Origin of the sequence: Cystobacter fuscus, assembly GCF_044360685.1 — a bacterium.
Taxonomy (GTDB): Bacteria; Myxococcota; Myxococcia; order Myxococcales; family Myxococcaceae; genus Cystobacter; species Cystobacter fuscus_C.
The window spans coordinates 5,350,686-5,407,663 of the sequence record NZ_CP043491.1 but is presented as its reverse complement, the minus strand read 5'-3'; the positions used below and the strand labels follow the sequence as shown (position 1 = coordinate 5,407,663).

Here is a 56,978-nt window from a genome sequence, read left to right as displayed (position 1 = left end):
CCCAATAGTCCATGAACGCCGTGAGCCCCTTCTGCCGCAGGAAGAGCGCCAGCTCGCTGTCCTTCACCCGCCGCTCCGTGCGGTGCTGCCGGCGGTGCAGCCCCGGCGAGCCGCTCTCCATGATGAGCCGGGTGAAGCGCTCGGGCCGGCGCATCACCGCCGCCAGGGCGAAGCGCGCCCCCTGCGAGTAGCCCAGCAGGTTGGTCCGCGCCACGTTCAGCTCGTCGAGCACCGCGTAGAGCGCGTCGAGCGTCTCCAGGAAGCCCTCGCGTCCGGGGCGCGTGGGCAGCGGCGTCTGCCCGTGCCCCGGCAGCTCCACCACGATGGCCTTGACGTGCGGGCTCCACGAGGAACGCAGGTGATCGAACGACGTGCGGTTCCCCGTGAACCCGTGCACGAGGAGAAGGGGGTGCGCCCCCTCTCCCCACGTCTCATACGCCAGCTTCAGAGCCATGGGCCCTCTCCCAGTGCGGCGGCCATCCTCGCGAACAGCTGCCGGTGCGACTCCACGTTCCTCGCGCGATCCCTCACCTGGACCTCGATGAGGTTCAACCCGCCCTTGAGCCCCTCGGCCACCGCCGAGCGCAGCGCCGCGGGCGACTCCACCCGCCGGTAGCGCGCCTGGTAGAGCGCGGCGGCGTGCGCGAAGTCCATGCCGTGGGGCGTGCCCCACAGGGCCTCGTAGTGCGCGCGCGCGCCCTCGGCCTGGGCGATGGGCAGGAAGGAGAAGATGCCTCCCCCATCGTTGTTCACCACCACCACCGTCAGGGGCACGCCGTTGCGGCGCGCCAGCAGCAGGCCGCCCATGTCGTGCAGCAGGGCCAGGTCCCCCGTGAGCAACACCGTGGGCCGCCCCGAGGCCGCCGCCATCCCGAGCGCGCTCGAGACGATGCCGTCGATGCCATTGGCGCCCCGGTTGGCCAGCACGCGCAGACTCCGTCCCGACGCGGGCGCGAACGCGTCCACGTCCCGGATGGGCATGCTGCTGGACACGAAGAGGTTCGCCCCGTCCGGCAGCACCGCCACCACGTCATGGGCGAGCCGCATCTCCGTGAGCGTCGCGTCCTCCGAGAAGGCCGACTCCAGCGCCGCCCGGCACCACTGCTCGGCCCACAAGAAGCCGCGTGCCCACGGGCCCAGGCCCCTCGACAGCCCCTTGCCGAGCGCCTCGCACGCCGCCACCGCCGAGCCCTCCACCACGCGCGAGGCGCGGTGCGAGGGATCGAACAGCGCGCCCTCGTCACTGAAGAGCACCACCTCCGCGCCCGAGCTGTCGAGCCAGGCCTGGGGCGCCTTGGGCGTGAGCCCGCCGCCAAAGCGCAGCACCAGCTCCGGCCGGTGCTCGCGGGCGAAGGACTCGTGCCGCAACATCGCGTCGTAGAGCGACAGCGTGAGGGGCCCCCCGCCATAGCGGGCCTGCGACGTGGCCTCGGCCAGCACCGGGTAGCCCGTGGCCTCGGCCAGCGAGGCGATGGCCTCCGCGAAGCCGTCGTTCTCGTCCCGGGGGCCGCAGACGATGACGCCCCGCTCGGTGGCGGCCACGCGCGCGCGCACCGCCGCCAGCGTCAGCGGATCCGGCTGGCGCACCGGCGGGCTGATGCGCGTGAGGGGAGCGCCCGGCCGCCCCTCCCGGGCGAGCGTGGACAGATGCGTCGCGCCGGAATCACCGGGCACGGGCGCCAGGGGCTCGCGAAACGGCACGTTGAGGTGCACCGCGCCCCGGGGCGCGCGCTGGGCCATGCCCACCGCCCGGGCCACCGTGGCGCGCAGGTGCACGAGCGCCACGTCCTCCGACTCCGGCAGGCCCACGTCCGCGAACAGCCGGGAGAACTCCCCGAACATGCGCGCCTGGGGCACCGTCTGGGGCGCTCCCCAACCCTGCAACTCCAGGGGCCGGTCCGCGGTGAGCACCACCAGCGGCACCTGCGACATGAAGGCCTCGATGATCGCCGGATAGAAGTGCGCGCCCGCCGTGCCGCTCGTGGCCACCAGCACCACCGGCACGCGCGACTGCTTGGCCATGCCCAACGCGAAGAAGCCCGCGCTGCGCTCGTCGATGACGGACCAGGTGCGCAGGCCCTCGGCCGTGGCGCACGCGTGCGCCAGCGGAGAGGAGCGCGAGCCCGGGCACACCACGGCGTGCCTCACCCCGCCCCGCACCAGCTCCTCCACGAGGGCCCGGGCCCAGAGTTGATTCACGTGGGCGTCAAACATGTCCGCCTCCGAGCGCCCGCAGCATCGCCAGTCCCTTCATCTCCGTCTCGTGCCACTCCGCCTCGGCGCGCGAACCCGCCACGATACCAGCCCCCACGAAAAGCCGAGCCTGGCGGGCCTTCACCCGGGCCGAGCGCAGCGCGACCACCTGGTGGGCCCGCCCGGGACCCACCCAACCAACCGGCCCCGCGTACCAGCCCCGGTCCAGCGACTCGTGCGCGGCGATGAACTCCAGGGCGGGCACCCGGGGCGTGCCGCCCACCGCGGGTGTGGGTTGCAGGGCAGACACCAGCTCGGCCACCCCCACCCCCTCGCGCAGCGTGGCGCGGATGCCCGTGCGCAGGTGCACCACGTTCTTCAAGGGCAGCAACGTGGGCTCCCGGTCCACATCGACCCGCTCGGCCAGGGGCTCGAGCGTCTCGAGGATGTAGCGCACCACCGCATGGTGTTCCCGCTGATCCTTGTCGCTCGACTCCAGCTCCCCGGAACGCGCGGGAGCGGCGGAGCCAGCGAGCGCCTCTGTCTCCAGTTGGTGGCCCTCCAGCCGGCAGAGCGTCTCCGGCGTGGCCCCCAGGAAGGCGGTGCCGTCCGGGGCCTGGAAGAGGAAGGTGGCACAGCGCGGGTTCTGCTCGCGCAGCCGCGCCAGCGTGTCCACCCGGTCGAAGTCGTGCTCGGCCTCCACCTCCACCGCCCGCGCCAGCACCACCTTGAGCAGGTTGCCCGCGCGGATGGCCTCCACCGCGCGCTCCACCCGCGCCTCGAAGTCCGGCCGCGGCGAGGACACGCGCAGCGTCTGGGGCGCGCCCCGCGGATGCCGGTAGCTGGAGGGAAAAACCGAGCCCATGCGCGACAACCGCGAGCGCACCCGATCCTCGGCGCCGGGCCCCTCGGGCGCGAAGATGGCCAACGCGAGCCCCGTCTCCGTGCGCCACACCAACGTCTCGGGCAGCGTCCACCGGCCGAAGCCGAACGGACTCCACCCCGCGTCCTGCCCGCCCGCCGAGAAGCGCATGCCTCCGAACCAGGGCCCGGGAAACTCCGCGGGCGGCGCCTCCAGCCAGCGCACCGAGTCCGGCGCCGACAGCTCCTTCAACACCGCCTGGGCCCGCGCCGCGCTCGTGGCCTCCCTCACGCCCGCCTCGCCCCAGCCCGCCGCCGCCTCGCGCCCGAGCGGCCGCTCCCAGTACACGGACGGCTCTCCGAACGCTTCCGCTCCGGCGAGCGGATCCACCGCGGGCAGGGGGATCCACCCCGCCACCCAACGGCTCGCGTCAGTGGATCCGAGTGTCGTCATCAGCCGTCCTCATGCGTCCCGCCACCGTCCCGCGCCACCGCGCGCACCACAACCTCTTGTTGTCCTGTCCGCGCGTTGGGCTATACAAGCAATACGGGGTTCAAAACAACGTGAACTCCACGGGCGACCCGGCGGTGCACGCGGGTGCCTCTCCCCAGGCGAGGGCTCGAATGAGCACCGAAGTACGTCAGATGTTCTCCTCCATCGCCACGCGTTATGACGTGACGAACGAGGTGTTGTCCCTCGGCATCCACCGCCTGTGGCGGCGCAAGGCGGTGCGCCTGAGTGGCGCGAAGCCCGGGGATGCCGTGCTCGACTGCGCCACCGGCACCGGAGACCTGGCGCTGGCCTTCAAGCGCCAGGTGGGCGAGGCGGGGCGCGTGATGGGCACCGACTTCTGCAAGGAGATGCTGGACAGCGCTCCGGCCAAGGCCGAGCGCGAGGGGCTGCGCGTGGAGTTCCAGGTCGCCGACGCCATGGCCCTGCCCTTCGCGGACAACAGCTTCGACGTGGCCTCCATCGCCTTTGGCATCCGCAACGTGGATGATCCGGTGAAGTGCCTGAGCGAGATGGCCCGGGTGGTACGCCCCGGAGGCCGGGTGGTGGTGCTGGAATTCGGCCAGCCCACGGGCTTCTTCGGCGCCCTGTTCCGCTTCTACAGCAAGGTCGTCATGCCGCGCGTGGGCGGGCTGCTCACCGGCAACCGGGCCGCCTACGAGTACCTGCCACGCACCTCCGCCGCTTTCCCGGCGGGCGACAGATTCCTGGCCCTCATGGAGCAGTCCGGCGGCTATAAGGAAAGAGTGGCCCATCCCCTGACGTTCGGGACATCCTACGTCTATGTCGGAACCGTCCGCTGAGCAGCGGAAACACCTCATCGAAAGAATCCTCGGGTCCGTGGACCCGAGGCTGTCCGACGCGATCCGCGAGGAGTTCGCCCGGCTCGTGCCCGGCACGCCGCCTCCCGCGTCGAAGACGATCGTGATCGGCGGACACCGGGCCGCGGGCAAGACGCGGCTGCTGCCCCTCGTGAGCTCGCTGACCGGCAGGCCCGGGATGGATCTGGACGTCGAGTTGGAGAATCGCTCGGGCCGCGCGCTGCGCGACTGGGTGGTCACGGACACCGACGGCTTCCGCCGGGCCGAGCGCGACCTGTTCCTGTCCCTGCCGGCCGGAGGGCTCGTGGCGGTGGGGGGCGGCTTCCTGTCCCACCATCCGGAGGCCCTGCGGGACTGCCACATCCTGCTGGTGCCCATCACCTTCGAGACCTACCGCGAGCGCCTGCTCAAGGACACGCGCCGGCCGCGGCTCAGCCCGGGCGTGAGCCTCGAGGAGGAGTTGAGCGCCATCTACCAGCAGCGCGAGCTGCTGCACGCCCGTGTGCCCACGGTGGGCATCGCCGCGTTCCTGCGAGCCTTCGCCGACCCGGAGAATCCTTGATGAAGTCCGCGCGCCTCGTCGTCACCCTGCCCCCGGTCCTGCGAGGCCCCGACGCCCTGCGCTTCGCCACCGACGCCCGGAGCCAGGGCGCGGACATGTTGGAGGTGCGCACGGATCTGCACCCGGCCGACACGGTGGATGCCGCGGCCCTCGCGCGCATCCTGGAGCTGCTCGTGTCCGAGCGCGGAGTGCCCCTGCCGCCCGCGTGGGTGGCCGCCGCGCGCTGGGTGGATCGCGACGTGGTCCACGCGAGCGCGCTGGACGCTCCGGCGGGCAAGCTGCTCGCCTCGCACCACGCCGATCGTCCCCTGAGCACCGACGAGGCGCTGCGCCTGTGGGAGGGGCCCCTGCCGGACGGGGCCCTGGTGAAGCATGTCGAGCCGCTCGGCGAGCCCTCCGCGGCGCGGATCGCCGTGCTGCTCGAGACCCAGGCGCGGCTGGGCGAGCGCTTCGGCGCGGAGCGGGTGACGGTGCTCACGATGGGACCGGTCGCGCTTCCCGTGCGCGCGGTGCTCTCCCGGCGCAACCTGCTCGAGTACGTGGCCATCGGGGGCGACTGGAAGGCGGCGCCGGGACAGCGGCTGCTCGCGGACGCGGTGCGCGAGGCCCGTGCCTCCGCTCGCGAGGGACGGCTGGGCATCCTCGGCACGTCCATCACCCATTCGCGCTCGCCCCGCATCCACCCCCAGCCCTTCGATCGCATCGACCTGGCCGAGGACGCCCCCGTCGAGGCGCTCGTGGACGCGCTGCTGCCCCACTACCGGGGCTTCGCCATCACCAGTCCCTTCAAGCCGCGCCTCGCCCGGCACACCGGCGCGTCCATCGACGCCGTCAACACGCTCGTGCGCCGCGGGGACCATTGGGAGTCCTTCAACACCGACACCGAGGGCGCCCGCACGGTGCTCGAGCGGCTCGGTGGGGGGGAGCTCTTCGTGCTCGGAGATGGAGGGGTGGGTGCCGCGTTGCGCGCCGCCGCCTCCGAGCGCGACCACCTGCGCTTCCTGCGCCGCGCCTCCATCTCCGAGCCCCTCAAGGGCACGGGCATCTGGACGTGGCCGGATCGCATCACCCCCCCGGAGACCCTGCGCTTCGAGGGAGCCCGCGTCGCCGTCATCGCCTACGGCGCCCCGGCCCGTCGCATCGCCACCGAGATCACCCGCCGCGGGGGAGTTCCCCTGCTCCTCGGCGCGGCGTGGTTCATTGCCCAGGCCCGCCGGCAGCGAGCCCTCTGGGAGACCGCCACATGAATACCTTTGGTACCTTGTTCCGCCTCACCACCTTCGGTGAGAGCCACGGCCCGGCCCTGGGCTCCATCATCGACGGCTGTCCCGCGGGCGTGCCCCTGGAGACGGCGCGCATCCAGGCCGCGCTCGATCGCCGCCGGCCCGGCCAGTCCACCATCACCACCGCCCGCTCCGAGCCGGATCAGGTGGAGATCCTCTCCGGCGTCTTCGAGGGCAAGACGCTCGGCACGCCCATCGCGGCCATCGTGCGCAACACCAACCAGCGCTCGGGGGACTACGACAAGCTCAAGGCGGAGGATCGCCCCGGCCACGCGGATGCCGTGTGGCGCGAGCGCTTCAAGCACCGGGATCACCGCGGCGGTGGACGCACCAGTGGCCGCGAGACGCTCTGCCGGGTCATCGGTGGCACCATCGCCGAGGCGTACCTCGAGCGGCAGTTCCCGAAGGTGTCCACGGTGGCGTGGGTGTCGCAGGTGGGAGACCTGGTGAGCGCGGTGCCGGAGCTGGGCCTCACGCGCGCCCAGGTGGACGCGCACCCCACGCGCTGTCCGGATCCGGTGGTGCGCGAGGAGATGTCGCGGCGCATCCTCGTCGCCAAGGAGGCGGGAGACAGCCTGGGCGGCAGCATCGACGTGCGCGTCGAGGGCCTGCCCGTGGGCCTGGGCGAGCCCATCTTCGGCAAGATCAAGGCGCTGCTCGCGCAGGCGCTGGGCAGCGTGGGCGCCGTCACCGGCGTCGTCTGGGGGCCGCCGGATCTGCTCGAGCGCATCGCGCAGCCCGGCCTCCAGTTCCACGCGCGCAAGGACACCTACGGCGGCATCCAGGGAGGCCTCACCAACGGCGAGCCCCTGTTCCTGCGCGTCTACTTCAAGCCCCCCGCCACGCTCGCGGACCATGCGAAGGGCGGACGCCATGATCCCTGCATCATGCCCCGCGCCGTCCCCGTCCTCGAGGCCATGGTGTCGCTCGTCCTGGCCGATCTCGCCCTGCAGTACAACGCCTGGCCCCACTCGACATGACCTCTCTTCCTCCTGGCGCCTATACCCATCTTCCCCCCGGCGCCTACCGCCCCGCGAATGATCGCTGGGGCGCCTTCTCGCGCGTGAGCGCCACCCTGCCCGAGGGCAGCCTCGTCGTCGTGGACAAGCGCGTGGCGAAGCTGCACCCCACCCTCCTGGGCGCGCTCCAGGCGCGCCGCCCCCACGCCATCCTCCAACTCATCGGAGGCGAGCGGGCCAAGTCCTTCGAGTCCCTGGAGCAGGTGCTCTCCGCGGGCCTCATGCTGCCGCGCTCGGGCACGCTCGTGGCCATCGGCGGGGGAACCATCGGCGACGTGTGCACCATGGCCGCGCACCTGCTCAAGCGGGGCGTGCGGCTGGTGCAGGTGCCCACCACGCTGCTCGCGGCGGTGGACAGCAGCCTCGGCGGCAAGGGCGCGGTGGACGTCACCGTGAATGGCCGCGTGGTGAAGAACCCCGTGGGCGTCTTCCACTACGCCGAGGAGACGTGGCTGTGTCCGGAGCTCTTCGAGAGCCTCTCGGACACGCAGCGGCGCGAGGGCGCGCTCGAGGCGTGGAAGATGGTGGCGAGCCTCGACGCCCAGCTCTTCCAGGGCTACACGCGCCGGCCTCCCTCGCTGGAGCGCCTGGTGAAGGACGCGCGGCGCCTCAAGGAAACCGTGTGCTCGCAGGATCCGTACGAGCAGCAGGGCCTGCGGCGGGTGCTCAACTTCGGCCACACCTTCGGCCACGTGCTCGAGAGCGTGTCGCACTTCAAGCTGTCGCACGGGGACGCGGTGGGCCTGGGCATGTTGTGCGCGCTCGACGTGGGGCGCGCCGTGGGCGTGACGCCCGACAAGGTGGCCACGCGCGTGGAGACGGCGCTGGAGAAGGGGCCGGGGGTGCTCGGCCGCAAGCGCGCGGCGGCGCTGTTCAAGCGCGCGGCGCTCGAGGACATCGACGCTCTGCTGGCCGCGGACAAGAAGTCCGGCGCGGCGGGAGAGCTGCGCATGGTGTTGCTCACCGACATTGGCGTCGCCGAGGTACGCGACGTCTCCGCGCCCGAGTGGCGCGCGCTCTGGCCCGCCTGGACCAAGGGAGTCCGCCCATGACGAGTTCATCTCAGACCCGGCTGCACGTCGATCCGAGCCGGCTCACCCCCGCCGTCCTCACGCCGCCCATCTCCAAGTCGGACGCCCAGCGGGCGCTGGTGCTCGCGCACCTCACGGGAGCCTGGCCCCTGCCGGAGATCCAGCGCGAGCCCGAGCACTTCCTCCCCGCGGACGTGCGCGTGCTGCGCCGGGGCGTCGAGGCCCTGCGCCTGCCGCCCGGCACCGTGCGGGACGTGGACTGCGCGGACGGCGGCGCGCCCTTCCGCATCCTCGTCACCCAGGCCGCAGTGACGCCCGGCGCCCACGTGCGCCTCACCGGCACGCCCCGCCTGGGCGAGCGGCCCCATGGCCCGCTCTTCGAGTCCCTGCGCGAGGCGCTCGGGGGCTCGGGGCTCGTGCTCACCGAGGGCAAGCCGTGGCCCGTGGAGATCCGCGCCCCCGAGCGCACCGGCGAGCCCGTCTTCCGCGTGCCCGGAGATCAGAGCAGCCAGTACGCCTCCAGTCTGCTGCTCGGCTGCGCGGCGCTGTTCCTGCGCGAGCGCCGGCCCTGGCGCGTGGAGATCACCGGCACGCTCACCAGCGCGGGCTACCTGGAGCTGACCGTGTCCTGGCTGCGCCGCTTCGGCTTCACGGTGGAGGAGCGGGACGGACGCTTCGAGGTGGCGGACTACCGCGCCCCCGAGCGCACCCCGGCCATGCCGGGGGACTGGTCCTCGCTCGGCTACCTGCTGCTGCTCGCCTGGCGCACGGGCGGGAGCGTGGAGCGCGCGGACCTCGGCAGCGCGCACCCGGATCAGGCGCTGGTGCGGCTGGTGGAGCGCGCGGGACTGCGCGCCGAGCCCGGTCCCAACGCCACCCTGCGCCTGGTGGGCGAGGCCCGTGACGGTCTCGTGGCCTCGGGCAAGGAATGCCCGGACCTGCTGCCCACCCTGGCCGCGCTCGCGTGCGTGCTGCCACGTTCCTCCACGCTCACCGACGTGGGCATCCTGCGGGTCAAGGAGAGCGACCGGCTGGAAGGCATCCGCACGCTGGTGGAGGCTGTTGGCGGGAAGACGGTTCTGGAGGGCGAGACGCTCACCATCCACCCGCCCCCCACGCCCCCCCGCCACTTCGCCATGGACAGCCGGGGAGACCACCGCATGGCCATGGTGTCCGCGACGCTCGCCGCCCTCTCGGGAGCGGCCCTGACGCTCACCGGCCCCGAGTGCGTGGAGAAGAGCTTCCCCGGCTTCTGGCGGCAGCTGGAACTCACGGGAGCCCGGCTCACCTGAGACCACGGGTGCCCGGAGGGAAACGCGGCCTCTCCGGGCGCCGCTCTTTTTTGTTGAAAGCTCTCCGCCGCCTGTGAAAAGTCCTCCCATGCCAAAGGATACGCTGACCATCACGGACAACCGGACCGGGAAGACGTACGAGCTCCCGATCGAGAACGGATGCATTCGGACCCACGGCCTCAGGCAGATCAAGGTCTCAGACGATGACTTCGGGCTGATGGGGTATGACCCAGCGTTCCTGAATACGGCCAACTGCAAGAGCGCCATCACCTTCATCGACGGTGACAAGGGCATCCTCGAGTACCGGGGCTACCCCATCGAGCAGCTCGCGGAGCGCTCCTCCTTCCTCGAAGTCGCCTACCTGCTGCTCAACGGCGAGCTGCCCAACGAGAAGCAGATCGAGGAGTTCAAGTACCTCGTCACGCACCACACCTACGTGCACGAGAACATCAAGACGTTCATGGACGGGTTCCGCTACGACGCGCACCCCATGTCCATGCTGTCCTCCACGGTGGCTGCGCTCTCGGGCTTCTACCCGGACGCCAAGCACACCAAGGACGAGCGCAGCCGCCGCATCCAGATGACCCGGCTCATCGCCAAGATGCCGACGCTGGCCGCCTTCTCCTACCGCCACAGCATGGGCCTGCCCTACGTCTACCCGGACAACGATCTGTCCTACGTGGGCAACTTCCTGGCGATGGTCCGCAAGATCGGCACCACCACCTACAAGGTGCACCCCACCCTGGAGAAGGCGCTCGACGTCCTCTTCATCCTCCACGCCGACCACGAGCAGAACTGCTCCACCACGTCCGTGCGCACCGTGGGCTCCTCCGAGGTGGATCCCTTCAGCGCGGTCGCCTCGGGCATCGCGGCGCTCTACGGCCCGCTGCACGGCGGCGCCAACGAGGCCGTGCTGCGCATGCTGCGTGAGATCGGCCACGTCTCCAAGGTGCCGGAGTTCATCAAGCAGGTGAAGGGCGGCGAGGGCGGCTCCAAGCTCATGGGCTTCGGCCACCGCGTCTACAAGTCCTACGATCCGCGCGCCAAGGTCATCAAGCGCGTGGCGGACGAGGTCTTCGAGATCACCGGCAAGAACCCGCTGCTGGAGATCGCCCTGGAGCTCGAGCGCATCGCCCTGCAGGACGAGTACTTCGTCAAGCGCAAGCTCTACCCGAACGTGGACTTCTACTCGGGCCTCATCTACGAGGCCATGGGCTTCCCGGTGGAGATGTTCCCCGTGCTCTTCGCCATTCCGCGCACCGTGGGTTGGGTGACCCAGTGGGAGGAGATGGTGAAGGATCCCGAGCAGAAGATCGCCCGTCCGCGTCAGGTGTACACGGGCTCCAAGCGCCGCGACTACGTGCCCATGAGCGAGCGCAGCCAGAAGTAGCCCACGCCCCCCGCGCGTGTTCCCAGAGGGTCGAGGAGAGAGAGTCCTTCCGGATTCTCCGCCTCGGCCCTCTCGACGTTTCCGGGGTCACGGAAAGCCATACGGTGCGTGCCACGGGCGTTGACAGTTCACATCCCCATGGATATTCCGCGCCTCGAACATGACGATCGATCTCACCTGCCAGAAGTGCGAGGGCACCTTCGAGCTGGCCGCTCAGGATCTCATCGAGGGGACGGAGAAGCTGGTGTGTCCCCATTGCGGCCAGAAGTCCCCGACGAACATCCAGGAGGACTTCGTCGCGGCGCTCTCCGAGATGCGGACCCAGGTGGCCGCGTTGAGCAAGCGCTTCGCCGTTTCCCTCGCCCTGGAGACCGAGGACCTCGAGGACGAACTCGACGACGACGAGGAGTCCGACGAGGACGAGGAGTCCGACGACGAGGAACTCGACTTCGACGAGGACGAGGACGAGGAGTCCGACGACGAGGATTACGACGAGGGCGAGGACGAGCGCTGAGGCTCGCCTGTCCAGCGCCCCCCGGCGGATGAAGGGGGGCTCTCGGGGCGCCTGACTGGAGGGCAAGCGGGCACGTTCCCGGGCCCTCCCCGCCCCATCATACATGTGCAGGTTTGAAGGGTGAAAACGCCCATTCCTGCCGCCACGTTCCTGCTGGGTCCGCTCTCCGCCGCGCTGCTCACCCTGGGCGCTCTGCTGCTGCCGGGCTTTGGTCCCGCTCCTTCACCCAAGGCCGCCGCCGCGGCCAACCCGGTCTGTCAACCCAAGGAAGGAGGTAATCCTTCCGCTTGCAAGGAGTTGGTGGAGCTGGAGGTGCGGGACGTCATCCCGCTCGTCGAGGCGAAGACCCACGCCGTGGTGCTCACCACCCCGGATGGCGCCATGGTGCTGCCCATCTTCGTGGACGAGTCGGCCGCGGTGGCCATCGCCTTCCGGCTCGCTCACCTGCGCTCGCCCCAGCCCCTGTCGCAGGATCTCCTCGGCTCGATGGTGGTGGAGCTGGGCGCCAAGGTGACCGAGGTCCGCATCGATGACCTCAAGGACGACATCTACGTGGGCCGCGTCTTCCTCGAACAGGGGGCGCGCAAGATGACCCTGGACGCCCGCCCCTCGGATTCCATCGCCATGGCGCTGGATGGCCGGGCGCGCATCCGGGTGACGCGCAAGGTGCTGGACGAGGCGGGCATCAGCCGCGAGGAGATCGACTCGCTGCGTGGCGGCGACGGCCCGGGTGTGGGTGGCAGCGGTGAACCGGACATGAAGGATCCCCTTCCCTTCACGCCGCATGGCCTCAACCCACACCAGAGCCCAATATCCCCGCATCCCGGCATGAAGCCGGAGCCGGGCCGCCTGGACGAGATCAGCCTCTAGGATAGAGAAACCGACCCGACTCGGGTTGTGCTGGAGCAAGACGATGAAAACCTGGCCCCCCCTCCCGGGACGCCAGGTTTTCTCGCAACGAGAACGACGAAAAAACAACACCACGGTCCGCGCCAACACCGTTGCTTGCGCCCGCGCGTGAGCAACATTTATTCCCGGGGCCGCGAAACTGTCAAGGCACCCCCCGGCGCCTAGGATGGTCGCCCATGCGAAAGGCGAAGATCATCTGCACCCTGGGGCCGTCCTCGGATTCGGCGCTCGTCATCGAGGCGCTCATCCGGGCGGGCATGAACGTGGCGCGGCTCAACTTCTCCCACGGCACGCCCGAGGAGCACCGGCGCCGGGTCCAGCGCATCCGGCGGGCGTCGAGCCGGCTGGGCGTGCCCGTGGCCATCCTCCAGGACGTGCAGGGGCCGAAGATCCGCCTCGGCCGCTTCGAGGGAGGCCGCCTGGAGGTGAAGGCGGGCGAGCAGGTGGTGGTGACGACGCGCAAGGTGCTCGGACAGGGCCACCTCATCCCCACGCCCATCCGCTCGCTGCCCCGGGACGTGGAGCCGGGCCACCCCATCCTCCTGGATGATGGGCGGGTGCGCCTGCGGGTGGACTCGGTGTCGGGCCAGGACGTGACGTGTACCGTGGAGCAGGGAGGCGTGCTCAAGGATCACAAGGGCCTCAACCTGCCGGGGGCGCACGTGTCGGTGCCCACGATCACCGCCAAGGACAGGGAGGACCTGGCCTTCGGACAGGAACTGGGCGTGGACTACGTGGCGCTGTCCTTCGTGCGCACGGCGGACGACATCGAGCGGGCGCGCGCGCTCGTGGTCCCGGGCACGCCGCTCATCGCGAAGATTGAAAAGCCCCAGGCGGTGGACAACCTGGACGCCATCGCCCGCGCGGCGGACGGCATCATGGTGGCGCGCGGGGACCTGGGCGTGGAGATGCCGCTGGAGAAGCTGCCCTCGATGCAGAAGCAGATGGTGCGCCTGGTCAACCGCCTGGGCGGGCTGACCATCGTGGCCACGGAGATGCTGGAGAGCATGATCACCAACGCGCGGCCCACGCGCGCCGAGGTGTCGGACGTGGCCAACGCCATCCTGGACGGGGCGGACGCGGTGATGCTCTCGGGCGAGACGGCGGCGGGGAAGTTCCCGGTGGAGGCGGTGTCCACCATGGCGCGCATCGTGGAGGAGATCGAAATGGGCTCGGAGCGGGTCGCCCGGGACGTGCCCTTCGAGCACGCCCGGGACGACATCTCCACGGGCGTGGCGGCGGCGGCGGTGGCCGCGGCCGAGCAGATGCGCATCGGCACCATCGTGGCGTACACCGAGCGTGGCCGCACCGCGCAGCTCATCTCCGAGTTCCGGCCGGGAGCGCGGGTGGTGGCGCTGACGCCCAACCCGGAGACGGTCAACCGCATGGCGCTCTACTGGGGCGTGACGCCGCTGCGGGTGGGCCGCTTGCAGTCCACGGATGCGATGCTGCGGCAGGTGCGCCGGCTGTGCCGCGAGGAGGGCCTGTGCCCCAGTGGCACTCCCGTGGTCATCGTGGCTGGCGTGCCCCTCAACGAGCCGGGCAGCACCAACATGATCTCCGTGCACCGCATCTGAGGGCGCGCGGCCTACGGCTTCGGCAGGGCGCGAACCACCTCGGCCATGACCGGGTCGAAGGTGTCCCGGGGCTTCCAGCCCAGCACGCGCTGGGCCTTCTCGGTCGAGAGCGTCCCCCGGAAGCTCATGAACGCGGGGAGCTGCGCCGGCGAAACGGAGGGCAGCGGGCGGGTCTTGAAGAGGTCCGTGTAGCGATGCCAGGGCGTGTGCCCGTCGGAGATGTTGAACGTCTGGCCCACGGCCTCATCGACGCGCAGGGCGCGAATCACCGCATCCACCAGGCTGAGGACGTGGACATAGGTGAGGGGGCGCCGGCCCTCGTCCACCTGCGCGAACTGTCCGGCCGCGATGTTCTTGGGCACCTGGGTCCCCCAGAAGGAGCTGGGGTGCACGCCGAGGATGACCGGCGGGCGGAGGATGACCGTGCGCAGGCCCCGGGCCGCCACCGCCTCCACCTCGCGCTCCGCCTCGATCTTGGTGATGGAGTAGGCATCCTTGTCATCCGCCAGGGGCAGGGACTCGTCCACGACGCCCTCCCGGTCGCGCAGAGGGTAGACGGCGACGGTGGAGACGTGCACGAAGCGTTCGCAGCCGGTGGCGAGCGCGGCCTGGGCGAGCGTGCGCGTGCCCTCCACGTTCACCCGCCGGGCCTCGGAGACATCCGCCGTGGGCTGCACCGCGCAGTGCACGAGGGCCTGGGTGCCGCGCACGGCGGCCTCCACGGAGCGCGCGTCCGTCAGATCTCCCAGCACCACCTCCACGCCGAACCGCTCCAGTTCCGCCCGAGCCTCGGGGCGCCGCACCAGCGCGCGAACCCGGACCCCCTGCTCGCGCAAGCCCCGGGCGACGTACGTCCCCACGAACCCGCTGGCCCCCGTCACAAGGACGACTTTGTCTTTCAGCTCCATATGAACCTCCCGTGGCACCCAGGCTGGGGCCCGTTCCGACACGTCATGCCAGCTCCCCGGATAACCTGGAATCCAGTTATAAGGGTTCAGCTGTCCACATACCGCTCCACGCCCCCGTTGGAAATCGCATGAGACCCTCCCATTTCAAGAGCCTCCTCGCCTTGCTGTTCACGAGCGTGAGTCTGGTCTCCAGCGCCGTCGCGGCGCAGACCCTCTACCTCGTCCCCCAGTACCGCTACAGCTCGGCCGCCAGCAAGGAGAGCAGCAGCACGTTCATCGCCCCGGCGAACACCGTGCTGACGGGCCGCTGGCATGGCGGGGATGAGAATGGACAGACCGTCTATCAATACGCCACGCTCCAGGCGGTCAACGAATACAACCAGCCTGTCCCGGGCACCATCGCGGTCCAGACGCTCGAATGGAGCAATTGGATCAAGGAGTCCTCCGGCATCTGGTTCGATGCGCCCCAGGGCACGGTGTTGATCGGCCGCCAGCACAGCGGTGACGAGAATGGCAACACGCGCTATCTCACCGGCCGCGTCACGCTCAACGGACTGCCCACCGAGGTCATCGATGTCACCACCTCCGGCGGCATCAAGGAGTCCGGCTCCATCTGGTTCACCACCGACTCGCGGCGGGTCATGACCGGCCGCATGCACCAGGGCGACGAGAACAAGAACTCCTACTACCGCAGCGGCACCCTGCGGGTGGCCCTGCCGCCTGCGCCCGATGCCTTCCGCATCATCGTGAAGCTGCACCCCCAGGAAACGTTCTTCCCCATGGCCCCGCTCGACTTCATCCGCGCGTCCCGCTTCCGCCACCACAAGGGGTGGGGCACGGATCAGGGCTACAACAAGTCCAGTGGCTCGTGGATCACCGGGAACGACAAGTCCTGGGACTACTTCGACATCCCCGTGAGCTTCATCAACAGCTACACGATCAACCCGGATGGAACCAACCGCCGCCCCCGGGACTCCAACTCCGGCAGTGATTGGAACGTCTTCCTGCAGCCCGAGGGTCATCCCCAGGGCAACGCCTCACCCACCGGGCAGGTGCCCTCGTTCCGCTACCGCACGCAGGACGGACGCCAGCAGTACTGGCTCTTCTACGGCTACAACGAGTCCACCCACCTCATCAGCTTCTCCCATCAGGGAGACTGGGAAGACATCATCGTCCACACCGACAACGGGCTCATCACCGGCGCGTCGCTGAGCGCGCATGGCGAGCGGACCTTCCATCCCGTCTCCTCGCTGCAGACGTATGTCGATGGCAACATCCAGGTTCTCGTGGTGTATGTCGCCAAGGGCACCCACGCGCTCTACCCCACCGTGGGCAACTTCCACACCGGCGGCACCGACGAGACGCGCGATGGCGGTGTGGAATGGGTCATCACCCATGACGTGCAGGAACTCCAGGATCAGCCGTGGAAGGACTACGCGGGCGCCTGGGGCGAGGTGGGTGAGTTCGCGACCACCACCGGCCCGCTCGGTCCCTGGTACAAGAAGATCCAATAACAGGCTTCGAGCGTCTGGCCGCGCGTGAAGCCTCTCACGCGCGGGCCATCGCCGGGCAAGCTCCTGTGGCTGGAGAGAGGCCGAGGCAGGGAGGATGACGATGCTTACCCCACAGGCCGGAGCAAGGAACTGTTAGCACCCGCAGTCATGCTCCCTCTTATTGCGAATTTGGGTAGAACGCTTGCACTCCCGCTGCTTCCGAAAATCCTGGTACGTCGCTAGCTGGCCCTTGCCAAAGCAGAAGAATGCACTATCACAGTACTGGCCGCCGATTGCGTACCATGGAGACCAATCGCCACACCGGCCGAAGATTCCTTGAGCATGAACGCTGTCACTCGCTAAATCATGGCTGACATCAGTCCCGGAGCTTTTTGGCCGATTGAAATAAACCATTGATTCGCCGCCTTGCGTTTCCTCATAGATGAGCTCGGTCGCTCCGTCAGGCTTTCCTTGTAGTACAGGGAAGACCACAAAGAATCCCTCTGGTCCTTTTGTAGAATATACCGAATCGCTGTCTAGCCGAGCGCCTTCAGCTACAAGGAGAGCAGCCGCATCGATGAATTCGGGATGCTGCTCGATCTTCTCCAATGTTTGCGCATCAATACTTGAGACATGGAGGGTGCTGGCATCATTGGTCGAGCCACATCCAGCCGTCAGCCCAACCAACAGCCCCAAAGTCATGCTCCAAAGGTATGCTTGCGACATAATATCTCTCCAAGCCTGGACTGTTCTTCAAACAATAGATTGCCGCCTGCTTGACGGCTGAGCGAACATGCGACCACAAGCAAGACCGAGCAAGATGGCCGTATAGTGCGACAAGCGCGTTGAATAGTGGCAGCTATACGCACACGCTCAGCAAATGCCCAATCTGGCGACGGACATTCTTTTCAACACCATCGTGAGAGACTGTCCCAAGGGGGCGAGGTGGCGGAATTCGAGAGGATTCTCACTGACATAGGCGCCGCTACGAAGGTCGAGACAATCGCTCTCACTGGCTTCCTGGGCATGTACGCCGCACGACATCCGCTGATCCCCAGATGAGGCGCGACCGCAAGACACGCTACGAGAAGATCCAATTAGTCGGCTTCGAGCGTCTGGCCGCGCGTGAAGCCTCTCACGCGCGGCCCACGGCTAGGCCAGTTCCCCCCTACCCCGGCCCAGCCCACGTCACTTCAGCGGCGAGACGTAGGCGATCAGCTTGCCCATGTTGCTCACGAAGTCCGCGGTGGAGATGCCGTTCAACCGCGGCTTCTTCTCGTAGGTGGCCGGCGGATCCTGGGAGTCGTAGGGCGAGGTGTCGTAGATGTCGCCGACGTGCTTGCTGCGGTACGCGTCACCGGTATAGGGGGTGCTGGGCCCGTTGCCGCGGTACGGGTTGGTGACGAAGGAGGCCGCGACGGCCGGGTCGCTGCGCACCACGGGCGTCAGCCAGTGATCCTTGGTGCCCAGGTCCTGGATCAGCGTGTCGATCGTCTCGTCCGTCACCGCGGACGTGGTCATCACCGCGTCGGCATACAGATCGGGGAAGTCCACCTCGCGAAGCGAGAAGTACTTCGGCAGCGCCCGCGGCTGGGTGGTCTTCAGGGGCGACTTCGCCACCATCTCCGCGATCGCCGCGTCGCTCATCGAGCTGAGCTGATCGTAGGTCGCCCGCAGGTTGGCGATGTTGATGCTGCGGCCCGCCGAGTAGTGCGACGGCGTGTCGTGATGGTCGTGGTCCACGTAGTAGGCGCCATTCCAGATGTTGGAGCCGTAGCGGTGCACGAACAGCGGCCGGTTGGTGCCCAGCTCGATGAAGGTCGGGTGCGTGCGGCCCTTGAGCAGCGGGTTCTCGGCGATCATCTGCTCCGTCAGCCGCGTGCTCTCGAGCCAGGCAATGGCCTCGGGCACCCGCTCGAGATACTTGCGGTCGCCGGTGAGCCGGAAGTAGTGGAACAGCTGCTGGATGTTCGTCTGGGTGGTGTGAGTGGCCAGGGCCCTGGGCTCATAGCTGCGCGCGCCGGCCGGAGCCCCCGCGGGGCGGCCGTCCTGGTCGGCCGACAGGTGTTGCAGCCCCCATCCGGCCTGCGGTGCCGGCTGTTGCAAGCGGCGCAGCGCCTCCATCGCGCGCATGACGGGCTCGATGAGCCGCGTCTCGCCGAGTCCGATCACGCACATCAGCAGGAACTTGATGTTCTCGCCGGCCACATCGTCGTTGAACGTGACGTGCCGCGTGTAGTCGCCGTCCGCCATGCCCTGCGACGCGCCCGACGGCAATTGCTCCGGATTGGGCCGTGGCATGGACGAGATCGCGTTCGGCGCCGGCGGATAGCGCTGCGGCCAGCCGCCGTCGGCGACTCCACCCTTGTACTGCGCGTCGAGGACGAACGAGATCGCCTTGTTCAGCGGCTCGAGGAAGCGAGGATCGCGCTTCTCGAGGTACATGCGCAGGAGGACCTGCGAGGCCACCGCGGTGCCGGCATCGTCGAAGGTCGCGTTGCCGTAATAATGCTGGAACTCCTCGAGCCGCCAGCCGTTGATGCCAATGGTTTCGTACCAGTGCTTCAGCGACTCCTCGCCCGCGAAGTCGTAGATGTAGTTCCAGCCCCCGGCCGGATGTTGCGCCTCGATCAGCGCCAGGCAGCTGCGCTCGGCCGCCCGGTAGAACGCCTCGTCCCCGGTGGCGTGGTAGGCGTCGAGGAAGGAATGAGCCGCGCTCGGCGTGCCGGGAGGCTGGATCCAGCACATGGTGCGCTTGGCTTCCATCTCGCCCCAGCTCTTGGACAGGTCCGCGAGATAGGCCCAGACATAGCCACCGCGATAGGACACCCGCTCGTCCATGTACACGGCGGCGCGCTTCATGGCATCGCGAGCGCGGCTCGCCCGGTCGTCGGTAGGGGTCGGCTCCGGGGGAGTCGGCTCCGCGGGGGTCGGCTCTTCGTCGCCGCGGCACGCCGCCATGGCCAGCGGGGCGAGCCCCAACAGCATGAATGTCCTGCGCTTCATCATCTCGCTCCTGTGCTCCAACGGCGGTGCCGACGCGGCGGAGACGCGGCATTCACGCGCGCGCTCCGGATTGGGCCGCGACGATCGCGCGAAGGGCCTTCGATTTCAACGTGGGCCCCTCGTTGTGCCCTGCGTCAAGCGCCTGGCTGCGCGTGAAGCCTCTCACGTGCGCGCCACCGCCGGGCCAGCCCTCCCACGACGGCCCAGAGCACCCACCCCAGCGCGACCAGGCCGGAGAGCGCCCCCACGGAATCTCCGATGCGCGCGTAGAGCGTGGGCACCCGCCCCACCGGCAGCTCCGCGCGCAACACCCGCTCCTCGGCCGTGAAGTGATCCATCTCGCCGTACACGCGCCCGTAACCATCCACCGCCACGGACATGCCCTGGTTGGCCTGCCGCAACATGCTGAACCCCTGCTCCACCGCGCGGAACACCGCCTGCCGCATGTGCAGCGAGCCGATGCTCCGCCAGTCGCTCGCTGGCAGCAGGAGCAGCTCGAGGCCCCGCTCCGTGGGTCCGGCGAACTGCGCCGGGAAGTCCCCATCGAAGCAGATGGCGCCGCCCACGTTCCCCACGCCCGAGTCCCGCAGCACCGGCACCTCCGGGCTGCCAGGAATGGAGTGATCCGCTTCCCAGCCCGGTACCGGCCGGGCCTTCACGTAGCGCCAGGCCACGTTCCCATCCGGCCCCACCAGGATGAGCTCGTTGCGCAACATGCGCTCCGCCGAGGGCTCGAAGCTCGCCACCGCCATGCCGAGCCACACGCTCCGCTCGCGCGCCAGGGCGCTCCCCCGTGACAGCAGGGCCGGCAGTTGCCCGGCCAGCACCACCGCGTTGCCCTCGGACCAGAGGAGGAGCTTCGCCCCTCGCTCGGCCTCGCGCTCCGACAGGCGCAGCAACTCCTCGTTCACCGCACCCGAGGACTCGGCGAAGGCACGCCAGTCCTCGTCACCGAAGGCCCCGCCCTGGATGAGCCGGGACAGCCCCGCCTCGCGTCCCGCGGCCACCTCCCCCGCCACCGTGATGCCCGCGACCGGCACGCGCTCGCCCACGCTCCCCGCCCCCGCGAGCCGCAACGCGCCGAAAGCGAGGATGGCCCCGAGCACGCCCGCGAACACCGCGAGCCCGGGCAGCACGCGGCGCCCCTCGTCCCGGTGCTCGAAGGCCCAGTTGACCACGGAGGCGAACCACACCAGGACGAACGTCAGGCCCCACAAGCCCGTCACCGACACGAGCTGCACCAGCACGGGCGCCCCCGCCTGGGTGTAGGCCAGCGAGCCCCAGGTGCCAAACGGGTTGCCCTGGCTGCTGAAGAGCTCCAACCCCGTCATCGCCGCCGGCAGGAAGAACGTCCCCGCGAAGGACGCCCGCGGCCCCACGATGAGCCGGTCCGCCAGGAACGTCAGCGCCAGGAAGAGCGCGCCACCGAAGGCCATTCCGAACGTGCCCGCGACGGACCCCGGGAACACCTCCAGGTTCGTCAGCCCCGTGGCGAGGGTGTTCACGCTCAGGATGCCGGCGAAGCCCACCCACGGCCGCTGCTGGCGGACGAAGAAGAGCAACAAGGCGCCCATCAACCACCCGGGCAGCAACGACCCGCGCGAGTTCAAGAGCATCGACATGCCCGCCCCGCCCACCAGGGCGAGCCATGGCAGGAACACCGGCAAGCGCCGCGAACCGTCTTCACCGATCATCCCGCGCCTCCTTCTTCTTCGAAGCCTTCGTGTGCGCCAGACGCTGGAGCGCCTCTCGGGCCTCGTCGCACCAGCGCAGGTGCGCCTCCAGTCCGAGCAACCCCGCGCGAATGGACAGGTGCCAGTAGGGCAACTCCGGATGGCCCTCGCGCGAGCGGCGGACGTCCTCGCTGATGAGCCGCAGCGCGGCCAGCAGCCCCTCGGCCTCGGCCCGGCTGCGCTCCACGTGCTCCAGCGAGTCCTCCGGTCCCACCCGGGCACCGAAGAAGAGCTTGAGCTGAAGTTCGTTGCGCTCCACGTGGGGCACCACCGGCCGCCGCAGCCACTCCGCGAGCACCCGCCGCCCTTGCTCCGTCACCCGGTACACCTTGCGCACCCGCCCCCCTGGCGAGTGCTCCTCCCGGTCGAGCGCCACCAGCCCCTCCGCCTCCATCCGCTCCAGCGTCGGGTACAGGTTGCCGTAGCTCTCCTGCCAGAAGTGCCCCACCGTCCGCTCGATGGCCTGACGCAGGCCGTAACCGCTCATGGGCTCCCGGCACAGCATCCCCAGGATGGCGAACTGACAGGTGTTCTCTCGCGCCACGGTGACCTCCTGCCCTCCTATATATCAGTCTGATACAAATGCACCACGGGAAATGACGCCCGCACGGACGACCTTCGCGGTCACCGAGGGGAAGAACACCCACGTCTCGATCACCCTCGAGCTGGGACCCGCGCGGATGGAGGGGATCATCCTGTACACGACGGCTATGAGGCGGGGATTCAAACGGTTCGAGTGTCTCGCGGGACCACCGTCACGGTCTCGATGACCCTCGTGCCGGAGGCGAATCAGCTCGTGGCCACACCTTAGGTCAGGCCCCCAAGGGGCCTGCCCCGCGGGCCCCCTCCATGCCTTGTGACAACCGCCCTGAAGCTCAGGCGGCCGAGCTCGCCGCGCTCTTCACCTGAACCGCCGCCGGGATGTCCAGGTGCCAGCGCCAGTAGTCGGTGACGAAGAGCTGGGACGGATCCAGCTGCTCGCGCAGCCGCATGAACTCCTGCCACTTCGGGTAGAGCGCACGCAGGTAGCCCACTCCGGTGGCGGAGTCCGCGTCCGGCAGGTACTTGGCCCAGTGCGGCCGGAAGTCATACGGCGCCAGCAGCTTCCAGAACTGCGGGTAGTAGGCCAGTGAGGGATCCTTGAGGTTGTAGGCGAACCAGAAGATGTCGATCCGCACCACCGGCTCTCCGTAGGAGGGGCTCAGCCAGAACTCGGAGCCCTTGGCGGAGTAGATCTCGCAGCTGTAGGTGCCGGTGGCGGCCATGCCGCCCTCCTCGTAGTGCTTGCGCAGCACCTGCATCACCTCCTGCGTGCGCGACAGGGGCACCCAGAGTTCGGTGAACTCGGTGGGCATCCTCACGTCCGAGATCTGGTTGTCCATGGGCAGCGCGGCGTACCAGTAGTCCTGGAAGGTCTGGGTACCGTCCTGGACGAACAAGTCGATGACCCAGCAGACGAAGGCATCGGCGAGCTCGCCGAGCAGCGTGTCCAGCACGTCTCCCACGAGCTTCTTGCCCTCGTCATATAGTTTGCCCAACCACTCCAGCACGCCGCCAATGAGCGCGAGCAGCCCGGACGAGTCCGCGGGCAGGGTCACGACAGGGGGGCCGCCCGGCGGGCCATTGCTCGTCGTGCGCCCGGCCACCTCGGGGACGTGGAGGATGGCCTGGCTGACCAGTGTGGGCCGGTTGAACAGGTGCTGGAGCAGGCGCGTGGAATGGTGCACCTCCCGCTTGCAGAAGTCCTGGAAGTCCAGCCGGACCTGCCGGTTGCCCAGCAGTGCGTGGACCCACTGCGGCCAGGTCCCCACCAGGGTGTAGAAGGCGCTGCCCGCCGCCTGGCCGAGCACCTGGGTCAGCAAGGTGAGCAGGGGAGCGTTGTCGAAGCGCCTGCCGATCTCCACGTACGGCTCGACCTTCATGGCGGGGTCATAGGGGATGCGCTTGCCCTGCCACACCACCATCTTCTCCACGCCCCGCTGCGGCCACCACAGCAGCCGCGCGTACTCCGTCTGCTCGAGGAACTGCCGCAGGCTCGGCTTGCCGTTGTCTCCCGGACCGAACAGATCGATGGCGCAGTCCTTGACCGAGGTGGTGACCTCGGTGCCCTGGAGGGCGAACCTCCTGACGCAGCGGAAGGTGACGGCGGTGATGATGCCCAGCAGGCCCAGCGAGACGCCCGCCGCGCCGAAGAGCTCCGGGTTCTTCTCGCGCGAGGCGAACTGCACCTGGCCCGTGCCGTCGATGAAGCGGATGGCATGAATGGCATCGCCGACGGAGTCCTCGAGTGAGCCACCGGCCGAGCCCGTCGAGATGAAGCCCGCCACGGTCTGATGGATGATGCCGCCCGTGTCCGGGAAGGCCCACCCCTTGTCGTTGATCTGAGCGAAGAGGCTGTTGTCCCAGGTCGAGGTGGCGGAGGGATCATGCGGATCCTGCCCCAGGTTGCAGCCCGCCTCGGCCGTCACCAGGATGGACTCCGCGGTGGCCGTCTCCTCGTGGAGGGTCACCGCGCGCATTTGATCGAGCATGAGGTTGAAGCCGCTCGTGCGAGCCATGCCCTTCTGGTAGTTGCTGGTGTAGATGGCCGCCGCCACCGTGTGTCCCGAGCCGCGCACGCGCACCTGCTGCCTTCGTGCTCGCGCCTCCTGGATGATGGCGATGATCTGCTGCTCGTTGGTCGGATGGTAGAAGCCATCCTGGCCGATGGTGATGAGGTCGCTCACGTGGTCCCCCCTTCCCGTGATGGGTGGACTGGGAACGCTACTTCCGCCCGCATGCCCGGCGCCAGTGCCCCCTTCACACGCCGGCCCGCCAGAGCGTCTTGACGGTGCGGCTCGGGATCATCCCGGCCCCTCCAGATGGAGCGGTAGGGCGGTATGGGTGACGAAGAGCGAGCACTGTTGAAAAGCCAGTTCAAGGCTCACCTGGGCGCGCTCCTGTTGGGGACGGCGCCCCAGACCTATCTGCAAGGGCTGGTGCTCGGGCTGGAGGATCCGGTCCTCCTCCAACGGATGTTCCTGTTGAACATGCCGTGCTTCCTGCTCGTCTATGGATTGCTGGTCCCGCTGCCGTGCCAGTTCCTCACCATCCGCCATGCGCTGGCGCATGTCTCCGGGGAGCGCCCCGGACAGCGGCTCGTGCGCCTGCTCCAACTGCCCCGGAACCTCGAGCTGTACCACATGGCGGCGCTCGCCCTGCTGGTCGTCTTCATCAGCACGATGAACTGCCTGTGGTTCGACCGGAGCCTGCTGCTCGTCGTGCCCTGTACCCTGGTGCAGACACTGTTCGCCCACTTCGTCTCCGTCCAGCACGTCTTCTGGATGGAGGAGCGTCTGCGTCCGCTGGCGCTGGAAGAACTGCGGCGGGCACCCGACGTCCAGCTCCCCTGGCGCGGCGGCATCCGCTGGCGCACCTTCCACTGGTACCTGCCCTACACCGTGGCCCTCACCTTCACCTGCACCCTGGTGATGTCGGCCACCATCCTCTGGAGTCAGGGCCGCAAGGCCCTCCGGGAACTGGCGGAGGCGCTGGCCGCCCAGGGTCTCCCCGACGCCGCCGAGAGGCTCGCGAGACAGGTGGAGCGCCTGGGGAGCGAGAGCCTCGAGCCCATGCTCCTGCTGGGCGCGTTCCTGCTCGTCTGTTCCACCCTGGCGGCCCGATGGACCGCGGAGCAGATCGTCCGCGGCGCCCAGGCCTGCCGCGACTCCATCGAGCGCATGGCGCTCGGGGCCTATCACCCGCCGGAGTGGGTCTCCACCGACGAACTGGGACGCCTCTCGGCGGTGACCGCCAGGGCCTTCCAGGGCATCGAGCGACAGGCGCGGCGCGTGCGCGAATCGGCGGATGCGCTCGGTCGCGCCGCGCAGGCGCTGGATGAGGCGCGCAGGGGCAAGGAAGGCAGTCTGTCCCGGCAGGCCGCGGCGCTCCAGGAGGTGCGGGTGGTGTCCGAGACCATCCAGCGGGCATCCCTGGTGGCGGCCCAGAAGGCGGAGAAGGTGCTCGCCATGACTGGCGATGCCCGCACGCTTCTCCAGGCGGGCGAGACGGCCTCCGCGGAGGGGCTCGCGGGATTGACCGCCGTCCGCGAGCAGGTCTCGGCGATGAGGGCGCGCGTCCGGGAGCTCGAGCGCCACGCCGGGAGGGTCCGGGCCGTGGCCCTCCTGGTGAAGGACTTCGCCGACCAGTCCCGGATGATCTCGCTCAACGCGGAGCTCGAGGCCGTGCGCGTCGGCGATGGCTCCCTGGGCTTCAGGCACGTGGCCCTCAAGCTGCGCGCCCTGGCGGAGCAATCCATCCAGTCCACCCACCGGGTGGCGGAGATCGTCCAGGGCCTCTTCGGCGCCATCCGGGAGACGGCGCGCCTGATGGACCGTGGCACCGAACAGGTGCAGGCGAGCCTGCGGGCGGTACCCAGATCGGGCGAGGCGCTCCATCAACTGGGCGCCATCATCGCCAATGCCAACCAGGCGGCCCAACGCATCTCCTCCGTGTCCGCCCAGCAGCGCGAGGGGATCCTCCAGCTGTCCCAGGCGGTCGCCGGCCTCTCCCATTCGGCGGCGGAGACGCTCCGGCAGCTCGAGGGCTCGTCCCAGGTCACCCGTCGCGTCGAGCAGGTCGCGGGACAGGTGCGGGCCGCCCTGCGGGAGTGGGGCCGGGGGGACGTGCCGCCGCCAGAGCCCGCCGCCCACGAAGCGCCCCCGCGCCATCACCTGCTGCGCGGGCTGTTGCTGTTGCGGCTGGCCCACCTGCTGGGCGTGCTACTTCCCCTGGCGTACCTGGGAGGCCACCTCCTTGGGCTCGAGGCGTGGGAACTTCGCTCCGCAGCCGTGTATGTGCTCCTCCCGTTCGGCGTGCTCGGGGGAGTGCTCCTTCCCTGGGGGATGGATCACCTGCTGGTGGCGCACGCCTTGAAGGAGGAGCCCGCGTCGGCCCGGCTCGAGCGGCTGCTCGTGTTGCCCCGGCGCAAGCTGCTGCTGCACCTGGGGTTGCTCGCGCTGTCGTTCACCGCGGCCGCGGCGGCCTGCTGCCTGTTGTACGGCCGGAGCCTCCTGCTCGTCCTGCCCTGCACGGGCGTGTCGATGCTGCTGTGCGCCTTCGCGGGCATCCCCCAGACGCTCTGGCTGGAGGCGCGGGTCCGTCCGCTCGTGCTCCGGGAGTTCCACCGTGACCCCGAGTCTTCCCTGTCCCGCGGCGGCGTCTACTGGCGCAGGCTGCGCTGGTACCTGCCCTGCCAGTTGGGTCTCACCGCCGCCTGCACGCTGGTGCCAGCCGTGGTGCTGCTGGCACGAATGGGAATCGACTCCTCGCGGGAGCTGATGGCGGAGCTGGGGCCACGCCATGCGCCGCTCGTGCACCAGTTCCTCTGGAAGTTGCTGCACGAGGCCTTGCCGACGGTGGTGTTCCTGGGCTCCTTCCTGACGCTGTGCGCGGGCTTGAGCGCGTGGCGGATGGCGCGCCAGCTCGACCAGGGCGCGCGGGAACTCGAGTCCGCCATCGCGAGCATCGCGGCGGGCAGCCCGCGCCCCCCCGCGTGGATCTCCACCGACGAGCTGGGCGGCCTCGCCGTCACCACCCTGTCCATCTTCCAGCGGCTCTGGACGCTCACCCAGGGCTTGCACGAGGCCGCCGGGCAGCTCGGCCGCGCCGCCACGGAGCTGAGCGCCTCGCACGACGCCCAGACGCGCGGCCTCTCCGAGCAGCGGGAGCTGCTGCGACACACCGAGGACCTCGCGCATTCGGTGAAGCGGATGTCCAAGGATGCGTCTCGTGGCGCCGAGGTGGTGCTCGAGGGCGGCGCCCACGCCGAGACGCTCCACCGGTACGGATTGGAGGCCGTGGCCCGGGGATACGAGGGACTGATCGACATCCGCCGGCAGATCTCGTCCCTGGAGACACGGCTCCAGACGTTGGAGCAGGACGCCCGGCGGATCCGCCAGATCACCGCGTCCATCAAGGATCTCTCGGATGAGTCGGACATCCTCGCGCTCAACGCCGCCATCACGGCGATGCAATCCGGGGAGCTGGGGCAGACCTTCGGCGTGGTGGCGAAGGAGGTGCGCGTGTTGGCGGACCGTTCCCTCCAGGAGACGCGGGAGGCGGGCCGGCTGCTCCAGGAGCTCCTCCAGGCCATCGACGCGACAGGGGTGATGGTGCGCGAGGGCACGGCGCGGGTGCAGGACAGTCTGGCGCGCGTCGAGGCCTCCGGGGAGACGTTGCGCCAGCTCTTCGCCCTGGTCCAGGAAGGTCACGGCAGCGCACGGCAGATCGCCGCGACCATCCACCAGCAGGGCGCGGGCATCGCGCAGGTCTCCCAGTCGATAACCGAGATGTCCCAGATGATGGGCGAGCTGATGGAGCGGCTCGCGACCTCGGCCCGGGTGGCCGCGGACGTCGATCGTCTCACGGAGCAGCTGAGGACCGCCATGCAGGGGCCCGTGCGGCCCTGAGCCGCGAGCCTGGTGCGGAGCACCTTGCCTGTACGCCGTGCCCCGGGAGTACAGTACGCGCTCTCATGTCCCTCTCCGAGCCGTCCGCGAACGCCCTGCTGCAACCCACCCTGACGGAGTCCGCCCCTCCGCGGGCGCTGCTCTCCGAGCGCGCCACCTTCTTCTCCGCGTTCTTCGGCGGACCGTGGGCCGCGCTGTACATGATGGCCGCCAACTTCCGGCGGCTAGGCCGCCTCGAGCGCGCGATGCCGGTGCTGGCCGCCGCGGCGCTGCTCGGTGTGGCGGCGCTCGTGATCACCTTCGTGACGATCGCGCGCCCCGAGCTCGCCGCCGAGTGGACTCCGTCGGATATGCGGAGTACCTGGATGGCCCGCCGGAGCAACAACCTCCTCGGTATGCTCGCGTGGGGGGTGTGCTACCTGCCCATGCGCGCGCACTTCCGCGCCGCGGACATGTCGGACCTCGGCTACGCCCGGCCCTGGGGCACGGTGGTGCCCGCCATGCTCTTCGCCATGTTGGTGCACGGGGTGGTGGTCGGCCTCGCTCTCTTCCTGCGCTGAGGACTCCTCACCATGCGCCTTTCCCCCGAGATCTCCCACCAGGTCGAGCACCTGCTCGACGTGGAGCGCTTCGACGATGCCCGCCGGCTGCTGGCCGCACCCCTGCGGGAGGCCCCGGACGACACGGAGCTGCTCTTCCTCGCCGCACGCGTGGAGCACGGCGCGGACAGGCACGCGGAGGCCGAGCACTGGGTCGCCGAGGTGCTGGGGCGTGCGCCGGAGCACGCCGGGGCGCGGGTGCTGCGCTTCCAGCTCCTGCTGAAGGCCAGGCGCTACGCGCAGGCCGAGCAGGAGGTGCTCTCCCTGCTGCGCGAACGGCCCGAGGAGGCGCGCCTCTACGCGCTCTATGCGCGGCTGATGCTGGAGACCCTGCACGTGGAGAAGGCCCGCGCGCTGGTGGACGAGGCGCTGCGACTGGATCCCTCCCATGGGTTGGCCCGCGTCCTCGACGCGCTCGTCTCCGTGGTGCAAGGGCGGATGGACGGGGCGAAGGCCCGGGTGGCGGAGCTGGTGCGCAGCTCTCCCGATGCGGAGGCGGTGGCCTGGACACTGCTCGCCGTTCTGCAGTCGCAGCACCGCTACTCGGAGGCCTTTCAGGTGGCGCGGGAGCTGCTTCGAGCGCGGCCCTCGGACCCGCAGGCGCTGGAGGCACTGATCCATCTGCGCGCCCTCACGCACTGGAGCTCGCGCCCGCTCTGGCCCCTGATGCGCTTCGGCTGGGGGGCGAGCATGGTGCAGTGGATGGTGGCCACCTTCGGGCTGATGGGGCTGCGCCGGGTGGCCCCGCGATTGAGTGCTGTGCTGGGGCTGGGATTCCTGCTCTACGTCATCTACTCCTGGGTTCAACCGCCGCTGCTGCGCCGGTGGCTTCGCTGGAGAGGATTCTAGGGATGATGCGTCCACGTACCGAGCTGGAGCGCCTGCTGGCCTCCGACCCTTTCGACACCGCCCTCCGGGCCGAGTACGCCTTGCAACTGCTCGAGGCCGGCGAGCACGGCACGGCCCTCCGCCAGTACGAACTGCTGCGCAAGCAGGCCCCGGCCCAGGCGGCCTTCGCCCTGGGAGTGGCGCGCTGCGCGTGGAAGGAGGGAGACACCGAGGCGGCACGGCGCGCCTATGCCGAGGCGCGCGGGCTGGAGGGGTTCACCGAGGACGCGGAACTCGCCCAGGCCCTGGGCGCGGCGCGCGTCCAGCCTGGCCTGCGGGTGGTGCAGGGCGAGGCACCCAGGGAGCCGCCGGTCGCGGAGGTGGTGCCGCTGACGGCCTCGGGAACGGTGCGCTTCGCCGACATCGTGGGCATGGAGGAACTCAAGCGCACCATCCGGTTGCGCATCGTGGAGCCCTTCCTCAAGCCGGGGCTCTTCGCGCGCTTCGCCAAGAAGACGGGCGGAGGGCTGCTGCTCTACGGGCCTCCGGGGTGCGGCAAGACGCTCATCGCCCGCGCCATCGCCGGGGAGTGCAAGGCGACCTTCATCTCCGTGGGCATCAGCGACGTGCTCAACATGTGGATCGGCGAGAGCGAGCGCAACCTCTCCGCCCTCTTCGAGAAGGCCCGCGGCCAGCGCCCCGCGGTGCTCTTCTTCGACGAGCTGGATGCGCTCGCCTACTCCCGCTCCAAGGCGAGCAGCGAGCACACCCGCGCGCTGGTCAACGAGTTCCTCAACCAGCTCGACGGCATGGCGGGCAACAACGAGCGCATCCTCGTGTTGGCGGCCACCAACATGCCCTGGGACGTGGACAATGCCATGAAGCGCCCGGGCCGCTTCGACAAGCAGGTCTTCGTCCCGCCGCCGGACGCGGAGGCACGCGCGGAGATGTTCCGGCTGAAGCTGCGCGGGCTGCCCACCGAGGCGATCGAGCCGCTCGCGCTGGCGCAGGTGACGGCCCAGGCCTCGGGCGCGGACATCGATGGCATCATCGAGGAGGCCAAGGAGCGCGTGCTCGCCGACATCGTGGAGCGCGGCGTGGAGCGATCCCTCACCCAGGCGGACCTGCTGGAGGCCGCGCGCGCCAGCCAGCCCTCCACCCTGGAGTGGCTGCGCACCGCGAAGAACCTGGTGAAGTACGGCGGGGACGGCGCCTACCGCGACGTGGAGGCGTACCTCAAGGCGCACCGCCTGTTGGTGTGAGCCCGCCGCCGGGGCGCGGGACGGCACCTGACACCGCCCCGCCCGGTGGCTGGCCACACGGGCGGAAGCGGCCTTCAGGTCGGGGAGGGACTCAATACAGGGTTCGGGCGACGGTCGTGACGAACAGGGGCAAGCCGTTGCCCAACTCGCCATGGTAGTTGAGACCCCAGGCCCAGATGGTGCCGTCGAAGCGCACCACCGCCGAGAAGTCATCGCCAGCGGCCACGGAGGCCACTCCGCTCAACCCTGGCACCTGCATCGGCGCGTAACGCGCGGTCGTGGTGCCATCGCCCAGCTGGCCCTCGTCGTTGTAGCCCCAGGCCCACACGGTGCCATCGGAGTGCACCGCCGCCGAGAAGGAATCGCTCGCGACGACAGCCATGACGCCGCTCAACCCTGTCACCTGCACCGGCGTGTAGCGCGCCGCCGAGGTGCCATCGCCCAGCTGTCCGTTGTAGTTGTAGCCCCAGGCCCACACGGTGCCGTCGAAGCGCATCGCCAACGCGTGGTTGGTGCCCGCGGAGACAGCCACGACGCCGCTCAACCCTGGCACCTGCGCCGGCGTGGGCGTGGCGAGATAGGTCGTGGTGCCATTGCCCAGCTGGCCCTCGTGATTGCGGCCCCAGGACCACACGGTGCCATCGGAGCGCACCGCCAGAGAGAAGGACTCGCCAGCGGCCACGGCCACGATCCCGCTCAACCCCGGCACCTGCGCCGGCGTGTTGCGAATGACCGTGGCGGCATCCCCGAGCTGGCCATGATAGTTGTAGCCCCAGGACCACACGGTGCCATCGGAGCGCACCGCCAGCGCGTGCTCCTCGCCCGCGGCCACGGCCACGGCGTCGCTCAACCCCTGCACCTGCACCGGAATCGAGCGATCACTCCAGGTGCCATCACCCAGCTGGCCATCGTCGTTGTCGCCCCAGGACCACACGGTGCCATCGGAGCGCACCGCCAGCGAGAAGGACGTGCCAGCGGCCACGGCCACGGCGTCGCTCAGCCCCAGCACCTGCGCCGGCGCGGAGCGAGCGAGCAGGGAGCCATTGCCCAGCTGGCCATGAGTGTTGCGGCCCCAGGCCCACACGGTGCCGTCGGAGCGCGTCGCCAGCGAGTGGTCGAAACCCGAGGACACCGTGACGGCATCGCTCATTCCCTGGGTCTGCACCCGCTCCAGATTGAGTGAAGCACCCGTGCCCAATTGGCCCAGGTCGTTCTGGCCCCAACCCCACACGGAGCCATTGGAGCGCATCGCCAGGGCGAAGCCATAGCCGGCGGCCACGGCCGAGGTCCCGCTCAGTCCCGGCAGCGGCGTGGCCGTCAGAAGGGGGCCGTTCTCCCGGCCTTCAATCTCCAGCGAGTTGGCGCCCCAACCCCACACGGAGCCATCGGAGCGCACCGCCAGCGAGAAGGAGGTCCCCGCGGAGACGCTCACGGCTCCGGTCAGCCCCTTCACCTGCACCGGCGTGAGGGAATCGTCCCGGTTGCCAGTCCCCAACTGGCCATGGTCGTTGTAGCCCCAGGCCCACACGGTGCCATCCGAGCGCAATGCCAGTGAGTGGTAATAGCCTCCAGCGGCCACGTTCACGACCTTGGTCAGCCCAGGAACCTGCGCTGGCGTGGAGCGATCCGGGTTGGGGAAGCCATTGCCCAGCCCGCCATAGAGGTTGCTGCCCCAGGACCAGACGGTGCCATCCGAGCGCACCGCCAGCGAGTAATTCGCGCCAGCGGCGACGGCGACGACTCCGCTCAGCCCCAGCACCTGCACCGGTGTGCGGCGGTCGTTCGTGGTGCCATCGCCCAGTTGGCCATAATAGTTTTCACCCCAGGCCCACACGGTACCGTCGGAGCGCACCGCCATCGAGTGGGTGAGGCTGGCGGCGACGGCGACGACGCCGCTCAGTCCCAGCACCTGCACCGGCGTGGAGCGGAAGGTCCAGGTGCCATCGCCCAGCTGGCCATCGGAGTTGGAGCCCCAGGCCCACACGGTGCCGTCGGAGCGCACCGCCAGCGAGTGGAAATCGCCAGCGGCGACCGTCACGACGCCGCTCAGCCCCTGCACCTTCACCGGCGTGGAGCGTTTGGTCGTGGTGCCATCTCCCAGTTGTCCGGCGATGTTCTCGCCCGAGGTCCAGACCGTGCCATCCGAGCGCACGACCATCGAATGCGTCCGCCCCGAGGCCAGGCGGGGCCTCGCCTGCACTCCTTGTTGGGCGGAACCCAGTGCTTCCTGCGCTGGTGACGATGCGTCGGTGGGCAGGCCACAGCCGCTCACCATCCACACTCCAAGCCAGACACCCAACAATCTGCTCATCCACGACCGCATGCCGCGTTGCATTCCTACACTCCGAGTCCGAGAGGGGGGTTGAAGCGGGTGGACGTCGGACCCATTGGGAAATTCAAATTAATCCGAAAAGACTGGGAGTCCGTGATCGGCGCATGGACGCGTCCATCCGTCACGTTCGCGCCTCACCCCGCCGAACGATCGCGGCGATGTGCTCGGCGATCCGCTCCCAGAGGCCCGGCGGGAGGTTGTGGCCCATCCCCTCGATGAGCACGAGCTCGGCACCGGGGATGGCGGCCGCCGTGGCGCGCCCCCCGCTCGGGTCGCACATCGTGTCGGCGAGCCCATGCAGCACGAGCGCCGGCACGTCGAGTGTTCGCAGCCGCTTCGTGCGATCTCCCGAGGCGACCGTCGCGACGGCCTGGCGCGCGATCGCGGCTTCGTCATGGTCGCGGTCGTATGCGAGCCCGGCCACCGCGGCCACCTGGGCCAGGTCCGGCGGAAAGGCCGGTGAGCCGACGATTTCGATGATCCGCAAGGCGCGTGCGACGACCTCCTCGCGCGTGCGAGCCGGAGGACCTCCGAACACCGACTTCATCGTCGCGGGGTGGACCTGCCCTACCGCCATGTCTCCGGTGGTCGACATCATCGACGTGAGGGAACGCACCCGCTTCGGGTGCTCGATCGCCAGGGTCTGGGCGATCGCGCCTCCCATGGATGCGCCCACGACATGCGCGGCGTCGATGTTCAACACGTCGAGCAGGCCCACCGCGTCAGCGGCCATGTCCGACAGGGTGTACGAAGCGGACGACAAGTCACCCCTGAGCGCGGCGGGCAGATCGGCGGGCGGTGCCTCGCGCAGGTGCGTGGAGCGCCCTGAGTCGCGGTTGTCGAAGCACACGACATGCAGTTCACGTTTGACGAGCGCCTCGAGAAAGCCGAGCGGCCAGTTCACGAGCTGGGCGGCAATGCCCATCACCAGCAAGACGGTCGGGTGTGCCGGGTTGCCGCGCTGCGCGTAGGCGATGTCCATGCGCGACGGCCCCACGCCGCGCGCCAGCTGTTCGTTCAGCATGATTCGTCCTCCGTTTCGTGAAGGGTGGCAAGTGCCTGGTCGAGGTAGCACATCAACTTGGAGTCCCATCCTGGTGCCCCTCCGGAAAGTTCGGCGGAAGGCACCTGACCGCTCCCGAATCGTGTAAAATCCGATTTCATGGCCAAGACCTGCTACAGCTGCGCCCAGGTAAATGTCGACTCACTCAAGCGGTGCTTTGACTGTGGTCAGCCGCTGCCGCCGATCTCCGACAATGGCCAACGTCCCAGCCTCGACGTCTCGCGGTTCGAGATACCCGCCGAAGGCATCAAGCTGCTCGAGCGGCTGGGCCAGGAGAGCCGGATCCGTATCTATGTGGAGACTGGCAGCAACAAAGGTCATCAGTCCGCCTCGGTGACCCTGGCCCGCAAGCTGATTCAACGGTTCAAGACGAGGAACCCGAAGCTCGTCCTCGAGTTCCTGTGCAACGACGAGGACGCGGCCTCCAAGGCCCGGTCCATCATCGGCGGAAAGACCCTGGACAAGGTGGCGGTCGAGGTCACGACCTTTGGCAGGTGGTTCTCTCCATCTCGCGTCAACTTCGCGTTCTCCGGCGCGGTCGATGCGCCCGAGGTGACATTCCGCCGGCTCAACAGTCAGTGCTTCATCGGGCTTCAACCCTACGGCTGGGCCGGCGGCGCCGAAGTCTCCATGACCGGCGACAAGCAGGTGATCCTGGCGAAAGCCTGCAAGCTGATGGCCGCGCCCGTGACGACGCAGATCTCGTTTCCCGTCTCGTTCAATCGCCTCCCGTTCACCGAGAGCGACGCCTCCTCGAACGATTGGGTTCCACAGAAGGCACCGGACCTGACGGTCAAGAAGATCCTCGACTACGCGCGCGGCTCCTTGCGGCTCAAGAGCCCGCGTCCGCACCAGGGCCCGCGCGTGTACGTATGTCCCATCTACGGCATGGGCAAGGGCCAGCCCATGGAGGAGTTGGGGGCCAAGGTCTGGACCAATGTGGGGACGGCGCTGGCGCGGATCGCGAGGACGAAGGGCCTGCCGGGGGGCGTCCTGCTGCTCAACCTGTCGAAGGACACGGGGAGCAATCCCCAGGTCTGGCGCGCGGTGAAGCAGCACTTCGCCAGCGACGCCCTCGTGAAGGTGCTCGACAATCCCATCTCCTTTGATGATGTGGACGACATCTTCGAGGAGTTCGAAAAGGGCTTGAAGCTGTGCATCTGCACCGTTGGAGGTGACAAGGATCAGCTGACCATGGACCGCGCCTATCGCGAATGCCCGCTGCCTCCCATCTTCGAGGGCCAGGGCAGTCTCACGCAGGTCCTCTCGATGGGGCGTCCGTTCATCAAGTACTCGAGCCGGGCCGCGGTCGATGCCGCCTGGACCTCGGACTACCTGCCCGTCCCTGGCTATGACAACGCCGTCGTCTCCATGCAGAAGCTGTGCAACGCCATTGGTGAGACGCTCGACTTCAAGAAGCCGATCTCGCCGGATGATCTCTGTGGGCTCTTCCTGCAGATGGTCGATCCCGACTCCCTGCTGAGCAGCTACTTCAGGGAGTGCCGCAAGATGGCCGTCGATACGAGGTTCGACCGCCTCGCCTGGGCCGCCGAAGCACTCACCCGGATGAATTCACACGGCATCGGAACGCTCATCCCCAAGCCGAAGTAGCCTTCTCACCAGCCTCTACGGCTGGCTCTCGACGGGCCAGCGCATGGCTCGCGTCCGCTCCGCGTAATCGCATGGAGCGGGTCGGGTCGGCCCCTGGAGACGGCGGGAATCAAACCCGCGAACGGGCGCGCCGTCATACTCCGACCGGCCCCGCCAGGACCTGACGGGTCCTAGTTCCTATAGAGGACCCGTTCATGCGTCTCCGAGCGTGCATCGCACTTTTGCTCTATGTCTCCGCCTGCGCTACGCCAGCGCTCACCTCAACAGAGCCAGCGGCCCGCGACCCGAGGCTCGCCAACCTCCAGCGCGCGGCGAAGCTGCCCTGGATGGACGGGGGGCGGTGCGCCGTCCGCGAAGCTTCCGAGCCCTGGCCCGTGCTGGCGGAGCGGTGCTATCAAGCCCTCGACCATGACCGGATCGAGTTTCACGACATCACGGGACGATGCGCGGTGGCCTCCGCGGGCGCCGCGGCCATGGGGCTCGGGGTCTGCGTTCTGGCCGCACCGGAGATCATCGTGGGAGCGGTAGTTGTGGCGGGTGTGGTGGTGGTGGGCTTCGCGCTCTCAGATGCGCTGGAGGCTTACGAGAAGAGGGGCCGTCCCCAGGTTCGGCCGCCGCCTACGGAGCCGGTGCCGGAGACGCGGCCGGTGCCGGAAGCGCGGCCCGTGCCTGTAACGAAGCCCGCTCCGCAGAAACCCTCGCCGAAAAAAAAAGTGCCCAAGCCGGAGCCTAAGGGGCCGGACTTTTTCCCGCCGCTGGATCCACCCGAAGTCACGGAGCGAGATCGCAACAGGTGCGAGCCCGTCCCAGTGCCGTACCACCGTGGCGGCAATAAACTGCACAACAAGTGCGCTGACAGAATTCCGTTCAACAGTTTCCCCGGCGGGGATGTGTTCGTGAATGGGAAGAACTTCGACGCGCTACAACTGGCCACGCGCACGCTGTGGGAGGTCAAGACCGACAACTTCGACACGTTCCCGGACGACCTACAGGTCATCGTGGTCAAAAGTCAGGTGCCGAAGTTGAGACACGAGCGCGCCCTCGCTCTGGCTTGCGGATTGGACTTCCACGTCGGCGTGCGCAGAGAAGAGCACAAAGAAGCGCTGGAAGAAGAGGCCCCGGATCTTATTGGCCTCATCGTTGTCATGGACTGGTGCTGAGATGACGGAAAAGCGAAAAAAAATGACACTCATCGTCTACGCGCCTGCGCTCGTGGGCGACGACAGTCGACCTGTGGCCGTGGTTCATGGGATGGAGCGTGCGCTCTCTGGCCCGCGCCTGGGATGGACGACTTCACTGGACGGGCAGCGTACCCTCTTGGCGAATCGCGATGCATGGCTGGCCCAACAGAGGATGGACCGAGAATTTCCGCTCCTCCACAACGGCGATGAGCGTGCTTTCGTCTCGGTGTATGGAACGGAAGCGCCTGCGACCAGTTCGCCGGGCGGTCAGGCCCAGCTCGAAATACACGCAAAGCTCCCACTGAGCCCAGAAGGCATTGCAGCGGCAGCGGATGTGCTGGAGGCCGTGGCAGAAACCGCGCGCGCGTACTGGGGGCATGCTACGCCGTCCAAGGCGTCGCTGGATATCGCGCGCCAGACGAAGAATCGGCCAGATGACCTGGAGCCTCCTCCTCGCGGGCTGCCGATGATCAAGTCGCCTAGTGCCATGCGCTCGCCTGAGATTCCGCATCGCCTCGGGTGGCTAAGCTACTGGTCGGCCGCTGCGGCACGGGCCATCGGCTTTCCGGACCCCTCCCGCGACGCGGAGTTGCTGTCACGCTCACGGCGCACCGCGACGGGCGGGTGGGTCGTACAACTCACCGATGCGCCGCTCGACCTGGACAACCCCGCCCACCTGGACGCGCTTGAATGGGCCTACGAGCGCTTCCCGGAGATTGGCGGGCGCTCCACCAGCTCTTGAGCACCTCGGGCGGGCGCGGCTGCCGGAACATCTCCACCCGGCGCGTCCCTCTTGACGCACTACGCCCACCTGAGCCCCGGCATCCGGAGAGAGGCGGTCGCGGTGCTGGACCGTCCTCTTGCTCCGGGATGCGACATACACGCGACACGGTTGGCGGACGCTGCTAACCACCTGTGATTACAGCTACCCTCAAGAGATTTGGCTGCCGATGCAGAGACTCGCTCCAAGTAATGCCGCTGCCAGGGTGTCAAAGAACTCGAGCGACACGACCTGGCACAACCCGCGGCGGGAGGGAGAAAGGCGGCTCGTCGTGGTGGAGGGTGCGCACCGTCAATCCGGTGGCTTCCGCCAGCTCGCCGACCCGCCAGTACCGGCCGCCTGTCTTTCGTTCCTCCATGCCCACGATCTGACGTGACGTCAGGTGCAAGGAGTGCTGTTCAAGAACGAGTTCCTAGGAACGCACTGGCGCCCAGATGGCGCCGTGGGCATCCGGTGCGTCCGAGGACACTTCCGCCGTATAGAAGTAGGCCGCGACCACGGCGCGACCGCGTCCCTCCGGACACTCCAGCGGGGATGGGTGGCCATGCCAGTGGTCATCGCCATGAGCCATCACCACCAGCCGATCGAGCAGCGGAGCGATTCGGGCCTCGCACCTGGAGAGGTCGGCGGTCCACAGCTCGAGGTCTCCGCCCCAGGCGGGTTCCCAATCGGGGTTCAGGTAGTAGAGAACGGTGAGCCGCCGCGAGAGCCCACGCAAGCGATCGCGGTTGAAGTCCGCGTGAAGCGCCAGATGACCCCCTCGAAGCGTGAGGTGCAACCCAGCGCCCCGGAAATGCGGATCCCCGATGAGCCCCTGCACGCCGGTGAGTGTCTCCAGGAAGTCGAGGAACGACATGCTCGACAACTCCGAGAGCAGGTGTCGCAGCGCTCCATGCACCCCTTCGAACGCCTTGCGCTGAAGCTGTCCCAGGCGCGCCGCCTGTTCCTGGTAATCGCGCCGCATCCAGTGGGCCTCGGATGCGCCCGGGAAGACCCCGGCCAGTCCGGACGCGAGCCGCGCGCCCAGGAAGCCATCGATGACGACGTGGGGATAGGGCCGTGCGGCGCCGTAGGTGTCCCGATGGGCCAGCGCGAGCGAGCGGAGCGCCGTACGGGAAAGGAAGAAGCTCGGACCCAGCAAGGGGCCTTCTTCGAAGGTCGCGACGCTCATCAGGCCTCTGTCCGCTGAAGTGGCTGGCCCTCCCGGAGCACCCGCTTGTTGGAGTAGATCCGGAACGTGCACACCTCGCGGAACCCCATCCGCCGGTAGATGCCCACCCCGTCCGCCGAGGCCTGGAGGGCGCCGCGCTTCGCGCCGAGAGAGCGCGCGAAGGACAGGGAGAAGTGCGTGATCGCCGAGCCGTAGCCCCGGTTGCGGTGCTCGGCCAGGGTGCTGATGTCGAAGATGTGCGCGCCCTCCCCCTCCAGATAGATGGAACTCGTCGCCACCGGGCGGCCGTCGACGAACCCAAGGAAGAGCTTCAACGGACGTTCCGCGAGCCGTCCCAGCCGGGCCACCTTCTCGTAGAAGGGCATCACGTAGACGTCCGGCGGCTCGAAGAGCGAGGCGATGATGCGGCCGAAGGCTTCCACCTCCTCTGGCCGCTCCACGAGTTTGATCTCCAGCCCAGCGGGCGGGTTCATCACCGGAAGCTCACGGAGATCGGCGACCATCCCCACGTCGGCCTCGTCCTCGACGAAGCCGTGGCGCTCGAGTGCTTCCAGGAACGGCGCTTCCCGGAGTTCATCGCAGGTCCACCACGCCGCGGGCAGCCTCCTGGCGTTGAACTCCCCGCAGATGCGTCCGGCCAGCGCGGGACCTTCTTCACCGAGCCGCTTGCTGATCACCAGGTTGAAGGTGTCGGTCTCGTGGCCAGAGTCGATGACCGCGTGGTTCGCGGTGTGTTCCACCCTCACCGGTGGGCCGAGCTGGGCCGGATAGTAGGTGTTCTTCCCAATCAACCCCTCGAACAGCAACTCGAGATGCGAATCCATGAGGGGAGTGTACGAGGCTCGCCAGTCGGGTGGCCCTCCAAATCCACTCAGGCCCCGGGCGCCTGGGCCCGTGCGCGCCCTTGCAACCGCGGAGTGGTGACTCTTGTCATCACCTCGCACGGCTCCTCTCGCACCCCTCCGGGCTCCGCCACCCGGCTCCTCGCGCGAAATCCTCAGAATCCTAGAAGGTGTTGAACCGGGGCAGGCACGTTCAGGGCCTAATAAAGACAAGGGGTTGCGACGTGAAACGGAGGGGATGGTTCAGATTCCGAGACACGGTGTTCCCGCGTTGGGGCGCCAGCAGCCTCCATGACCGGAAGCGCCGAACGACAGTCACCAGGTGGTGACTCTTGTCATCACCTCGCACGGCGCCTCTCGCCCTCCTCCGGGCTCCGCCACCCGGCTTCTCGCGCGGAATCCTAGAACCCTAGAATCCTAGAGGGTGTTGAACCGGGACCGGCACGTGCGGGAATACGCCCAGTCCGCTCGGAAGCCTAATAAAGACAAGGAGTTACGACGTGAAACGGAGGGGATGGTTCGGATGGCGAGGCACGGTTCAACGCCCCTCATCCACCTGGGCCTGCGCAGCAGGGGAGCACCAAGGCTTGGCAGTGAGATTGCACAAATCCGGCTCGGCTGAAATCGAACTACTCCCCACTCGAAAGAAGGCACTCCATGGACGGCATGCGCGGGAATCACAGAAGCAGCAGGTATCACCAGCAAACCCACACGAGCTACGCTCAGGGATACGCGCCTGCCCCCTCGCACTCCAGCGCGCCCCCCCCGCAGGTGGGTGCCTCGTATGCGCCGCAGTATCACCCGCCGGCGCCGGACTACTCCTCCTCCTACCAGGCGCAGCATCACTCCAGCAGCGCGGCGAGCCAGCCCCCTCCCCATGTCCTTCAACAGCAGCACCAGGCGATCAGCAGCGTCGCGCAGCCAAACATCTACGGCGCGTCTGGCAAGAAGTACAAAGAGCTCGGAATGCTGCAACAGGGAGGCTATAACAAAGACGTAAACAATGCCATGAACGGGATGGCGGTGCCTTACATGTCTTCCGCGGAGAGGGCGCGGCACGAAGTCTTCGTTCAGAACGGCCGCCTTCATACGTACGGCCAAAATGGGTCGTTGCAGCCGATGGACACCACTGGCGCGGTCAACCCAATGGACCGTCATCTGTTCGTCATGGACGGAAAGGGAGGGGTTTATGCCGGTTCATCGACGGATGTCATGCACCACTCCGCCTTCATGGCCGGCAACCCGGTGGCCGCCGCCGGTACCCTGAAGGTGACACAGGGACAGTTGCATGAGATGAGCGACACGAGCGGGCACTACGCACCTCCTCGTGACTACGGTCAGCAGTTCCACAAGGAAATGCGCAGGCGGGACACGGATCTCTCCCAGGCCAACTTCAACTATCAAGGCATGCCCAAGAAGGACAAGAAGCGGTTGGCGAAGGAAAACGGCATTGAGTTCGAGCGCATGTACCCGCACGGGGTTGAGCGTAAGTATTACTGACGTCTGTCGATCCCGTCTCGCGGGTTGACGCTCAGTCACTCGACTTTCCAAGTGGGGGGACTCTTGCACGAAAATCTGCTCGTCCCCCCACCCCACTGGCCTCTAGCCTGGAAACATGAAGCTCTTCGAAACGTTGCTGCGAGAGTCCTCGCTTCACGACCACGCCGGCTCGGCCTCCAGCCGGGCCGCGCTCAAGGCGAAGCTGACACCCTCCGACACCGTGAAGCAGGTGGCCGAGCACTTGAAGGTTTCCGAGGGAGAGGACCTGCACTTCGACGGCGGCCTCGTGGTGAAGGGCAACCTGGTCATCGAGGACCAGGGGCGCCTGCTCGTGGCCGGCGACCTGGTGGTGGAAGGCAACATCATCCACGAGGGCTTCGACTACTCCCTGCTCTTCGTCGGCGGCTCACTCGCGGCGGACAACCTCCTCTTCCACGGCGAGCTCGTCGTCCTCGGAGGCTTCACGCTCAAGGGCGTCGCGTGGACCTACTACAGTGACTATTCCACCTACGCCGACACGCTGTCCGCCAGACTCGTCGTGGCGGATGACCGCGAGGATGCCATCGGGAAGGTGCACGCGGACCACCACCTCGTCGGCCACTCCAGCCAGATCGGTCCCAAACTGAGCGAGCTGCTCCAGAAGGGGCTCGTGGATGAAGCGGGCAAGTGGTCCTACACCACGCTCGCGAACAAGCTGCTGAAGAAGGAAGCACTGCTGCCGTGACGTGATGCCATGCCCGCACGGGCCTCGAGCGTGGACGAGATGTGGAACCGGTGGCTAGGGTCCGCGCCATGTCCGCCACCCGCTACGGCTTCATCGACACGACAGGGGAACTGGTCATCCCCAGCCCCCATGGAACGCCCTTCGCCTTCAACGAAGGGCTGGCCCGCATGCCCGCGGGGGATGGCTGGGCCTTCGTCGACGTGAAGGGACAACAGGCACTGAAGGTGAGGCGCGCCTTCTCGGGCTTCAGCGACGGGCTGGCGCTGACGGACACGGGCTTCATCGATACGCGGGGCACGCTCGTGTTGCCAGTGACGTTCAAGGCCAACTTCACCAGGTACGTCATCGCGGGAGCCTCGTACTCGAACGTGGGCCGCTTCGGCTCGGGGCTCGCACCGGTGATGCGCTCCGGGGCAAAGGCCACGGACGGCTACATCAATCCCCAGGGCGAGGTGGTGCTGGATGGCTTCGGAGGCGGACTGGCCCGCTCCTTCCTGAAGGGCAAGGCGCTGGTCGCGCTCAAGAAGCCCCCCAAGGGCGAGTACTGGCGCCTCATCGACCCGAAGGGAGCGTGCCTCGCCACCTATCCCTTCGAGACGATGAGCACCTCGTTCTCGGAGGGCCTCGCGCTGGTGCAGAAGGGAAAGACGTTCGGCTTCGTGGACGAGGCCGGCACGTGGGTGCTGGAGCCCACGATCTCCTGCTGGGAGGGCGAGCTGTCCGAGTGCTGGTTCAACGAGGGACTCGCCCGGGTGAAGGTGAAGGGGCGCTATGGTTTCATCGACAAGAAGGGGGCCCAGGTCATCGAGCCCCGCTTCGAGGCGGTGAATGGGGCGTTCTCCGAGGGCCTGGCCGCCGTGAAGGAAGGCGGCCTGTTCGGCTACGTTCGCCCGGACGGAAGCTGGGCGGTGACGCCCCGCTTCGCCGTGGCCCAGCCCTTCTCCCACGGGCGCGCCGTCGTGTTGCTCGCCGGGTGAGCGCGTCCAGCTATCCAGCCTTGTCCATCCGGCCCCACGACCCTTCCTCCAGACACTCTCGGAGCACCCAGCGCATGTGCTCGTCGAAGTCGAAGGTGCAGCCAGAGAGATCGGGTGTCTCATCCAGGAGCCACGTCGCGAGGTCGAAATCGTCGTGGTAGGCCTGCATGATGAGCGCCCCTTTGGCCCGGTACAGTTGCTTATCGAAGCTGTAGAAGTCGCTCACGTACGAGTCCGCGATGTATTGGAATGGAACGAGCCGCCTCCTCACCTCCAATTCGCGGCGGGCGGCTTCCTTCTCTTCTTCCCCGTCGCCGAACGAGTCCTCCTCCACAAACTCCTTGTTCCATTCGTGGCGCTCCAACACCTCCGCGGGGCTCAGCATTCGGGCCCGCTCCATGCCACGCCAATTCGTCGCACAGAACAAACCGTGCTGAGTGATGAATTGAAGGTACGCTTCTGGAAGCACCTTGCCCAGCGTGCTCTCCAGCCGCCTCAGCTCCTTTGCATCAACTGGCGTCACTTGCACCGCTCTGAGGGGAAGCTCCTTCTCGCGCTCGAGACGATCCTTCAGGGCTGCAATGGCTTCGATGGCACTCAGCACGTTTCCGGCTCCTCGGTTCCCGACACTGGGTGTCCGCGAATACGGGGGGATTGTACGTGGCGCGTGGGTCAGGCGGCCGTCCAAATCCACTCAGGCTCCGGGCTCCTGGGCCCGTGCGCGCACCTCCGCGGCGAACAGTTCCGCCGCGGGCGTGCGCGGCGCGCCCTTGCGCCACAACAACGCCGCGAGCTCGGAGCGCGGCGCCGGAGACAGGCGCTTCACCACCAGCCGCTCGGCCTCGGCGAGCCGCGGCTCGGGCAGCACGGTGACGGCGAGGCCCGCGCGCACCATCGCGAGCACCGTGGCCACCGCGTTCGACTCGAGCGCGATGTGCGGGGCGAGCCGCATGGCATCGAAGTAAGCGTCCACGCGCCCGCGCACGCGCGAGCCTCGCGAGAGCAGTGCGAAGGGCTCGGCCACGAGCTGCTTCACCCCCACGGACTCCGCTCCCGCCAGTGCGTGCCCCCGCGCGACGACGAGCGCGAGCCTGCTGTCGAAGACGGGCTCCGCGTCCAGGTCCGGTGAGCGCGCGGGCGCGTACGCCAGCCCCACGTCCAGCTTGCCGTCAGCCAGGCGCCGCTCCACCCGCCGCACGAGTGCTTCCTCGGCGCTCAGCGCCAGGCGCGGGTGCCGGCGCAGCACGGCCGCCAGCGCCGGCACCACGACGCCGCGCATGCTCGGCGGGTAGCCCACCCGCAGCGCTCCCGTGGCCAGTCCCTTCAGCGCGCTCACCGCCACCCTGCCCGCGTCCACGTCCTCCAACGCGCGCGAGGCGTACGTGCGGAACAACTCCCCCGCCTGCGTCAGCCGCACCCCCGTGCGCGCGCGCTCGAACAGCGGCGAGCCCAGCTCCTCCTCGAGCTGGCGGATCTGCTGCGACAGCGTGGGCTGTGAGACGTGGAGGTGCCTGGCGGCACGTCCGAAGTGGAGGGTGTCGGCGACGGCGGAGAAGTAGCGGAGGTGGCGCAGCTCCATTCCCCCATCATAGGCAATACCTATCGACTCCATGGGAACAAACGAATGGACGAATCGTGGGCCTTCTTTACATTTCCCCTCGTCGCGAAGGAGAAAACCCATGAAGGCATCGGATCTGTTCGTCAAAGCGCTCGAAGCGGAGGGCGTGCGTTGTGTCTTTGGACTCCCGGGTGAGGAGAACCTGGATCTGCTCGAGTCGATGCGCGCCTCGGGCCTGCGCCTCGTCGTCACCCGCCACGAGCAGGCCGCAGGCTTCATGGCCGCCACGTGGGGCCGGCTCACCGGGCGCGCGGGCGTGTGCCTCGCGACGCTCGGGCCCGGCGCGACCAACCTCGTCACCGCCGCGGCCTATGCCCAGCTCGGCGGCATGCCCATGGTCATGGTCACCGGGCAGAAGCCCATTCGCGCCAGCAAGCAGGGCCACTTCCAGATCGTCGACGTCGTGGGGATGATGCGGCCACTCACCAAGTCCACCCGCACGCTCATCTCCGCCGATCACGTCTCCTCGGCGGTGCGCGAGGCGTTCCGCCGCGCCGAAGAAGAGCGCCCCGGCGCGACGCACCTGGAGCTGCCCGAGGACGTGGCCCGGGAGACCTCCGACGCCACTCCCCTCGCCCCCTTCACCCACCGCCGGCCCGTGGCCGACGAGGCCTCCATCGCCCAGGCCGTCGAGACGATCGCCTCCGCCCGCCGCCCGCTGCTCATGATTGGCGCGGGTGCCAACCGCAAGCTCACCTCGGAGATGCTCCGCGTCTTCGTGGACCGCGTGGGCATGCCCTTCTTCAGCACCCAGATGGGCAAGGGCGTGGTGGACGAGACGCATCCGCTCTGGATGGGCACGGCGGCGCTCTCCGACGGGGACTTCGTCCACCGGGCCATCGAGGCCTCGGACTGCATCGTCAACGTGGGCCACGACGTCATCGAGAAGCCGCCCTTCGTCATGCGCGACAACCGCCGCACGGTCGTCCACCTGAACTTCTCGTCGGCCGAGGTGGACCCCGTGTACTTCCCCCAGGTGCAGGTGACCGGCGACATCGCCAACGCGGTGTGGCGCATCGCCGAGGGCGTCGGTGGCCCGCGCGCGCACTGGGACTTCTCGTCCTTCGAGCGGGCCCGCATGGGACTCGACGCGCAGCTCGCACGCGGCATCGACGACGACCGCTTCCCCATCTACCCCGCGCGGCTCGTGGCCGAGGTGCGGCGCGCCATGCCGGACGACGGCATCGTCTGCCTGGACAACGGCATGTACAAGCTCTGGTTCGCCCGCTACTACCGCTGCCGTCGGCCCAACACGCTGCTGCTCGACAACGCACTCGCCACGATGGGCGCCGGGCTCCCGTCCGCCATCGCCGCCAAGCTGGTGTACCCGCGGCGCAAGGTGGTCGCCATCTGCGGTGATGGCGGGTTCATGATGAACTCGCAGGAGCTGGAGACGGCGGTGCGCCTGAAGATGGACCTGACGGTGGTCGTGGTGCGCGACGACGGCTACGGGATGATCCGCTGGAAGCAGGGCCAGATGGGGCTGCCGGACTTCGGCATGGAGCTGGGCAACCCGGACTTCGTCCGCTACGCCGAGGCGTACGGCGCGCGGGGACACCGCCCGGCGAGCGCCTCGGAGTTCGGCACCACGCTCGCGCGCTGCCTGGAGTCGGGCGGCGTGCACGTCATCGACCTGCCCATCGACTACTCGGACAACTCGCGCGCGCTCGGAGCCGGTGCCGAGGAAGCCGCACACTGAGCCCCGAACACGAGACAGAAAGTGAGGAACGCCATGCTGGCTGAACGCTATCCGTATTACCTGGCCAACCGCCCGAGGCAGCCCAACGCGGAGCTGGCCGTGACCGACAAGTATTCGGGCGAGGTCGTGACCCACGTGGCGCTCGCGGACGCGGGCGCCGTGGAGGAGGCCATCGCCGCGGCGGTACGTGCCACCGGCCCGATGCGGCGCCTGGCGCCCTACGCGCGGCAGGAGGTGCTCGAGCACTGCGTGCGCCGCTTCCGCGAGCGGGCCGAGGAGTTCGCGCTCGCGCTCTGCATCGAGGCGGGCAAGCCCCTGCGCGACGCGCGGGGCGAGGTCACCCGGCTCATCGACACGTTCAAGGCGGCGGCCGAGGAGGCCGTGCGCAACGAGGGCGAGATGCTGAACCTGGAGGTCTCACCACGCGCGGCCGGCTACCGGGGCTTCACCCAGCGCGTGCCCGTGGGACCGTGCTCGTTCATCACGCCGTTCAACTTCCCGCTCAACCTGGTGGCGCACAAGGTGGCGCCCGCCATCGCCGCGGGCTGCCCCTTCGTGCTCAAGCCCTCGGACCGCACCCCCGTGAGCGCGATGCTCATGGCCGAGGTGCTCGCCGAGACGGCGCTCCCCGAGGGCGCCTTCTCCGTCCTCCCCACCCGGCTCGCGGACGTGGGGCCCTTCATCGAGGACGAGCGGCTCAAGCTGCTCTCGTTCACCGGTTCGGAAAAGGTGGGGTGGGAGCTCAAGGCACGCGCTGGCCGCAAGAAGGTGGTGTTGGAGCTGGGCGGCAACGCGGCGTGCGTGGTGGACCACGACCAGGGCGAGCGCCTGGACTTCGTCGCGGACCGCGTGGCTCATGGCGCCTTCTTCCAGGCGGGACAGAGCTGCATCTCGGTGCAACGCGTGCTCGTGCACGAGTCGCTGTACGGCGCGCTGCGCGAGCGGCTCGTCACGAGGGCGCGGGCGCTGCGCTCGGGAAACCCCAGGGACGAGACCACCACGCTCGGCCCCATGATCGATGAGCCCGCGGCCCGGCGGCTGGCGGGGTGGATCGAGCGCGCGGTGGCGCGGGGGGCACGCGTGCTGGCCGGAGGAGGACGGCGTGGCGCACTGCTCGAGGCCACCGTGCTGGAGGGCGTACCCGCCGACGAGCCGCTGTCCGCGGAAGAGGCGTTCGGACCGGTGGTGCTGCTCCAGCCCTTCCGCGAGTTCGACGAGGCGCTGCGCATGGTGAACGACGGGCGCTACGGGTTGCAGGCGGGCCTCTTCACGAACGATCTGTCCAAGGCGATGCGGGCCTGGGACGAGCTGGAGGTGGGGGGCGTCGTCGTGGGGGACGTGCCGAGCTTCCGCGTCGACACGATGCCCTACGGGGGCGTGAAGGGCTCGGGGTTGGGGCGCGAGGGCGTGAAGTACGCCATCGAGGACATGACCGAGCCGCGGCTGCTCGTACTGCGCCAGGGATGAAGACAGCTAATGTTTGAAAATTGAAATGAGAGTCCTCGAAATCGCGAGTCTCTCTTCTCGATTTTCGATAAAACAAAACACACTCCCCGTGCATGACGCGACGTGGCATGGTCATGAATACCATGACTATGCACGCAACGTTCAAACACCTGCTGGCACTGGGTCGCGTCAAGTTCCTGCTGTACAGCCCCATTCTCTACACGGTGGGAGCCATCATCCCCACGGTCTCGGGTGGCGCCATTGATGCCTCCCGATTCCTTCATGGCGTGCTCTTCACGTGGGTCACCCACCTGATGACGCACTATTCCAACGAGTACTACGATCTGGAGCCAGACCGGGCCAACACGTCTCCGTCTCCATGGACAGGCGGTAGCCGGATCCTCGTGAAAGGGATCATGGAGCCGCGGCACTCCCTGTACATCGCGTATGCCTTGACGGTGGTGTCCATCGCTCTCGCCCTGCTCATGCCGACCCCCAGCGCCCGCCTCCTCGGCCTGGCCGCCATCTTCTTCTCCTGGCAGTACAGTGCACCGCCGCTCAAGTTGGAGGCCGTGGGCCTGGGCGAGTTCACCGTCACCCTGGTGCTCAACACCCTGGTTCCACTGCTCGGCTATTGCCTCCAGAGCGGCGGACTGCGGCCCCATACGCTGCTGCTGGTCCTCATCCCGCTCGGCATCATCGAGTACATCCGGATGATGGTCATGAACATGGCCGACTGGGAGAGCGACGCGAAGACCTGGAAGAAGACCCTGGTGGTGCGCATCGGAATCGAGAACGCCGTGAAGATCCATGGCATTGGAATGCTCGCGGCGTACCTTTCGCTGATTCCGCTCTACCTGGCGGGCGTACCGGGCATCATCCTCCTCGCCCTGAGCACCACGGCGTTCATGGGGCTGGGCTACGCTTGGCGGCTTCAGCGGGGGGCCTGGAAGAAGAAGGAGACGATGTGGATCATCCCCTACGTGGCCTCCACCCATAATGGATTGGGAGGCTCGGCCGCGCTGATCGGGATGATCTTCCTCAAGCCTGGCTTCTCGTTCTTCGCCCTCGAACTCTTCCCGCTGTATCTCTATCTGGGAGGCTTCCTCCTGCTGCGCGCACTGGCTCGCCGCAATCGGAACCAGGCCAGTCCCCCGCCCATGGGTGTGGCGACTTGAGCCGGAGGGCCCTCGGCATCGCGAGGGCCTCCGCATTCAACGCCTACTCGCCGTAAGAGAGGCCGTGCCCGACCGGGTAGAGCACCCCGGAGGCCGTTCCCACCTCGGGAATGGCCACGGGCAGCCGGCCCGAGGGGTTCACCTCCCCCAACAGCACCCGCGCCAGCGCCTTCATGGAGACGGGCCGGTAGCCGTAGGTGGCCACGTAGGTGGACACATCCGGCAGGTGGGCGATGTCATACGGCTCGCGCACCGAGACGACCACCACCGGCTTGTTCGTGCCCTGGAGCGCGCGGACCAGCTCCTTCTGGGCGCTGGACGTCCAGACGCGGTTGACCAGCACCACGAGGACGTCCGCGCGTGCGGCCGAGGCCACCGCCTGGTCGATCTTCGCCTGCGTCGGCGAGGTGCCCGTCTCCACGGTCTCCACGGACCGGCCCCGCCGGGCCAGCTCCTGCTCCAGCGTGGCCGTCGCCGCGACGCCCCACCCCGTCACCAGCACCTTGCCCGCCTCGGGCTTCAACGGCAGCACGCCCGTCTCGTGCTTCACCAGGGTGATGCCGCGCTCGGTGATGGCGTCGGCCATGGCCAGGTGCCCGGAGGCGCCCACCCGCTGGAGCCCGGCGAGCTCCACCAGGGGCTGGGCGAGCACCCCCCGCTTCTGCTTGAGCGTCAGGATGCGTCCCACCGCCTCATCGAGCCGCTCCTGGCTGATCTCCCCGCTGGTCACCGCGTCGCGCACGGCGTTGTAGGCCACGTCGATGCGCTGCGGCATGAGGAGCAGGTCCACGCCGGCCTTGAGCGCCTCCACGGGAACGCGCGCGTCGCTGGCATCACCGTAGGGCTTCGCACCCTGCATGGAGAGCGAGTCGCTGACCACCACGCCCTTGAAGCCGAGCTGGCCCCGCAGCAGGTCCGTCATGATGGCGTGGCTGAGCGTCGCCGGCAGGCCCGAGCTCTCCAGCGCGGGCACCACGATGTGGGCGGACATGATGGCATCCACCTCGGCGTCGATGGCGGCCACGAACGGCGGGAGGTCCACCGCGTCGAATTGCTCCCGGCTGTGATTGATGATGGGCAGCCCGTAGTGGCTGTCCACGTCCGTGTCGCCATGGCCGGGGAAGTGCTTCACGGTGGACGCGGTGCCCTCGCCCTGCATGGCGACCACCTGCACCTGCGTGAAGGCCGCCACCCGCGCGGGATCCAGTCCGAAGGAGCGCACGCCGATGACGGGGTTGAGCGGGTTGCTGTTGACGTCCGCGACCGTGCCGAAGTTCTGGTTGATGCCCATGGCGCGCAGCTCCCGCCCGGTGATGACCGCCGCATGGCGCGCGGTCTCCACGTCCTGCGTGGCGCCCAGGGCCATGTTGCCGGGAAACTGGGTGGCCGGCTCGGTCACCCGCACCACCACGCCATGCTCCTGATCCGTGGCGATGAGCAGGGGGATGGCCCGCTCCTGGCGCATCGCCACCTCCTGCAGCCCATTGGACAGCTGGGCGATCTGCTCCGGGGTCCCCAGGTTGTTGGCCCAGGTGAAGTAGATGATGCCGCCCAGGTGGTAGCGCTCGACGAGCTGCTCCGCCGTGTCCAGCCCGTGGTCCTTGCGGTTGCTCTCCATCATCTGCGGATCCGCATCCGCGACGCTCTTCCCATAGGCATGGGTCATGAAGAGCTGACCCACCTTCTCCTCGAGCGTCATCGCCTTCAAGCGGCAGGGCACCCAGTCCGGCGAGGACACCTCGGGTGGGGCACTACAGTCCGGTGTGACGGGAGGCGCCGGAGGTGGCTCCTCCTCGCAACCGGCGCTCGCGAACATCAGTCCGCACAGCGCGATGGACGTGAACCACCTTCCACCAACCTTGATCATGGGAGTTCCATCTTCCAGGGTGTAAATCGGGTTTCGCGGACCATACCCGGGAACACGGACCCCGCATCGACGGGGTGGAGTGCGGAAACGATTCAGGCCCGGGGCGCGTGGAAGCGCGAACCCATGGCCAGCCGCAGGGCGCCCACGGAGGCCACCAGTGCCGAGAGGGTGGTGAGCAGGAGCGCCAGCGCCACGTTGTGCAGCGCCTCGCCCAGGCCGAGGAGGAGCACGCCCGGGCCCTGGTCCACGAGGGGGCCCGTGTAGGCACCCAGCATGACGATCACCCCGCTGAAGAAGCCCAGCCCTCCGGCCAGGAGCGTGAAGAGGCCCAGGGTCACCAGCAGGGGCACGTACCGCGTCTCGGGGCGCTGCACGTAGCGCAAGCTCGTCCCCAACAGTCCGAGCCCCGCCAACAGGGTCGGGTACATGCCCCAGCCACCGGCCACGAATGCCTCGTTCATGCGTCCTCCTCGTGTGGATGCGGTTCTCGGACAACACGTGCGGAAACGGGTTCCCGCCTTTTTTCGCGCCATCCCCTCACATACACTCGCCGCTGATCATGGAACACACGGCCCATCTGTGGCTCTTCTTCGTCCTGGTGTTTGGGATTGTCGCGTTGCCGGGCCTCGACATGGCATTCGTGCTCGCCAGTTCCCTCGGAGGTGGGCGGAGCGCGGGTGTGTCCGCGGTGGCGGGGATCGTCTCGGGTAGCGTCTGTCACGTGGTGGTCGCCGCGACGGGGGCCGCCGTGTTGCTTCAGATCATCCCGGCCGCGTTCAACCTCCTGCTGTGGCTCGGCGCCCTGTACGTGGCGTGGATCGGCCTCTCCCTGTTCCGCGACGGAGCGGCCTTCACCGCCTCCCCGCTCGAGGGCGAGCGCGCGGACTCGGCCACGTTCCGCCAGGGCATGGTGACGAACCTGCTCAACCCCAAGGCCTACCTCTTCATGCTCGCCGTGTTCCCCCAGTTCCTGCGGCCGGAGTACGGGCCCACGTGGATGCAGGCGCTGGTGCTCGGGGTGATCATCGCGCTCACCCAGGCCGCCGTGTACGGCGCGGTCGTGCTGGTGGGAGACAGGGCACGGGGCTGGCTCGAGTCCAACCCCCGCGCCAGCGCCGCGATCGGCCGGGGCCTCGGCGCGCTGATGGTGCTCGTCGCGGTGCTGACGATCTTCAAGGAATGGCGGAGCGCTTGAACACGGCGATGCTCACCTTGGCGTTCGCCTTCGTGCTCGCGGTGGGGCTCTTCGTCCTGGCCCGGAGTTGGATCTGGCGGCTGGAGGAAGGCGCGGGCCCGTCCAGCTTCCGCGCCTTCGTGGCGTGTGGAGTGGCGTACGCGGCGATCTACGGCTGCGCCCTCGGGTGGGTGATCGAGCAGAGCCTGATGCTCGGTGTCATCGCCACCTTCTTCAGCTTCCCCCTGGTCTTCGGAGGGGTGCGGCAGCTCGCCGGCTACTTCGGCTTCGACCCGGTCTACTACACGGCCTCCGGAGGCGCGCTCGCGGCGCTGGGCCTGTTCTTCTCCCTGGTCGTGTTCTCCGGGCCGCTCGTCCAGGTGGGTCTGCTGGTGCGCACCGTCGAGGCGCGTGAGCTGCCGGGCACGCTCGGCGGGGCCTTCCACCTGCTGGGCGCGGCGCAGCGAACGGACCTCGCCTTCGAGCGGGCCTTCGAGCGCGAGGGCACCGGCTTGAGGAACGTGAAGCTCGCGCCCATCGTTCCCAGGGGATGGACTCCCGAGCAGCCCGTGCCCGCGTGGCTGCTCTGCCGCCAATACGACTCCTCCTACGAGGAGAACTGCCGCTGGAACTTCCTCACCGAGGACGTCGTCGACGCCGTCGTCCCCTCCTCGCTGGGAAGCGCGAATGGTGCCCAGCTCATGGAGGAGGCCGCCTCCGCCGCGGGCCTCCAGAACGCACCCGGCGCGAAGTTGTTGTCACGCAGCGATGATGCCGAGGAGGCCGTCCTCCAGGTGGTCCTGCGCGGGCTGTTCCTGCCCCTGTTCTTCGTGGGCCTGTTCGTGGTCCTCGCGCGCATCGGACGCCACCACGACGGGGCGGCCGAGAAGTGGGCCCAGCCCCGCCACCAGGGCCCAGGGTGATTCACCGCTTTTCCAACATTTCCTAGATTAATCCGTTCTTCTGCTTGTTCGGATTCGTGCTAATGAGCGCCGCGCGGCGAGCCATCGCCCGCGTTGCCTCATCACGGTCTCTCACCCTGTCCCCCCGCTTCCCGGCAGGTCGTGGCGAGGCCCTCCGAACCAAGGAGCAGAGCCATGACGCGTCATCGTTTCGTGAACGAGGGAGCCGGCGTGTTCGCCGCGCTCATGCTGGCGGGATGTGGTTCCACGCCGTCGGAGCCAGGGAGTGAAGCCCGGCCGGGCGCGGTGGAGCCCTCCGCCGCCGTGAGCGCGCCCCTGGCCGTGAGCAAGACTTTCACCAAGAAGGTCTACGTCCACCTGATGCCCTGGTTCGAGAGCAATACCACCTCGGGCAACGGCTCCTGGGGGGTCCACTGGACCATGGCCAACAAGAATCCCAACGTGGTGGATGGCACGGGCAAGCGGCAGATCGCCTCGTACTACTACCCGTTGATCGGACCCTATGGGTCGGGCGACAAGGATGTGATCGAGTACCAGCTGCTGCTCATGAAGTACGCGGGCGTGGATGGCGTGCTCATCGACTGGCCGGGCACGCTCAACTGCGTGGACTACCCCAAGAACAAGCAGAACGCCGAGGCCTTCATCAACAAGACGGCCGCGGTGGGTCTGGAGTTCGCCATCGTCTACGAGGACAACAACCTCACGCTGGCGCCCGGCTACGGCTGCTCCGTTCCCGACAAGTATGCCGCGGCTCGCAACGACATGATCTACATGCGGGACAACTACTTCTCCCGCGGCAACTACATCAAGATCAACAACGCTCCCCTGCTCCTGGACTTCGGTCCGCAGACGTTCAAGTCGCCGGGCGACTGGAGCAACATCTTCTCGCCGCTGTCGACCAGGCCGACCTTCCTGACGCTCTGGTACCAGAACCAAGACGCCGGGGCGAACGCCCAGGGCGAGTACCCGTGGATCTACTCGGACTTCACGACCGGGTTGCAGAACTTCTATAACAACCGTCCGCTGGGCGTGAAGTTCGGCGTGGCCTACCCTGGCTTCAACACCTTCTACACGGCGGGTGGCTGGGGCGGCCCGACCTGGTCCCTGCCCTACAATGGGACGGGCACGTTTGGCCAGACGCTGGACATGGCCAAGAACAGCGGCGTGAACTGGATCCAGCTCGCCACCTGGAACGACTACGGCGAAGGCACGATGATCGAGCCGACGCGCGAGTACGGCTATGGCTTCCTGACCACCCTGCAGCAGAAGCTCGGCGTGCCCTACGGGCAGAGCCAGCTGGAGCTCATCGCCAGACTCTACGAGCAGCGCAAGCAGTACGCGGGCGACGCGTCCAAGCAGAGCCAGCTCAACGACGCCTTCAACTACTTCGTGGCCCTGCAGCCGGACAAGGCCGCGACGATCCTCGGTGGGGGCACCACGAACCCGCCGCCCCCCACGCCCAATCCCACGGTCACCAACAGCGGCTTCGAGTCCGGCATGACGGGCTGGAACACCTGGTCCCCCAATGGCACCGCCGGGGCCGCGTTCACCGAGACCTACAACGGCGGCTACAACAGCGCCAACCACCTGACGCACTACAGCCCGGGGGCCTTCGAGACGTGGACGTACCAGACGATCAGCGGCATCCCCAACGGCAACTACCGGGTGCGCGCCTGGGTGCGCAAGGGCGGTGACTTCGGCTTCTCCCGCCTCCAGGCCAAGACGTGCGCGTCCTGCGCCCCCGCCGCCACGAACCTCGGCACGTACGGCGCCTGGACCCAACTGGAGACGCCCACCGTCTCCGTGACCGCCGGCTACCTGGAGTTCGGCCTCCACACCCTGGCCACCAGCGGCAGCAGCTACGTCCACCTGGACGACGTGCAGCTCATCCGCCAGTAGCGCTCGGGTCATTGGGCGCCCACCCGCCCAGCAGGCGGGTGGGCATCCGCGTGGAGGCCGCGCCGTCTCCACCGCGCCGTCACATGCACAACGTGTCCGCACACCGTTCCTCTGCACGGAGGCAGACATGAAGAACGAAGACACGCTCACCACCGAGGTCGAGCTCCAGACGCGGCGCATTCCCTCCATCGGCTTCCTCGGAGTCGCCGTGGGGTGCATGGCCGTCAGCGCCATCCTGATGATCTCGGGCCGCAAGACCTGGGCGAACTTCATCGGCCAGTGGGCGCCCTCCATCCTCATCATGGGCACCTACAACAAGATCGCCAAAACGTTCTCGCCGCCCTACGACGAGAAGCAGCGCGTCCAGCACGGCGGCCACGCCTCCATCCTGAAGTCGCCGAGCGAGCTCGGCCATCAGGTGGCGCCCCACTCGGTGAGCTGAGACACCAGGGCCCCTCGGCTGCCCGCCTGGGGCCCTGTCTTCCCGCCCCTACGGCTCCGGACGGGCCGGGCCGGGGGCGCGGGGCCGCAGGTAGCCGAGCACCAGCGCACTCAGCTCCTCCACGAGCTCGGGGGTGCCGATCAGCTCGGGCCGCTCGACGACCGCGGCCCAGACGGCGCTGCGCAGGGCGCGGATGATGATGAAGACGACCAGGCCCAGGTTGCGTGGACGCTCGAACTCCAGGTTCTGGGAGAGCACGCCCTGGACGAGGAACTCCACGCGCGCCTCGATCTCCTGCACGACCTGAAGGGGCCCGATGCGCGGCGCCTGCTCCAGCAGCACCCGCTGCAGCTCCGGATTCACCCCGTAGACGTCCACCAGCGCCCGCACCAGCTCCCGCACCTCCCGCTCCAGATCCGTGATCGGGCGCGGTACCAGCTTGTCGGCGAGGATGCCCAGGACGCGCTGGTGCAGCCGCTCGACCAGCATGGCGACCAGGGCCTCTTTGCTCGGGAAGTACTGGTAGAGCGAGCCGATGCTCACTCCGGCCCGCTCGGCCACCTGCTTGGTCGTGGTTCCCTCGTAGCCAGAGCTGACCAGAACGTGAGCCGCCGCCTCGAGGATCACCTCCACCGTGGCCTTCGCGCGCTCCTGTCGGGGCCTTTTCCGAGGGGAAGCCCGGTTGCGTCCGCTCATGGCACCCCGTCTCCCAAACCTGAGCCGGATGCGAATTTCGCTCCCGTGAGCCGGTCCTTACTGTTGCTCCCAGGACTCGTCCAGCCGGAGTTTCGACCCCAAGACGCCGGCGAGGCTGAGCGTTCACCCGTGAGCATGCGTTCTGGATTTCCCATGAGCAAGCCCTCCCTGTCCACGACCATCCCCCAGCCCCGCTCGCGCCCCCTCGTGGGCAACGTGCCCGACGTGGGCTTCGAAACGCCCCTGCAGAACATGATGAAGCTGGCGCGCGAGTTCGGGCCCATCTTCCGGCTGGCCTTCCCGGGGGAGAACTTCCTCCGGGTGATCAGCTCCTATGAGTTGGTGGCCGACGCCTGTGACGAGACGCGCTTCGAGAAGCACCTGGGCCAGGTCCTCCTGCAACTGCGCGACCTGGGGCGCGACGGCCTCTTCACCGCGGACTCGCGCGAAGCCAACTGGGGCAAGGCCCACCGCCTGCTGATGCCCGCCTTCAGCCCCGCGGCCATGCGCAACTACCACGACGGCATGTACGACGTGGCCGACCAGATGCTCACCCGCTGGGCGCGCTTCGGGCCCGACACCGACATCGACGTGTCCGACAACATGACGCGGCTCACGCTCGACACCATCGCGCTGTGCGGCTTCGACTTCCGCTTCAACAGCTTCTACCAGCGGGAGATGCACCCCTTCGTCGAGTCCATGGTGCGCGCCCTGGCCGAGGCGGGCGACCGGACCCGGCGGGTGCCCCTGCAGACGCAGCTCATGCTGCGCACCCAGCGTCAGTACCAGTCGGACATCCAGTACATGTACGAGGTGGTGCGCCAGCTCATCGTCCGGCGCCGCGCGCTCCCGCCCGAGGAGGCGCCGCGAGATCTGCTGGGCCTGATGCTCGAGGCGAAGGATCCCCTCACGGGGGAGAAGCTCGACGACGACAACGTGCGCGCCCAGCTCATGACCTTCCTCATCGCGGGCCACGAGACGACCAGCGGCCTGTTGTCCTTCGCCGTCTACTTCCTGCTGCGCTACCCCGAGGTGCTCCAGAAGGCCTACGAGGAGGTGGACCGGGTGCTGGGCTCGGAGGCGCCCCGCGTCGAGCAGATCTCCCAGTTGCAGTACATCGATCAGATTTTGCGCGAGACGCTGCGCCTGTGGCCCACCGCGCCGGCGTTCACCCTGCACGCCAAGGCGGACAACACGCTGCTGGGGGGGCGCTACCCGGTGGGGGTGAAGGACACGATCATGGTGCTCATCCCCATGCTGCACCGCGACCCCGCGGTGTGGAAGGACCCGGAGCGCTTCGATCCGGAGCGCTTCGCCCCCGAGGTGCGCGACAGCATTCCGGCCCACGCGTGGAAGCCCTTCGGCAACGGCATGCGCGCGTGCATCGGCCGGGCGTTCGCGCTCCAGGAGGCCACGCTGGTGCTGGGCACCATGCTGCAGCGCTTCCACATCTCCTCGCCCGAGCCCTACGCGCTGCGCATCCGCGAGACGCTCACGCTCAAGCCCGACGGGCTCAAGCTGCGCGTGCGTGCGCGCAAGCCCGTCTCCCGCGCGCCCGCGGCCCGGCGGGCCACCACCCCCGCGCCCGTGACGTCCTCGTCCCAGCCGGCGGA

At 68.4% G+C, this 56,978-nt stretch carries 47 protein-coding genes (2 of these 47 cut by a window edge); 29 read left to right on the top strand and 18 right to left on the bottom strand.

Annotated elements, in window-relative coordinates; genetic code table 11:
* The 3 genes in view from menH to F0U63_RS22075 are tightly spaced (each overlapping or abutting the next) and all read right to left on the bottom strand, a layout consistent with a single transcriptional unit that may run on beyond the window.
* A protein-coding gene (gene menH, locus F0U63_RS22085) for a 2-succinyl-6-hydroxy-2,4-cyclohexadiene-1-carboxylate synthase (RefSeq protein ID WP_395847890.1) crosses the window boundary here: on the bottom strand, positions 1-454 show its 5' portion. It extends 446 nt beyond the left edge of the window; the window shows 454 of its 900 coding nt (coding positions 1-454); the start codon lies at positions 452-454; its stop codon lies beyond the left edge, outside the window.
* Complete coding sequence (gene menD / locus F0U63_RS22080; RefSeq protein WP_395847889.1) at positions 445-2,214, bottom strand: 2-succinyl-5-enolpyruvyl-6-hydroxy-3-cyclohexene-1-carboxylic-acid synthase; 1,770 nt, start codon at positions 2,212-2,214, stop codon at positions 445-447. The genes menH and menD overlap by 10 nt, the downstream gene beginning before the upstream one ends.
* Positions 2,207-3,508 (bottom strand): isochorismate synthase MenF, encoded by a 1,302-nt coding sequence (locus tag F0U63_RS22075; RefSeq protein WP_395847888.1) that lies wholly within the window; start codon positions 3,506-3,508, stop codon positions 2,207-2,209. The genes menD and F0U63_RS22075 overlap by 8 nt, the downstream gene beginning before the upstream one ends.
* Before the next feature lie 170 nt (positions 3,509-3,678).
* Between F0U63_RS22075 and ubiE the strand changes: the two genes are divergently transcribed.
* The 10 genes from ubiE (at position 3,679) to pyk (ending at position 13,963) form a co-directional block, all read left to right on the top strand.
* Positions 3,679-4,368 (top strand): bifunctional demethylmenaquinone methyltransferase/2-methoxy-6-polyprenyl-1,4-benzoquinol methylase UbiE, encoded by a 690-nt coding sequence (ubiE, locus tag F0U63_RS22070; RefSeq protein WP_395847887.1) that lies wholly within the window; start codon positions 3,679-3,681, stop codon positions 4,366-4,368.
* 37 nt (positions 4,369-4,405) lie between these two features.
* Positions 4,406-4,948, top strand: coding sequence for a shikimate kinase (locus F0U63_RS22065; RefSeq protein ID WP_395847886.1), 543 nt, complete (start codon positions 4,406-4,408; stop codon positions 4,946-4,948).
* Positions 4,948-6,195, top strand: a complete 1,248-nt coding sequence (locus F0U63_RS22060) for a shikimate dehydrogenase (RefSeq protein WP_395847885.1) — start codon at positions 4,948-4,950, stop codon at positions 6,193-6,195. Before F0U63_RS22065 ends, F0U63_RS22060 begins: the two co-directional genes overlap by 1 nt.
* Positions 6,192-7,211 carry a chorismate synthase gene (aroC, locus tag F0U63_RS22055; RefSeq protein ID WP_395847884.1) on the top strand — a complete coding sequence of 340 codons (1,020 nt, stop codon included), beginning with the start codon at positions 6,192-6,194 and terminating at the stop codon, positions 7,209-7,211. The genes F0U63_RS22060 and aroC overlap by 4 nt, the downstream gene beginning before the upstream one ends.
* Complete coding sequence (locus F0U63_RS22050; protein ID WP_395847883.1) at positions 7,208-8,302, top strand: 3-dehydroquinate synthase family protein; 1,095 nt, start codon at positions 7,208-7,210, stop codon at positions 8,300-8,302. Before aroC ends, F0U63_RS22050 begins: the two co-directional genes overlap by 4 nt.
* Entirely contained in the window at positions 8,299-9,573 is a 1,275-nt protein-coding gene (locus F0U63_RS22045; protein WP_395847882.1) for a 3-phosphoshikimate 1-carboxyvinyltransferase, read from the top strand. Before F0U63_RS22050 ends, F0U63_RS22045 begins: the two co-directional genes overlap by 4 nt.
* Positions 9,574-9,661: 88 nt before the next feature.
* Positions 9,662-10,963 (top strand): citrate synthase, encoded by a 1,302-nt coding sequence (locus F0U63_RS22040; protein WP_395847881.1) that lies wholly within the window; start codon positions 9,662-9,664, stop codon positions 10,961-10,963.
* Between the two features lie 160 nt (positions 10,964-11,123).
* On the top strand, positions 11,124-11,477 hold the full coding sequence (locus F0U63_RS22035; protein WP_395847880.1) for a hypothetical protein: 354 nt from the start codon (positions 11,124-11,126) through the stop codon (positions 11,475-11,477).
* 120 nt (positions 11,478-11,597) lie between these two features.
* A complete protein-coding gene (locus F0U63_RS22030; RefSeq protein ID WP_395847879.1) occupies positions 11,598-12,347 on the top strand; it encodes a bifunctional nuclease family protein in 750 nt (249 codons plus the stop codon).
* A gap of 215 nt (positions 12,348-12,562) precedes the next feature.
* Positions 12,563-13,963 (top strand): pyruvate kinase, encoded by a 1,401-nt coding sequence (pyk, locus tag F0U63_RS22025; protein WP_395847878.1) that lies wholly within the window; start codon positions 12,563-12,565, stop codon positions 13,961-13,963.
* Between the two features lie 11 nt (positions 13,964-13,974).
* Here pyk and F0U63_RS22020 read toward each other — a convergent pair whose 3' ends face one another.
* Positions 13,975-14,871: an NAD-dependent epimerase/dehydratase family protein gene (locus F0U63_RS22020; RefSeq protein ID WP_395847877.1), complete on the bottom strand. Its 897-nt coding sequence runs from the start codon at positions 14,869-14,871 to the stop codon at positions 13,975-13,977.
* Between the two features lie 128 nt (positions 14,872-14,999).
* On the opposite strand from F0U63_RS22020, the gene F0U63_RS22015 reads away from it, so the two are divergent.
* Positions 15,000-16,385, top strand: a complete 1,386-nt coding sequence (locus F0U63_RS22015; protein ID WP_395847876.1) for a hypothetical protein — start codon at positions 15,000-15,002, stop codon at positions 16,383-16,385.
* A gap of 132 nt (positions 16,386-16,517) precedes the next feature.
* Here F0U63_RS22015 and F0U63_RS22010 read toward each other — a convergent pair whose 3' ends face one another.
* The 5 genes from F0U63_RS22010 to F0U63_RS21990 all read right to left on the bottom strand — a co-directional run bounded on the left by F0U63_RS22010 (position 16,518) and on the right by F0U63_RS21990 (position 23,829).
* Positions 16,518-17,090 (bottom strand): hypothetical protein, encoded by a 573-nt coding sequence (locus F0U63_RS22010; RefSeq protein ID WP_395847875.1) that lies wholly within the window; start codon positions 17,088-17,090, stop codon positions 16,518-16,520.
* 462 nt (positions 17,091-17,552) lie between these two features.
* The gene (locus tag F0U63_RS22005; protein ID WP_395847874.1) at positions 17,553-19,370 is read right to left on the bottom strand and encodes a pectate lyase; all 1,818 of its coding nucleotides are present in this window, start codon (positions 19,368-19,370) and stop codon (positions 17,553-17,555) included.
* 134 nt (positions 19,371-19,504) lie between these two features.
* Positions 19,505-21,064 carry an apolipoprotein N-acyltransferase gene (locus tag F0U63_RS22000; RefSeq protein ID WP_395847873.1) on the bottom strand — a complete coding sequence of 520 codons (1,560 nt, stop codon included), beginning with the start codon at positions 21,062-21,064 and terminating at the stop codon, positions 19,505-19,507.
* The gene (locus F0U63_RS21995; RefSeq protein ID WP_395847872.1) at positions 21,054-21,647 is read right to left on the bottom strand and encodes a PadR family transcriptional regulator; all 594 of its coding nucleotides are present in this window, start codon (positions 21,645-21,647) and stop codon (positions 21,054-21,056) included. Before F0U63_RS21995 ends, F0U63_RS22000 begins: the two co-directional genes overlap by 11 nt.
* 331 nt (positions 21,648-21,978) lie before the next feature.
* Entirely contained in the window at positions 21,979-23,829 is a 1,851-nt protein-coding gene (locus F0U63_RS21990; protein ID WP_395847871.1) for a D-arabinono-1,4-lactone oxidase, read from the bottom strand.
* 153 nt (positions 23,830-23,982) lie between these two features.
* On the opposite strand from F0U63_RS21990, the gene F0U63_RS21985 reads away from it, so the two are divergent.
* The 4 genes from F0U63_RS21985 (at position 23,983) to F0U63_RS21970 (ending at position 30,241) form a co-directional block, all read left to right on the top strand.
* Positions 23,983-27,552 carry a methyl-accepting chemotaxis protein gene (locus tag F0U63_RS21985; protein ID WP_395847870.1) on the top strand — a complete coding sequence of 1,190 codons (3,570 nt, stop codon included), beginning with the start codon at positions 23,983-23,985 and terminating at the stop codon, positions 27,550-27,552.
* 65 nt (positions 27,553-27,617) lie between these two features.
* A complete protein-coding gene (locus tag F0U63_RS21980; protein ID WP_395847869.1) occupies positions 27,618-28,112 on the top strand; it encodes a hypothetical protein in 495 nt (164 codons plus the stop codon).
* Positions 28,113-28,124: 12 nt separating this feature from the next.
* Positions 28,125-29,000 (top strand): tetratricopeptide repeat protein, encoded by an 876-nt coding sequence (locus tag F0U63_RS21975; protein ID WP_395847868.1) that lies wholly within the window; start codon positions 28,125-28,127, stop codon positions 28,998-29,000.
* 2 nt (positions 29,001-29,002) lie between these two features.
* The gene (locus F0U63_RS21970) at positions 29,003-30,241 is read left to right on the top strand and encodes an ATP-binding protein (RefSeq protein ID WP_395847867.1); all 1,239 of its coding nucleotides are present in this window, start codon (positions 29,003-29,005) and stop codon (positions 30,239-30,241) included.
* A gap of 91 nt (positions 30,242-30,332) precedes the next feature.
* Here F0U63_RS21970 and F0U63_RS21965 read toward each other — a convergent pair whose 3' ends face one another.
* Complete coding sequence (locus tag F0U63_RS21965; RefSeq protein WP_395847866.1) at positions 30,333-32,576, bottom strand: RCC1 repeat-containing protein; 2,244 nt, start codon at positions 32,574-32,576, stop codon at positions 30,333-30,335.
* A gap of 118 nt (positions 32,577-32,694) precedes the next feature.
* Positions 32,695-33,597, bottom strand: a complete 903-nt coding sequence (locus tag F0U63_RS21960) for an alpha/beta fold hydrolase (protein WP_395847865.1) — start codon at positions 33,595-33,597, stop codon at positions 32,695-32,697.
* Positions 33,598-33,735: 138 nt separating this feature from the next.
* On the opposite strand from F0U63_RS21960, the gene F0U63_RS21955 reads away from it, so the two are divergent.
* The 3 genes from F0U63_RS21955 (at position 33,736) to F0U63_RS21945 (ending at position 37,170) form a co-directional block, all read left to right on the top strand.
* Complete coding sequence (locus F0U63_RS21955) at positions 33,736-35,247, top strand: hypothetical protein (RefSeq protein WP_395847864.1); 1,512 nt, start codon at positions 33,736-33,738, stop codon at positions 35,245-35,247.
* A gap of 194 nt (positions 35,248-35,441) precedes the next feature.
* A complete protein-coding gene (locus tag F0U63_RS21950) occupies positions 35,442-36,407 on the top strand; it encodes a DUF6310 domain-containing protein (protein WP_395847863.1) in 966 nt (321 codons plus the stop codon).
* A 1-nt stretch (position 36,408) separates the two neighbouring features.
* Positions 36,409-37,170, top strand: coding sequence for a DUF5953 family protein (locus tag F0U63_RS21945; protein ID WP_395847862.1), 762 nt, complete (start codon positions 36,409-36,411; stop codon positions 37,168-37,170).
* Between the two features lie 451 nt (positions 37,171-37,621).
* Here the strand turns inward: F0U63_RS21945 and F0U63_RS21940 are convergent, their stop codons facing one another.
* Together F0U63_RS21940 and F0U63_RS21935 are read right to left on the bottom strand one after the other, a co-directional pair.
* Entirely contained in the window at positions 37,622-38,380 is a 759-nt protein-coding gene (locus F0U63_RS21940; RefSeq protein ID WP_395847861.1) for a 2OG-Fe(II) oxygenase, read from the bottom strand.
* Entirely contained in the window at positions 38,380-39,204 is an 825-nt protein-coding gene (locus F0U63_RS21935) for a GNAT family N-acetyltransferase (RefSeq protein WP_395847860.1), read from the bottom strand. Before F0U63_RS21935 ends, F0U63_RS21940 begins: the two co-directional genes overlap by 1 nt.
* Positions 39,205-39,879: 675 nt before the next feature.
* Here F0U63_RS21935 and F0U63_RS21930 point away from each other — a divergent pair.
* The 3 genes from F0U63_RS21930 (at position 39,880) to F0U63_RS21920 (ending at position 42,423) form a co-directional block, all read left to right on the top strand.
* On the top strand, positions 39,880-40,722 hold the full coding sequence (locus tag F0U63_RS21930) for a hypothetical protein (RefSeq protein WP_395847859.1): 843 nt from the start codon (positions 39,880-39,882) through the stop codon (positions 40,720-40,722).
* Between the two features lie 115 nt (positions 40,723-40,837).
* Complete coding sequence (locus F0U63_RS21925; RefSeq protein WP_395847858.1) at positions 40,838-41,446, top strand: hypothetical protein; 609 nt, start codon at positions 40,838-40,840, stop codon at positions 41,444-41,446.
* Between the two features lie 68 nt (positions 41,447-41,514).
* Positions 41,515-42,423, top strand: a complete 909-nt coding sequence (locus F0U63_RS21920; protein ID WP_395847857.1) for a WG repeat-containing protein — start codon at positions 41,515-41,517, stop codon at positions 42,421-42,423.
* A gap of 10 nt (positions 42,424-42,433) precedes the next feature.
* Here the strand turns inward: F0U63_RS21920 and F0U63_RS21915 are convergent, their stop codons facing one another.
* Both F0U63_RS21915 and F0U63_RS21910 read right to left on the bottom strand, forming a co-directional pair.
* On the bottom strand, positions 42,434-43,027 hold the full coding sequence (locus F0U63_RS21915; RefSeq protein WP_395847856.1) for an SMI1/KNR4 family protein: 594 nt from the start codon (positions 43,025-43,027) through the stop codon (positions 42,434-42,436).
* A gap of 90 nt (positions 43,028-43,117) precedes the next feature.
* Positions 43,118-44,002, bottom strand: coding sequence for a LysR substrate-binding domain-containing protein (locus F0U63_RS21910; protein ID WP_395847855.1), 885 nt, complete (start codon positions 44,000-44,002; stop codon positions 43,118-43,120).
* A 100-nt stretch (positions 44,003-44,102) separates the two neighbouring features.
* Here F0U63_RS21910 and F0U63_RS21905 point away from each other — a divergent pair, with 100 nt between their 5' ends.
* The 3 genes from F0U63_RS21905 (at position 44,103) to F0U63_RS21895 (ending at position 48,364) form a co-directional block, all read left to right on the top strand.
* Complete coding sequence (locus F0U63_RS21905) at positions 44,103-45,740, top strand: acetolactate synthase large subunit (protein ID WP_395847854.1); 1,638 nt, start codon at positions 44,103-44,105, stop codon at positions 45,738-45,740.
* 33 nt (positions 45,741-45,773) lie between these two features.
* Positions 45,774-47,207 (top strand): aldehyde dehydrogenase family protein, encoded by a 1,434-nt coding sequence (locus F0U63_RS21900; RefSeq protein WP_395847853.1) that lies wholly within the window; start codon positions 45,774-45,776, stop codon positions 47,205-47,207.
* 122 nt (positions 47,208-47,329) lie between these two features.
* Entirely contained in the window at positions 47,330-48,364 is a 1,035-nt protein-coding gene (locus F0U63_RS21895) for a prenyltransferase (RefSeq protein ID WP_395847852.1), read from the top strand.
* Between the two features lie 43 nt (positions 48,365-48,407).
* Here F0U63_RS21895 and F0U63_RS21890 read toward each other — a convergent pair whose 3' ends face one another.
* The gene (locus F0U63_RS21890; RefSeq protein ID WP_395847851.1) at positions 48,408-50,231 is read right to left on the bottom strand and encodes a glycoside hydrolase family 3 protein; all 1,824 of its coding nucleotides are present in this window, start codon (positions 50,229-50,231) and stop codon (positions 48,408-48,410) included.
* A 92-nt stretch (positions 50,232-50,323) separates the two neighbouring features.
* Positions 50,324-50,692: a hypothetical protein gene (locus F0U63_RS21885; protein WP_395847850.1), complete on the bottom strand. Its 369-nt coding sequence runs from the start codon at positions 50,690-50,692 to the stop codon at positions 50,324-50,326.
* 98 nt (positions 50,693-50,790) lie between these two features.
* Here F0U63_RS21885 and F0U63_RS21880 point away from each other — a divergent pair, with 98 nt between their 5' ends.
* From F0U63_RS21880 to F0U63_RS21865, 4 genes are all read left to right on the top strand, one after another.
* On the top strand, positions 50,791-51,426 hold the full coding sequence (locus tag F0U63_RS21880) for a LysE family translocator (protein WP_395847849.1): 636 nt from the start codon (positions 50,791-50,793) through the stop codon (positions 51,424-51,426).
* Positions 51,411-52,328: a hypothetical protein gene (locus F0U63_RS21875; RefSeq protein ID WP_395847848.1), complete on the top strand. Its 918-nt coding sequence runs from the start codon at positions 51,411-51,413 to the stop codon at positions 52,326-52,328. Before F0U63_RS21880 ends, F0U63_RS21875 begins: the two co-directional genes overlap by 16 nt.
* Before the next feature lie 174 nt (positions 52,329-52,502).
* A complete protein-coding gene (locus tag F0U63_RS21870) occupies positions 52,503-54,227 on the top strand; it encodes a glycoside hydrolase family 71/99-like protein (protein ID WP_395847847.1) in 1,725 nt (574 codons plus the stop codon).
* A gap of 127 nt (positions 54,228-54,354) precedes the next feature.
* A complete protein-coding gene (locus tag F0U63_RS21865; RefSeq protein WP_395847846.1) occupies positions 54,355-54,669 on the top strand; it encodes a hypothetical protein in 315 nt (104 codons plus the stop codon).
* A gap of 48 nt (positions 54,670-54,717) precedes the next feature.
* Here F0U63_RS21865 and F0U63_RS21860 read toward each other — a convergent pair whose 3' ends face one another.
* On the bottom strand, positions 54,718-55,365 hold the full coding sequence (locus F0U63_RS21860; protein WP_395847845.1) for a TetR/AcrR family transcriptional regulator: 648 nt from the start codon (positions 55,363-55,365) through the stop codon (positions 54,718-54,720).
* A gap of 153 nt (positions 55,366-55,518) precedes the next feature.
* Here F0U63_RS21860 and F0U63_RS21855 point away from each other — a divergent pair, with 153 nt between their 5' ends.
* Positions 55,519-56,978, top strand: partial view of a bifunctional cytochrome P450/NADPH--P450 reductase gene (locus F0U63_RS21855; protein ID WP_395847844.1) — the beginning only. It continues 1,735 nt past the right edge of the window; 1,460 of the gene's 3,195 nt are visible here — the first part of the coding sequence; the start codon lies at positions 55,519-55,521; its stop codon lies off the right edge, out of view.

What these genes read in the sequence shown, in the direction of transcription:
- F0U63_RS21940 (WP_395847861.1), bottom strand. Translation starts at nt 38,380, where the DNA reads ATGAGCGTCGCGACCTTCGAAGAAGGCCCCTTGCTGGGTCCGAGCTTC.
- F0U63_RS21875 (WP_395847848.1), top strand. Translation starts at nt 51,411, where the DNA reads ATGGCGGAGCGCTTGAACACGGCGATGCTCACCTTGGCGTTCGCCTTC.
- F0U63_RS22000 (WP_395847873.1), bottom strand. Translation starts at nt 21,064, where the DNA reads ATGATCGGTGAAGACGGTTCGCGGCGCTTGCCGGTGTTCCTGCCATGG.
- F0U63_RS21980 (WP_395847869.1), top strand. Translation starts at nt 27,618, where the DNA reads ATGTCCCTCTCCGAGCCGTCCGCGAACGCCCTGCTGCAACCCACCCTG.
- F0U63_RS22010 (WP_395847875.1), bottom strand. Translation starts at nt 17,090, where the DNA reads ATGTCGCAAGCATACCTTTGGAGCATGACTTTGGGGCTGTTGGTTGGG.
- F0U63_RS21905 (WP_395847854.1), top strand. Translation starts at nt 44,103, where the DNA reads ATGAAGGCATCGGATCTGTTCGTCAAAGCGCTCGAAGCGGAGGGCGTG.
- F0U63_RS21895 (WP_395847852.1), top strand. Translation starts at nt 47,330, where the DNA reads ATGACTATGCACGCAACGTTCAAACACCTGCTGGCACTGGGTCGCGTC.
- F0U63_RS21870 (WP_395847847.1), top strand. Translation starts at nt 52,503, where the DNA reads ATGACGCGTCATCGTTTCGTGAACGAGGGAGCCGGCGTGTTCGCCGCG.
- F0U63_RS22035 (WP_395847880.1), top strand. Translation starts at nt 11,124, where the DNA reads ATGACGATCGATCTCACCTGCCAGAAGTGCGAGGGCACCTTCGAGCTG.
- F0U63_RS21945 (WP_395847862.1), top strand. Translation starts at nt 36,409, where the DNA reads ATGACGGAAAAGCGAAAAAAAATGACACTCATCGTCTACGCGCCTGCG.
- F0U63_RS21935 (WP_395847860.1), bottom strand. Translation starts at nt 39,204, where the DNA reads ATGGATTCGCATCTCGAGTTGCTGTTCGAGGGGTTGATTGGGAAGAAC.
- F0U63_RS21970 (WP_395847867.1), top strand. Translation starts at nt 29,003, where the DNA reads ATGATGCGTCCACGTACCGAGCTGGAGCGCCTGCTGGCCTCCGACCCT.
- F0U63_RS21900 (WP_395847853.1), top strand. Translation starts at nt 45,774, where the DNA reads ATGCTGGCTGAACGCTATCCGTATTACCTGGCCAACCGCCCGAGGCAG.
- F0U63_RS21960 (WP_395847865.1), bottom strand. Translation starts at nt 33,597, where the DNA reads ATGCTGAACGAACAGCTGGCGCGCGGCGTGGGGCCGTCGCGCATGGAC.
- aroC (WP_395847884.1), top strand. Translation starts at nt 6,192, where the DNA reads ATGAATACCTTTGGTACCTTGTTCCGCCTCACCACCTTCGGTGAGAGC.
- F0U63_RS21930 (WP_395847859.1), top strand. Translation starts at nt 39,880, where the DNA reads ATGGACGGCATGCGCGGGAATCACAGAAGCAGCAGGTATCACCAGCAA.
- F0U63_RS21985 (WP_395847870.1), top strand. Translation starts at nt 23,983, where the DNA reads ATGGGTGACGAAGAGCGAGCACTGTTGAAAAGCCAGTTCAAGGCTCAC.
- F0U63_RS22040 (WP_395847881.1), top strand. Translation starts at nt 9,662, where the DNA reads ATGCCAAAGGATACGCTGACCATCACGGACAACCGGACCGGGAAGACG.
- pyk (WP_395847878.1), top strand. Translation starts at nt 12,563, where the DNA reads ATGCGAAAGGCGAAGATCATCTGCACCCTGGGGCCGTCCTCGGATTCG.
- F0U63_RS21890 (WP_395847851.1), bottom strand. Translation starts at nt 50,231, where the DNA reads ATGATCAAGGTTGGTGGAAGGTGGTTCACGTCCATCGCGCTGTGCGGA.
- F0U63_RS21910 (WP_395847855.1), bottom strand. Translation starts at nt 44,002, where the DNA reads ATGGAGCTGCGCCACCTCCGCTACTTCTCCGCCGTCGCCGACACCCTC.
- F0U63_RS21965 (WP_395847866.1), bottom strand. Translation starts at nt 32,576, where the DNA reads ATGCAACGCGGCATGCGGTCGTGGATGAGCAGATTGTTGGGTGTCTGG.
- F0U63_RS21975 (WP_395847868.1), top strand. Translation starts at nt 28,125, where the DNA reads ATGCGCCTTTCCCCCGAGATCTCCCACCAGGTCGAGCACCTGCTCGAC.
- F0U63_RS21925 (WP_395847858.1), top strand. Translation starts at nt 40,838, where the DNA reads ATGAAGCTCTTCGAAACGTTGCTGCGAGAGTCCTCGCTTCACGACCAC.
- F0U63_RS22015 (WP_395847876.1), top strand. Translation starts at nt 15,000, where the DNA reads ATGAGACCCTCCCATTTCAAGAGCCTCCTCGCCTTGCTGTTCACGAGC.
- F0U63_RS22050 (WP_395847883.1), top strand. Translation starts at nt 7,208, where the DNA reads ATGACCTCTCTTCCTCCTGGCGCCTATACCCATCTTCCCCCCGGCGCC.
- F0U63_RS21885 (WP_395847850.1), bottom strand. Translation starts at nt 50,692, where the DNA reads ATGAACGAGGCATTCGTGGCCGGTGGCTGGGGCATGTACCCGACCCTG.
- F0U63_RS21860 (WP_395847845.1), bottom strand. Translation starts at nt 55,365, where the DNA reads ATGAGCGGACGCAACCGGGCTTCCCCTCGGAAAAGGCCCCGACAGGAG.
- F0U63_RS22045 (WP_395847882.1), top strand. Translation starts at nt 8,299, where the DNA reads ATGACGAGTTCATCTCAGACCCGGCTGCACGTCGATCCGAGCCGGCTC.
- F0U63_RS22005 (WP_395847874.1), bottom strand. Translation starts at nt 19,370, where the DNA reads ATGAAGCGCAGGACATTCATGCTGTTGGGGCTCGCCCCGCTGGCCATG.
- F0U63_RS22060 (WP_395847885.1), top strand. Translation starts at nt 4,948, where the DNA reads ATGAAGTCCGCGCGCCTCGTCGTCACCCTGCCCCCGGTCCTGCGAGGC.
- F0U63_RS22075 (WP_395847888.1), bottom strand. Translation starts at nt 3,508, where the DNA reads ATGACGACACTCGGATCCACTGACGCGAGCCGTTGGGTGGCGGGGTGG.
- F0U63_RS22020 (WP_395847877.1), bottom strand. Translation starts at nt 14,871, where the DNA reads ATGGAGCTGAAAGACAAAGTCGTCCTTGTGACGGGGGCCAGCGGGTTC.
- F0U63_RS21950 (WP_395847863.1), top strand. Translation starts at nt 35,442, where the DNA reads ATGCGTCTCCGAGCGTGCATCGCACTTTTGCTCTATGTCTCCGCCTGC.
- ubiE (WP_395847887.1), top strand. Translation starts at nt 3,679, where the DNA reads ATGAGCACCGAAGTACGTCAGATGTTCTCCTCCATCGCCACGCGTTAT.
- F0U63_RS21880 (WP_395847849.1), top strand. Translation starts at nt 50,791, where the DNA reads ATGGAACACACGGCCCATCTGTGGCTCTTCTTCGTCCTGGTGTTTGGG.
- F0U63_RS21955 (WP_395847864.1), top strand. Translation starts at nt 33,736, where the DNA reads ATGGCCAAGACCTGCTACAGCTGCGCCCAGGTAAATGTCGACTCACTC.
- F0U63_RS21865 (WP_395847846.1), top strand. Translation starts at nt 54,355, where the DNA reads ATGAAGAACGAAGACACGCTCACCACCGAGGTCGAGCTCCAGACGCGG.
- F0U63_RS21920 (WP_395847857.1), top strand. Translation starts at nt 41,515, where the DNA reads ATGTCCGCCACCCGCTACGGCTTCATCGACACGACAGGGGAACTGGTC.
- menD (WP_395847889.1), bottom strand. Translation starts at nt 2,214, where the DNA reads ATGTTTGACGCCCACGTGAATCAACTCTGGGCCCGGGCCCTCGTGGAG.